The organism is Kineococcus deserti (assembly GCF_050871945.1).
Lineage (GTDB): Bacteria > Actinomycetota > Actinomycetes > Actinomycetales > Kineococcaceae > Kineococcus.
The window spans coordinates 1-57,671 of record NZ_JBJLSI010000019.1; the positions used below are offsets into that span (position 1 = coordinate 1).

Consider the following 57,671-nt stretch of genomic DNA (forward strand, 5'->3'; position numbering starts at 1 on the left):
TGCACGGCCACTGGGTGCACGGCCACTGGGTGCACGGCCACTGGGTGCACGGCCACTGGGTGCACGGCCACTGGGTGCACGGCCACTGGGTGCACGGCCACTGGGTGCACGGCCACTGGGTGCACGGCCACTGGGTGCACGGTTTGAGCCCCGCGGTGGCGTGTGGAGCGATGGCGTCAACTGCGGGAGCAGTCATCCTTTCCCGGCTCATCAGGGCTAGAAATCGACCACCGTGGCGCAGTAGCGTCTATTCCTGCGGCTGACTGCCTCTCTCAAGTCTTGCTGCAGGCTTGGAGGAGACGGAGAGGAGGCAGCGATGGTGGACGCCTCGCTGTTGAAGAGCTGTTCTGATGAAGTTCCGCTGTTGGGCGTGACCCGCGAATTCGACTTCGGGCAGTTCATCGAGCTCTTCGATGCCACTGAAGACCCCAACCATCCCGACGTGCCCGCCGTGGCACGTGTAGTCATCCAACCGAATGCCCGACTTGCTGCGGCACGTGCAGGCGCCGCAGGGACAGGGGCAGGCGAGGGTGGCACGCGTCGGCGAGTCATGCCTGCGACGAACCCCACCCCGATGAGCGGCGCCCGGCAGCCATCACGATCCCGCCTGCCGTGGCGGCGGAAGGGCTCAGCGGCCGCTGTACCCTCACGCGCTGCCAGCGCCGCTGCGCTCCCGCTGGCGGACGCCGCTCCTTCGGGTGGACCACCCGGAGCTGGTGCTGCAGGACATGCGCCTGAAGTGCACCTATTCGACCTCATGCAACGCGGCGTTGCGGCCAAGCGCCCGACGATTGCAGCCGAAGTCACACCCGACCAGGTCAGGGGCAATAGCGTTGGCGTCGAGATAGCGGGCGCTCGCTACAGAGTTGACCTGGGCGCCACGGAGCAGCGCCGCCTGGGCATGGGCGCCGCCGTGGTGGGCTATGCGGCCGGGGACGGCGCATCCGTACCCGTGCAACTGTCGATCCAGCCACACGTCATCGAATTGGATGAGAATGCGATGGCGTCCCTCTTAGCGGGGGGAAACGTGAGGGGCAGTGATGGCACGGCACTACAACCGGTACTGACCAGCGCCGCGATCCAGGTCTTGCTGCAGGGTGGGCCCGTCCTGACCGGGGGAGTGCCCGACGTCGGAGACACCACCCCGATTCTCCTGCAGCCGACGCAGGTCGCACCGACGCCGCTGGCGACCACCTTCGACGTGTACGATCTCGCGACGTTCATCGCCAATCCATGGGTGCCGAGCGCAGACGGTGCGCGCATCCCGGTGCAGTTGGCGGCAGAACACATCACCGCGCTGCGCTTTGAGGGCCGCGCCAGCGTGCAAGTCGGTGAACGCACGGTCGACCTGGTGGTGCTGACGGATCACACCAGCGCAGACTTCGAGGAGTTCAACCAGCTCACCCGGATGGTTGAACCGCAAGACATCGTGCCGTTGAAACCTCCCGGCACGCGCTGGCCGGATCTGTCGAAGATCCTGTGGCGGTGGGAGCGGCCGTACATGGTCGTGGACGGCGACCTCGTTTTTCACCACGACACGACGCCGCAGAAGCCAGCGGAGGCACCATCGATGACGGATCAGGTGCAACCACGCCTACCTAGTGGTGACGGACTGCCCGTGGCGGTGTTCGTGCCGTGGCGGCAGGCGTGGACTCTGAAGGGATTCAGCCGCGGCACCTTGCTACAGACGATCGCGCTGGCACCGTCGGAGGAGGTGACCATGCAGGTGAACAGTTGGGAGCGGCGCAGTCGGACACTAGATCAGTCCTCCGAAACTGACATTGAGCAGCAAACAGCGGTCGAGCAGAGCAGCCGTGACACCGATGACGTCTTTAGGGAAATGGTCGCCAAGCACGATTTCGCCTGGCAGTTGAACGGTTCAGTGGACGCCTCTTACAGCCCCGGGGTGGCTTCCATCAAGGTGCACGCTGACGGCGGAGTTAGCGACACCAGCAGCATTCAGCAGACCGCTCGATCGAGCAGCCAAGACGTGCGCGAGTCGACAATCAAAGCCTCCAGCAGGGTCCGCACCCGCCGCGTCACCCATATCACTCAGACCATTGAATTGGGCCGTGAAGAACGTGTGACGCGGGTCATCCGCAACCCGAATCAGTGCCACACCCTCTCCCTTGATTTCTTCGAGACGCTCGCGCACTACGAGATCAGCCTACGATTCCTTAAAGATCACCTCCGGCTCGTCGTTCTGGTTCCCAACCCGGTGAAGATCAATGAGTTCACCTCCGAGCTTGTGCGCCGCAATGAGACGGCTCTGCGGAATGCGCTGCTAGAGCCCGCCCTCGCGGACGGATTCGATGCCTGCCGCCTCGTAGGTGCCTACGACGAAGCCCGCGCCATCATCAGCGCCCAAAAGGCCGAAGGCGCAAAAATCGACGAGCCTGACAACCAGCGCGACCACGCACCCCAGGACCCGATCAGCAACGCCGCCACGGCACAGGAAGCAGAGCTGCTACGCGTCCTCAAAGACATGGTGCAGGCGCTGCAAGACATCCGTGGCGGCGCCGGGATCAGTTTCGCCCTACGGGCCATCGCCGACCACAAACCGGTCACCGAAAATCAGCGCCGCGCGGCGCAGAAGTGGTTGTTCATCAACTTCTGCAGTGCCCGCTTTCCAGCGCTGCTGGCCGCGCTGGATGAACTCGCTAAGTCCGGCGCAGTCGACGTCGCCGCCGTGCAACGGCTGATGGCGGTGCTTCCACGGCCCGATGCGCCGACCAACCTTGGAAACCTTAACCAGATGTCCGATAAGGACAAAGAGGAGTGCTGTCTTGCCTCTAAGCTGCGCGAGGAACACCCGGCGGGTGTCCGGTTGTGGATGAAGTCCGAGTGGGATTGGGCTTGGTGGACCGGTCGGCTGCGGGAGGAGGGGCTGTACACCGCCAACGATGGAGGGCTGGCCTCAAACGCCGACGCGCTGGTGCGCGCATTCCAGGCGTGGGAGTCGAAGAAGGCCCAAGGTGAAGCCATGAAGGACGTGGAGGTCACCCGGACGCAGGCCGCCGCCAAGCAGGATCAGGCATCCACCGAGGACAAGCTGTCGATGGCGTTCCCGCTGGAAGACCTGGCCCGTGCCTACGAGCGGATGAAGGTACTCCTAGCGCATCTGACCGACCACAAGGATTTCTACAACTTCGCGCTGTTTCAGGCGTTCCCGCCCAGCGAGCAGGCCTTGCGCATCATCGAGGCTAGCAACGGCCGGCTCGAGGTCGGCTTCTTCGAGCCGCGCGCGGTCGCCACCAGCGGCTCTCGCCTCGTCATCCCACTGACCCCACTGGCCGGCTCCAAGGAACTCAAGGCGTTCGTCACAAGCCTGGCCGACGATCTCGAGGAGGCCTTCAACGACGCGCTGGCTACGCCCGACACGACAGTCGTTCCCACCCCCGGGGTGACCGTCTCCACCCGGCTGGGCCAATGCAGCGCCTGCGAGGACTTCGTGGAGAAGTCCCGAGTACACGAGCTGACCCGGATGAAGGCGCTGGCACGTCAAGAAGCTTTGGAAGCTGAGCGCAGGGCCAAGCTGATCGAGGCCGGTGACCTCAGCAACTTCGGCCTACAGCCGGCCACTGGCCTCACTGTCAAGGTCGAGCAGACCGGCGATAGCACCCCGCTGTGAGCGACAGCACGGCAGCTGGCCCTACTCCAGCCGGCGCTGCGCCCCGGCCGGTCATCGGCATGGCAGTCTTGATACCCGAGCAGGAGCTCCCCCCCGACAAAGCCGCCACCACGACGACCGACACCCCGGCAGGCGTCGGCCGCGCCGACCTTCGATCCATTATCGTCGATCCCTATCAGGGACTCATCGGGCAGCCACGGGCATGGATCGACGCGCGCTTCGACCCGAGCGACGCGCCCACAAGGCTTGACCTCCCTTATGACGACGCCGCTGCCCTGCATGAGCTGCTGGAGACCCTGTTCGTGCTCGATGGATGGGCATCGGTCGACCAGGTCGTGCAGGGAGCTGACCGTGCCTTGGCGTGGACGCTGCTGGCGATGTATCCCATTGGGCCACTCGCGTCCGCGCTGCCGGGTTCCCGCTCCGCCGGGGTGCACTACTCACCGGCACCGGCAGATCCACTAGCGGCCGCGCGGGCACTGGTGGCCGCGGTCGCCAAGGGCTGGCCGATGCCGGCGGTACTCCAGGCAGCCACCCTCATACAGAACACACCGAAGCTGTTCGATCAGGACCTTCCCCGCGTCGTCATCGACCTGCCCGGGATCGCACCGGAGCTGCCGTGGGTTGCCCGCGCGCAGGCGAACATCGTCTTGGCGTTGACGCAGGCACGCCGGCAGTTGGCTGACCGTGTGCGCCGGGCGGCGTGGCGGGTGGAGCGGGAAGCCACCCGCCAGTTGCGCACTTCGCTGACCGACGCATACGCCAGCCTCGTGCGGGAGACGCGACGGTACTTCCCTGTCCAGCTCGATGGGGCCGCCGCACTTCTAGCTTCCCCTGTGGACTTCCGGTCGATGCGAGTCACGGCCGCCTCCGCGGCCGGGCCGGAGGTTCTCGACGAGGCCCCGGCGGCGCTGCAGAGGGCGCTGAAGGAGCTGAAACCACTCGCTAGCAGGGTTGTCCTGCTCGAGGGCACCAGCGAAGGCACCCCTACCCCAGCGGCGATGGTGCGCGCCGCCCGAGCTAGGAGCCGGGCGGTACTGGCCCGTGAGGTCGGTCGGCGCGCCGACGCCTTTCCTGTCTTGCCACGACTCACCCCAGAACAAATCTGCCAAGGCGCCGACGCCTCCGCCGCCGTCCTCGGCGAAGTCGTCCTTCCTGTGTTGAGGCGCTGTTACACATCGAATCGTAAGATGCAGTCCAGAGCAGCGGGCTTCATCGGTGTAGCAGACGTGTACTCCACCGATCCGCGCCCCGAGCGTGCGCTCGCCGACAAGGTCGCCGGCGCCGGTACAGGGCACTCTGTGTGGGATTTTCCCAAGTACGTCCAACGGGGCACCGAGCGGGTGGCTAGTGCGCGTGACGTCTTCACCCGACGGGTGGTGGAGATGGTCGACGCCCAGCTGGCCACCTCCGATGCCCCGGCCGTCGCTGCTCTGACGCAGGCCGGCGCAGAAACCGCGGCCGTCGGTGCAGCGCAAGCGCTCGCCAGCACCACGATGGACCGCGCGATGCAGCGGGCCATGGGGCAAGCACTGGTCCTCGGCCTCGCCGAGCGCGCCGCCGTCAGCCTGTTACCGGTCATCAACATCGCCACGGCCACCTGGCACATCGCCACCGCCATCAGTGACTTCGGCAAGCAAAAGGACGAGTTCTACTGCACCCTCGATCCACGGGACGCCTTGATCGAGGCCGCTCCCTCTTTTAACGGCCTGATCTTGGACATCGCGACCGAGGCGGTGTTCGCACTGATATGACTTACCCCTGGACTAACCCACCAGCACCCGTCCGACGGGCCGGCACCGCCCGCGAAGCCGCCGAGGAGCTAGCCCGCCTGCGTAAGGTCACCGCAGCCGAAAGCGACTTCGACAACATTGTGATGGAGACAGAAGAGCGACTCGCCAGTAGTCACATCGCCCCCACTTTGTCTGAGGCAACCCAGCCTGCAGAAGCCCTGCAGCTACACCGCGTCATGCGCGGCATCGACAAGAAACTGGGGCCTGGGCACCACATGTTGCAGGTACTAGTCGCACGCCACCTTTCGCTGCGCGCCTCCATGCACCGGATGCAGCAGTACCTGACACTGGCAGAGAGCCGCGTCGGTGACGTTTCCCGAGCGCTCATCCTGACCCGCATGGATAAGGAACTCGCCGCATTCGCACAGGTACGCAAGTCCATCCTCGATGCGGCACCCGCCGAGGTCGAGGCCCTGAGCAAGGAGGTGAGCGCCTTGGTCGGCCCCAACGCCGGCACGCCGCCGCCGACGCTCAGCGCAGCGGAGCTGCGTGAGGAATGCGCACGCTCGCTGGATGAGGCCGAGCGACGCCTAGCCCAGCTACGGGCTGTTGCCGCTCGCGGCGTCAAGGCTAGAGCCCTTGAAGAGGCGGCGGCTCGTCACGGCCAGGAGCAGTTGCGCGCACTGGCGGCCGGACGTGTAGCGGGCCGTAGCGCCGAGCAGTCCTTCCGAGTCCGCGCCATCGCTCGGTTCGGGGACCCGGCGCAGCTTAGTGAGGAGTTCGCTCGCCGCCTCAAACAGCATCTGGGTAACAATCTGCCATTTTTAAGGGAAATCGAGGACACGGCAACCTTCTTCGCTGAAGCGCTCGGCGTTGCGGCATCAGCGAGAAAATCACAACTACTACGGCGCTATGTGGAGAATGGCTTACCGGTTGGCGCCGACGAACTCAAGGCCATCCGGGGATATCTGAGCAACCTGCGGGGCCTGCTGCCGGAAGAAGTAGCGGTCCGCATGCAGTTTATGGAAGGAATATTCTTCAAGCGGGCGTTCGAGGCGATGGAAGCATTTCCTCCCCAGTTGCGCGGTCAGCTTACTGTGGAGACGGTGAATGGCCCGCTCTGGGTGGATGTCGGGCGAGGCGCCAAACGGCAGTTCGGCGACGGCTGTCTGCTCCTGAGCGGACCAGAGGGCCAATCCGCGATCATCGGCCTCGGTGAGTTTAAGGCGGGCTTCGATGACGATCTGCTTGAGCAACTGTTCGTGCGTTCCGACGGACGCGCCGTCACCTCGGCGGTCTCGTTCGACGCAGCAGATGGCTCGAAACAGTCGCGCAAGCTCACCCGCGTCTTCACCTTCGCAGGCCATGAGTCAGTTCAGATTACAGAGGCGCCGCTATACATTTATGGCCGTCCCGGTGGTGAATCTGCGGAGACGGCAAAGGCGTTCGAGAAAATGGTGGAGAATGAGATGTCATCAGGGCGTGAAATGTGGAAATTGCAGTTGCCGTTTACGATGCAGCAGAACGCAGAATTCGCCGATGTCGCCCTTAAGGAGGCGGTGCGCACCCTGCGCAAGCACACAAGCTGGGCCCGGTAGATCGAGACAGCCGGCTCTCACCCTCATCAACAGCGACAAGCGGATGCCACGCCTGCCCGGTGAGCGCTCCCGAGACCGTGCCTCATGTGGTGAGCTTCTTGTAGCAAGTGAGGGTGTCGGCCGGGGTGAGGAGAGCGGCGTACAGACTAGGCCGGCGATCGTAGCGCGGCGCCAAGCGGCGGTAGCCGGAGAGCCAGGACAGGGAGCGCTCGACGACCCAGCGGTGCCGACCCAAGCGCTGGCTGGTGTCGACGCCACGTCGGGCGATGCGCGGGATAATGCCGCGCAGGCGCAGCCAGGTCCGCAGGTGCGGGTAGTCGAAGCCCTTGTCGGCGTGCAGCCTGGCTGGACGGCGGCGGCGTGGCCCGCGCCGGGAGCGGATGGCTGGTAGAGCGCGCACGATCGGTTGCAGCGCCAGGCTGTCGTAGGTGTTGCCCGCCGAGATGGCCACGACCAGTGGTAGGCCTGCAGCATCGGTCAGGATGTGCTGCTTCGAGCCTGCCTTACCTCTGTCAGTAGGGTTCGGGCCGGTCAGCGCGCCCCTTTTTTCGCGCGGCCACTGGCGGAGTCGAGGACGACGCGGGAGAAGTCGATCGCGCTTTCAGCGCCGAGGCGGTCGAGTACCGCCCGGTGCGGGTGAGTCCCCTGGAGTGGTGTAACTCGGCCCCAGCCGCCTGGACCGTCCGGCGTGTCCAGGACGCGGGTGAGGGCCACCGCGTGAAGCTCTGCGAGTACCCGCCAAGGAACTCGTAGATGGAGACCACACGATGCCCTCGAGGCCCAGTCGAGTCTGCCCTGTCCGCCCTCACCGACGCACTCACCACCGCCGACGACGGCCACCTGATGCGCCGGATCCTACAAGGAGCCCTGCAAGCCCTCGTCGATGCCGAGGCCGAGCACCACATCGGCGCCGGCGTCCACGAACGCTCAGCGACCCGCACGACTCACCGCAACGGCACCCGCGACCGCCTGGTCGCCACCACGTCCGGGGACCTGCACGTGAAGATCCCCAAGACCCGCACCGGCTCGTTCTTCCCGACCCTGCGCCCCCGCGCCGGCGCATCGACCGGGCCCTGCACGCGGTCGTCATGGAGGCCTACGTGCACGGCGTGTCCACCCGCAAGGTCGACGACCTGGTCGAGGCCCTCGGCGTCGACTCCGGGATGTCCAAGTCCGAGGCCTCACGGATTTGCGCCGACCTGGACACCGAGGTCGCCGCGTTCCGGATCCGCCCACTGGATACTCAGGCCACGCCCTACGTGTTCTTGGACGCGACGTATTGCAAGGCCCGCATCCGCGGCCGCGTCGTGTCCCAGGCCGTCGTGATCGCCACCGGCGTCACCGCCGATGGACATCGTGAGGTGTTGGGCTGCAACGTCGATGATGCCGAGACGCTGGATTTCTGGAAGACCTTCTTGGGCTCGCTGCGCGACCGCGGCCTGCACGGGGGTCCAGCTGGTCATCTCCGACCAGCACCGCGGGCTCGTCTCGGCGATCGAGCAGACGATGGCCGGCGCGAGCTGGCAAAGATGTCGGGTCCACTTCATGCGCAACGTGCTGGCCAAGGTCGCCAAGGGTCAGTCCGACGCGGTGGCGGCGATGGTCCGCACCATCTTCGTCCAACCCTCGGCCGTCGCTGTCGGCGAGCAGGTCCGGGTCGTCGCCGACAGCCTACGGGCCAAGTTCCCGACCGTCGCCGAGATGCTCGATGAGGCCGGACCGGACGTCACCGCGTTCGCGACCTTCCCCGAGGTGCACTGGCGCAAGATCTGGTCGACGAACCCGCTGGAGCGATTGAACCGGGAGGTCAAGCGCCGCACTGATGTCGTCGGCATCTTCCCCAACGCTCAGGCCCTGCTGCGGCTGGCCGGTTGCGTCCTGATCGAAGCGCACGATGAGTGGCAGTCCGGGGAACGACGCTACCTGTCGGAGTCCTCGATGGCCCTGTTGACCCCACCGGAACCGACCGTTCTGCCGACGCCCGCGCTGCGCGCGGACGCCGGCACCAGCGGCGCACTCGACATGACCACCGCGCTCACGGCATAGTCCAATCCGCAGCGCATCACGCGCAGAGTTACACCACTCCCGGGGACGTCATCTGCGGCCAAGGGTCGCCTCACGCCCGCGACAGGGCCCCTTCTGCCTTCGGCAGCGAACTTCGTGGTCTTTACCTGTCACGACCAAGCGCTTACCCGGCACCTGCTGCAGGCGCAGGGGGAACGAGTGACGGTGTGATGGACACGTCCTCCCCCGATACGCAGTCATGCGGGGAAAGGGGACACGGCATGGAGCCGGACAGGATCGCCAAACTCTCAACCACCAGCACGGCACCCCACACCGAGGTGAGCAGCAAGTCAGGTCAGTCTTGGACACCGCCCCCAGGCCGATGCGCGGCAGCCGGAACCGGCGGCCTCCCACGGGAGTGGACGCGCCTGACGAAACTCGCCGCTCGACTGTCCACGACAGGACTCGTTGAGCGCGAACGCACTCACGTGTGCGACCGGCTGCGAGGACTGGCCGAGGAGCTCGCGACGTCCTCACCACAACGTGCGGCGGTGCGCGCGGCCCTGGTCTCACTGGCCTGGCCCAAGGCTGCTGACCTACCTGAGAGCGACGCGGAAAGCGACGCCACGAATGAAGCCGATGCACCGCGTGGAGCGTGCTCCCCACTCAGCCGGGAGATCCACCTCCTGATCGACGACCTGCATGCCCAGCTACGCCTGCACCGACGCGCACGCGCCGAACACGCTGCCGCGCAACGTATTCTCGATGCCCGCACACGACTGCTGAACCAGGCACTGATGCTGACCCTGGCCTCGGTGCTGATGGCGCTCGCGGTAGCGCTGACGTTGATGCCGCCCAGCTGGTGGACGCCGGCGGTGCTGCCGGCAGCAGTACTCGTGGCCTACGCCATCTACGGCCGCACCGGCATCATGCCTGCCCTGGTGCAGTACGTGGTGCAGCGCTGGAACCGACGGCATCCGGCGCGCCCCAGCGAACTGCAGATCCAGCGGGCCGGTCGGCACCTGACCTCCGCGTCGGACCTGAGGACGGACCGGGTGACGAGCCGGTGGCCAGCGTGAGCGTCACCGTCAGCGTCCTGACTGCGGCGCAACGACCTCGGCGTCGTCCGCCTCGCCACACCGTAACCCTGTGGGAGTAGCGGCCGTTACTCTGCGCGTGCAACACTCACCCTGAGCATTCGACGTCGAACTCCGCCGGACACCGGAACAACGACGCAGGCGTGACCACTACGAGGTCCAACCAGGGCCCGCATCGAGTACCTGCGGGGAAGGCAAGCATCGTGACGGTCCCCACCACCCGCCGCACCCGCGGCTCTTCCCCAGCCAACTCCGCAGCCAACTCCGCGGCTAACTCAGCGGCCAACTCAGCACCCAACGCCGCAGGCGGCGCGAACTCCCGTCCTGCCGCGCCCGGCGCTGGCCGCGCCGTCCCGGCGCCACGGGTGCCGACGCCGGTGCGCGGACGCCGCCGCCCCACCCTCATCGTTGCTGGTGCCCTGCTGATGATCCTGCCCGCCTTGGGCGCTGCCTGGTTCGTCAACACCAGCAGCGAGGCCCACCCGGTGCTGGTGATGGCGCACACCGTCGGGGCCGGTGAAGTCATCGAGCGCGACGACCTCACCACGACCGCATTGCCCGATGACAGTGCCTTGCCCACCCTGGCCGCCACTGCCGCCGACGGCGTCATCGGTCAGCGCGCGGCCACCGACCTGCCTTACGGGGCGGTGCTGAACGAGGCCTCCACCGTCGCCGAGGTCACCCCGGCCGCCGACCGCGCCGTCGTGGGAGTGCTGCTGACCCCCGCTCAAATGCCGGAGAACACCTTGCGCGCCGGTGACACCGTCCGCCTGGTCGACGTTCCCAGCAACGAGGCCGACCTGAGCCAGCAGACTCCGGCCAGCACCGAGGGCATCGTCGTCTCGGTCGGCGCCGCCGACGCCAACGGCTCGGTCGTCATCAACGTCGACATCGACGCCGCCGGGGCCCCGCTGCTGGCCGCGCACGCCGCCATCGGCCGTGTCGCGCTCATCCTCGACTCCCGGGAACGCTGATGGCCACCATCGCCCTGGTCAGCGCCAAAGGCGCCCCCGGCGTGACCACCACCGCTTTGGCCCTCACCTTGACCTGGCCTCGGCACGCACTGCTGGCCGAGTGCGACCCTTCGGCCGGCAACGCCATCCTTGCCGGCTACGGCCAGCATCTGAGCGAGGTCAGCCAGGGACTGATCGGCCTGGCCCTGGCCGAACGCCACGGTCAGTGGAGTGAGGCCAGCGTCTGGTCGCAGACCATGCCGCTGACCGAGAACCATCACCTGCTGCCCGGCCTGAGCGATGCCACCCAGGCCGCCAGTTTGAACCCGTTGTGGTCACGGCTGGCCACCGCGTTCACCGCCCTGGAACGCGGCGGCGTCGACGTCATCATCGACGCCGGCCGGCTGGGCACCACCCACGCTCCACTGCCGCTGCTACGCCAAGCCGACGTCGTCCTGCTGCTGACCCGCAGCAACCTGCCGGCCATCGCCGGCGCCCACGCACGCCTGAACTCCCTGCGCGCGGACCTGACCGAGCACGGCACCGGGCCTGAAGGGTTGGCGCTGTTGGTGGTGGGGGAGGGGCAGCCGTACTCCGCCCGGGAGATCTCCGCCAGCCTGCACGTCCCGGTCGCTGCCACCGTGGCCTGGGATCCGCTGGCCGCCGACGTCTACGCCGTGGGTGCCGCACCGCACCGCCGGCATGAGAACTCCTCGCTGCTGCGCAGCGTGCGCGCCGGCCACGACCCGCTGCAGCAGCTGCTGACCCAGCGGGCTCAGCAGCTGCGGCCCACCGCCACCCGCCAAGCCGTCACCAACCCCCGCGCCAACGCCAGCGCCAACCCCACCGAAGCCCCGCCCGCGCGAAGGCCGCGCCCGGGTGAGACCTCGCGCAGCCAGGTGGAGGACGCCCGTGCTTGACGACGACACCAACACCACCGGCGGCAGCAACACGGGTAGCAACACCGGCGCTGGTGCCTCGCACCGTCCCCTCACCGACGCCCTGCAACGTCTCGCCACTCCCACCTGCCGCAGGACGCGAGCACCGCAGACCGGGCAGCCGAGCCCCGTCGTTGCGAGCGTGGTGACCGCCGAGGCGGACCCGGCCTTCATCGGTGCGGGCGTCAACCCCACGGTGACCGTTCCAGTGCCCACGTCCCAGCCCATCCCGACGGCTCCCGCTGCCTCGACACCGAGGGCGGCGCTCCCGCGGCCGGCGGGCACCGGGCCGGCACCGGCGGCCGGCCAAGCCACCCACCGCACCAGTGACAGCGGCGGTGGCTGGGACGGTGACCGGGACGCTGACAAGGCAGGCACGGAGGCCATCGACGCCTTCACCGACTCCCTGGACTGGGGCCTGATCCGCGCGCTACGCCAGGAATCGGCGCGGCGCCTGACCGAGGAACTCGAGCGCCGCCCCGGCCTGACACCACAGGCGCAGGAAGAAGTCGGCCGCGCCGTCATCGCCCAGGTGCTGCACCTGCACGCCGACAGCGCGATCGGCACCGGCGACGACGCCTTCACCCCCGCCCAGGAACGCAAGGTCGCCAAGGCCCTGTTCGACCAGCTCTACCGAGCCGGCCGGCTGCAGCCGCTGCTGGACATCCCCCGGGTGGAGAACATCCGCATCCAGGGCCACGACAACGTCCACGTGCAGATCGCCGGCGGCGACTGGCAACCGGCACCGCCGGTGGCCGAGTCCGACCAGGAGCTGGTCGAAACACTGCAATTCCTGGCCACCCGCAGCGGGCACACCGAGCGCGCCTTCACCTCCTCCGACCCGCACCTGCACATGCCGTTGCCCGGTGGCGCCCGGCTGGCGGCAGCGAACTGGATCTCCCCACGGCCGGTGGCCACCATCCGCATCCACCGTCACACCGACGTCGACCTGCAGGACCTGGTCGACCTGGCGATGATGGATGAGGCACTCGCGCAGTTCCTGCGCGCCTGCGTCCGGGCCGGCAAGAGCATCATCATCTCCGGCGCCCAGTCCGCCGGGAAAACCACCGTTCTGCGCTCGCTGGCCAACGAGCTGTCACCCTTCGAGTCGATCGCCACGATCGAGACCGAGTACGAGCTGTTCTTGCACGAGTATCCCGAACGGCATCGGCTGGTTTTGCCGCTGGAGGCGCGGCCGGGGTCGGGGGAGCGGCGGGCGGATGGCTCGCGTGCGGGGGAGGTGACGCTGACCGATCACCTGGAAAGCTCGCTGCGTCACTCCCTGAGCCGCATCATCGTGGGGGAGTGCCGCGGCCCGGAGGTGGGGCCGATGCTGCAGGCGATGCAGGCCGGCGCCGGGGCGATGTCGACGGTGCATGCCGTGAACGCCGCCGGTGCGGTGCAGCGGCTGGTGACGCAGTTGACCTCCTACATGGCCAATGCGAACCCGAGTTTCGCGCTGCTGCAGATCGCCTCGAGCATCGACGTGATCGTGCAGCTGCGCACGATGCGCACCGCCAGCGGTGGCCGCTACCGCTACGTCTCTGAGGTCATCGAGCTGGACGGGCTGGCCGATGGGGCCAGTGGGCGGGCCAACACCACTCAGGTCTTCGAGCCCGGACCGGATCTGCGGGCGGTGCCGGCGCATGCACCGTCGTGGCTGGCGGATCTGGAGGCTGAGGGGTTCGACAGGAGCTGGCTGACCCCGGGGGTCGGGTACTGGCCCGATCTGGATGGCCTCCTGGGCCGGGGCTCGCCCGACCAGCCGACTCAGCAGCTCATCGGCCAGTTCAGTGACCGGCCCACTGACCGGCCTACTGCCCCTTTCGAGGGTCAGCCCACTGACCAGGTATCCAGCCTCGAGCTGGGAACCCCCGGCAACAACGATGGGACCGGCGGAAGTAGCGCGAGCCTGGAGGACCTTCAAGACCTCGAGGGCCCGCTCAGCGGGAGCTGGCCACGCGCTCGCGCAGGCAGGCGGTGACCGCGATGAGCGGGGTGACCGGGGTGAGCGGTGGCCCGCTGGCCGCCGCGACCGCCGGCATCGCAGGCGCCGCCTTCGGCCTGGGGGTCCTGGCGTTGGTACTGGGACTGCGCCGGACCGAGCCCACTGCTGCGGCGACGAGAACGGCCCAGCGCCGACGCTTGAGCCGGCACCGGCTGCGTCATCTGCTCAGCACCGCCCTCACCAACCCCGCCCGGATGCGCGTCCTGGGCGCCGGCGTAGCGGCGGTGGCGGGGGCGCTGGTGTGGCTGTTCACCGGCTGGGTCATCGCAATCGTCGTCCTTCCCGGCGCGGCCCTGGTCCTGCCGGCCCTGCTGGGCAGATTCGTCCAGGGCGATGTCATCGACAAGCTCGAGGCGCTGGATGAGTGGACCCGGAACCTGGCCGCCCTGCTGGGCGTGGGCGGTATCGGGCTGGAGCAGGCGATCACCGCCTCGCGCGGGTCGTGCCCGAAGGCGATCGCACCGCAGGTGGCGCTGCTGGTGGCCCGGCTGGCGGCGCGAACGCCCACCGAGACCGCGCTGCGGGAGTTCGCCGACGACATCGACGACTCCACCGGCGACCTCATCGCCAGCGCCCTCATCCTGGCCTCACTGCGCCGCAGCGAAGGCGTCGTCATGGTCCTGGAAGGCCTGGCCCAAACGGTCGGCGATGAGGTGCGGATGCGCCGGGAGATCGAAGCCGACCGCGCCAAGCCACGCACCACAGCCCGGCTGCTGACGCTGCTGTCAGTGGGTGTGCTGGCGGTGCTCTCGCTGAACGGGACCTACCTGGAGCCCTACAAGCAGGGGCTGGGGCAGGTGCTGCTGCTGGCGTTGCTGAGCGCCTACGCCGGATGCCTGTTCTGGCTGCAGCGGATGTCCCGGACGCGGCGCACACCGCGGTTCCTGTCCACCGCCTACTCCACCGTTACCACCAGCAGCGGCAGCACCTCGCCGATCGTCTCCGGCGGCAGCGCCACGATGGAGGTGACCCGATGACTCCACTGGTCGTTCTCCTGGGCGCCCTTGCGGGGCTGGGCCTGATCCTGCTCCTCCGCGAGTTCATCCCCCAGCAAGCCCGCCTGTCCGACGCCCTGCAGCGCCTGGACACCACCCCAGCCCTGACCGGGCGCCCACGCCCGAACCCCGGCGCCGACGACGGCCCGCAGGTGAAGCTGGGTCACTGGCTTGAGCGGCGGCTCCCGGCGCGCCTGCGCGGGCAGATGCTCGGCCCGGACCTGGCGCTGCTGCAGCGCTCCAGCGCCCACTTCCTGGGGGAGAAGGCCTTGACCGCGCTGGTCGGGCTGATGTGCCCGATCGTGCTGACCCTGACGCTGTCGCTGATGAACACCGCCCTGGGCAGCACCCTGTCCCTGCCGTTCGTCGTGCCGGCCGCGGCCGCACTGGCCCTGGCCGCGATCGGGTTCATGCTCCCCGATGCCCAGCTGAAGCAGCGCGCCGCCGTGGCGCGCGCGGAGTTCTCCCGGGCCGTGGGCGCCTACATCGAGCTGGTCGCCCTGGAACGTCGCGCCTCCTCCGGAACGACGCAGGCGCTGGAGCGGGCCGCAGAACTCAGCGACTCCTGGGTGTTCCGGCGTATCCGCGAAGAACTACGCCTGGCACGCATCTCCGGTGTCCCGGCCTGGGACAACCTGAAGGACTTCTCCAGCGAGATCGCCGTCAGCGAACTGGCCGACCTGGCCGACATCATGCGCCTGGCCGGCACCCAGAACGCGGCCATCGCCGACAACCTGCACGCCCGCTCGCGCAGCTTGCGCAACGCGCTGCTGAACCGCGAGAAGGCCCTGGCCAACGCCGACTCCGAGCGCGCCGTGCTGCCGGTCGCTGCCCTGGGCCTCATCTTCGTCACCCTGCTCGCCGTCCCCGCGGCGCTACAGATCATCGGCTGAACCCACAACCGACCCCACCGTGAACTCCCCGACCCGCCCCGGAAGGAACGCCATGAACCCCCAGCCCTCCCTCAACACCGGCAGCGCGAGCGCCGACGTTGCGAGCGCCGACGTTGCGAGCGCCGACGTTGCGAGCGCCGAAGCCACGGCGTTGGCCGCCACCGACGGCAGTGCAGTCACCAGCGGCGACGCCGGTACGCCGGCAGGTTTCCGGACGTCGTGGCGGCGACAGCCGGGGATGCTGGCCGGCTACCTGATGGCCACGGCCCTGGCTTTCGTGTGGGCGATGACCGGTAAGCGCACCACCTCGCCCACCGCCGCAGATGATGAGGCCGACCGTGAGGCGGGTCTGACGACGCTGGAGATCGCGGTCATCGCCTTGGGGTTGTTCGTGATCGCCGGTGCTCTGGTCGCGGCGGTCACCGCCGCCGTCAACAGCCGCACCGCCCAGATCAACTGACCCACCTGCGTGCTCATGTCGACTTCGTCCTGGCTGACTGGGCTGCTGCAGCTGCTCGAGCAGCCCGAGCGCGGTGCGCGTCGGCGCTTACCGTCGGCGGGTGCCGGCGCCGGCCTGCCCTGCGCCGGTGTGCCCGGGACGGCATCCGGTGGGCCGGTCGCGACTCCGGCCGTCGCTTCTAATGCCGTGCAGGGTGCGGGGGAGGAGTCCGCGGAGTCCTCGGCCGTGCGGAGGGACACAGGCGATGAGGGGATGGTCAGCCTGGAACTGGCCGTGCTGATGAGCGCGGTGCTGTTCATCGCCTTCGCCCTCATCCAAGGGGCCTTCTGGTACCACGCCCGCACCGTCGCCCTGGGCGCTGCCCAGGAGGCCCTGCGGGTCGAACGCTACGACGGCTCCCGCGGGACAGGGGCCCAGGTGGCGACCGACTTCATCAACCGCCTCGGGGGAGAGGACGTGCTGCGCGCGCCGGTGGTCAGCGTGGCGCGCAGTCCGGTGCAGGTCACGGTGACCGTCACCGGCCGCTCGGTCGCTCTGGTGCCGGGGGTGGCGATCTCCGTCAGCCAGAGCGCCGCCGGTCCCGTCGAGCGGTTCACCACCTCCTGACCTCCACCAGCCCCACGCTTCACAACGCAGGACCACAGCAGCACCCGGAAGGGATCCGGCCGGCCATGACGCGCACCACCCAGCAGCAGGCACCGCGGGCCGACGCCGCGCGCGCCGGCTCTCGCGCGTCCGCCGAGCAGGGGTCAGCCACACTGGAACTGGCCGTCATCGCCGTCGGCCTGCTGATGCTGTTCGGCCTGCTGGCCGCGGTTGGGCGCATCGCCCAAGCTCAGAACGCCGTCGAGGAGGCCGCCGCCAACGCCGCCCGGCAGGCCTCCCTGGCCCGCACCGGCAACGCCGCCCAGTCAGCCGCGACCACCAGCGCGCTGACCACCCTGCGCCAGCAGGGCCTGCAGTGCGCCGACCTGCGGGTCCAGGTGGACACCAGCGCCTTCGGCACCCGGGTGGGAACGGCCGCGAACGTCAGCGCCACCATCACCTGCCCGCTCGCGCTCGCGGACCTGGCCCTGCCCGGGATGCCCGGCGAGAAGGTCGTCACGGCTTCCTGGGTTTCCCCGCTCGACACGATCAGGGAGCGCTGACCGTATGCGCCGCATCATGTCTCAGCCCATTCGCAGCGGCGGCCGCATCGATGCGGTCCCGCCCGGCGAACGCGGCAACACCCGCGATAACAACTCCGACGGTGAGCGGGGGTCGCTATCCCTGTTCTTCGCCGTCATCGCCGCCTGCCTGCTGATGGTCATCGGCCTGACCTACGACGGCGCCTCCAAGGTCCGCGCCACCCAACGCGCCGACCTGGCCGCCGCCGAAGCAGCCCGAGCAGCCGGCCAGCAACTGGCCATCGGCCCCAGCGTCACCGGCGGCAACACCACCGCCCGGCTGGACCCAGCCGCCGCGGCCCAAGCCGCGAACCGCTACCTGGCCACCGCCGGCATCACCGGATCAGCCACCACCACCGGCAACACCGTCACCGTGACGACCAGCGTGCCGTGGAAACCGACCCTGCTGTCCATGTTCGGCGTCGGCCCGCAAACCATCGAAGGCCACGCCAGCGCCCAGGCCGTCAGCGGCCTGACCGAGGGGGAACGATGAACGAACTGCACCCGGCCCCCACCCCCACCACGGCCCCGACCCCGCGGTCGGTGGCCCTGGCCCGCGCGGCAGCCACCGCCGCCGGCACGCTGATCCTGCTGGTCGGCACCCCGATCGCGCTGACCATCTTCATCGGCAACCCCCTACCCAGCCACGTGTCCTGGCAGGCAGTCGCACTCCTGGCCACCCGACCCGACACCAGCGGTGAACTGTTCCTGCGCACCCTGGCGATCGCCGGGTGGATCGCCTGGGCCACCCTGGTCATCTCCGTCATCCTCGAGGTCATCGCCCGCGCCTCGCGCCGGCCCGTCCCGCACCTGGGCCGCGCGTTCAGCCTGCAGCAGCAGGTCGCCGCCGGACTCATCGGCGCGCTGGCCGTCCTGTTCCTGTCACCGGCGAGTCTGGCCACCGCCGCCGTCCCCGCCCCGTCGCCGGTGTCCGGGACGGCGCTCGCCGCGAGCGCCCTCGCCCAGGAACCCAGTGCGAGCACCGAGCGGGCAGCCGGACCCACCACCGAAGCAGCAGGCCACGCTGGAGGCCAGCAGGAGGTGGGCGGCCCTGACCCCGCCGCACCGACCGCGCCGGTCGAGGCTGCGGCGTACACCGTGCAGGCCGGCGACAGCCTGTGGTCGATCGCCGAGGCTCACCTCGGCGACGGCAACCGGTACGACGAAATCGCCGCGCTGAACACCGGCGTCGTGCAGGCCGACGGCCACCACCTGGACGAGGGGCACTGGCTGCGCCCGGGTTGGGTCCTGCAGCTACCCGCCGGCGCCCACCCCGCACCGCAGACCACCAACCCTGCTGACGACACTACCGACGCCGGTGCCGCTGGCGCGGTGGACGGTCACGTCGTCGCGGCGGGGGAGAGCATCTGGTCCATCGCCGACACAGCCGCCGGCCCGGACGCCTCCACCCAACAGGTCGCCGACCTGGCCCAGCGCATCGCCGATGAGTCCCGCGACATCACCCAGCCCAGCGGCCACCGCCTGCACGACCCAGACCTCATCCAGCCCGGCTGGCACCTGGACGGCCTCACGCCCGCGAGCGCCGGCCCCACTCCTCAAGCGCCCGCCGCAGAGACCGCGCCCACGCCGCAGACCGTCACCCCGCCACCGGCGGAGCAGGCCGCGCCAGTCCCCGCACCGGAAGCAGCTGCGCCCACCGCCTCGCAGGCGGCACCGCCCGAGGCAGCCCCGGCTGTACCGTCCGCGACGCCCTCCGCTACTCCGTCGATGACCCCGTCGATGACCCCGTCGGTCACCTCATCGACGACGCCGTCAGCCGCCACGCCCCAGCCCAACACGGCCAGCACCAGCGACGAGGCCGACGACGAAGCCACCTGGCCCCTGCGCACCGTCGGCGGAATCGGCGCCCTCCTGGCCGCCGGCCTCCTGGGCCTGCTCGCCGCCCGCCGCGCCCGCCAGCAACGCCGCCGCCTACCCGGCCAGCGCATCGCCATGCCCCACCTGGACGATGAGATCACCGAACTCGAACTGCGCGCCGTGGAAAACCCCCGCGCCCTCGAACGCGTCAACACCGCCCTGCGCGGCCTGGCCCTGTGGCTGCACCAGAACAACCAGCCCCTACCCGCCCTCACCTTCGCCCGCCTGGCCGCCGACCGCTTCCAACTCCACCTGGACGAACCCACCCACCTGCCCCACCCCTGGATCGCCACCACCGACCCCACCATCTGGGCCCTGACCTGCGACCCCGACGACCCCCACCCCATCGACACCCCGGCGCTCGCCGACGGCACCGTCCCCAACGCCGGGCAACTCGCCGAGGTCCCCGCGCCTTACCCGAGCCTGACCGTCATCGGCCAAGACCTCGAAGGCACCCACATCCTGCTCGACCTCGAGCAGCTCATCGCCCTGAGCATCACCGGCGACGCGAACCGCAGTGAGCAGGTCCTGCGGGCGCTGGCGATCGAGCTGGCCGCGAGTGTGTGGGCCGATGACCTGCGGGTCACGCTGGTGGGCTGCTGCCCTGAACTCCCCGAAGCGTTGGGGTCCCTGCGCATCCGGCACCTACCCGACGTCGAGGAACTCCTGCGCGACCTTGAAGGGCACATCCGCTCGACCAACGCAGCACTGCAGCAGCAGGGCCTGGAGGACGTGCAGCAGGCCCGAGTGCAGCACCAAGCCACCGACGTCACCGCACCGGAGATCGTGCTGCTCGCGCAGCCTGTCAGCGACGGCCAGCGCGATCGTCTGGATGCGGTCTTAAACGACCACCCGCGGCTGGGACTGGCCGCGGTCACCACCGGCGCCGTCGACCTGGACAGCTGGACCTTGTCCCTGGATGAGCAGCCCACCGATGGGGAGGTCACCGCAACCCTGCAGGAACTGTCCCTGCGAGTGATCCCTCAGCGGGTCGACGATCAGGAGTACGCCAGCATCCTGCGGATGCTGCACGCGACCGGTCAGCCCGCCGCCGACGTGCACCGTGAGCAGATGCCGGCCGAGCAGCACCCGGACGCCCTGCCCTCCCCGGCGCTACTTGTGCACAACGTCATCGACCTGCGCGACGAGCCCACCGACCTGGGCACCGACCTCAACATCAGCGCCGCCGAGGATGCCGACGACGTCGAGGTCGCGGTCCTGGAAGACCAGGAGGATGAACGCGGCGACGAGCCGGTAGTCGATGAGTTCACCGATGACCGGGGCACCGAGAAGGTCGACGAGCTAGTCGAGGTCGATGGCCCCACAGCCGGCAGCTCCGGCCGTGAAGACGCTGAGACCTCGGGCCATGCTGAGGAAGCAGTGGGGGAGGGGACCTCCGCAACGGACGGCGGCCTCATGGAGGCGGACCCCGTCAAGGAGACCCTCACCGGTGAGAGCGCGGGCCCCCACGCCCTTCAGGACAACGCCACCGACGCGGCCGAGGCGACCGTCACCCGCCTGCACCCCCCACTGCTGCGCGTCCTGGGCACCGTCGACGTCATCAACGCCCACGGCGAGGAACCCGCCGAACGCGGCCGCGTCGCCCGCGGCCTGGAACTGGCCATCCTCATCGCCTTCTTCCCCGGCCTGGACCACCGCGGCATCGACGACAAGCTGTCCCCGAACAAGCCACTGACCACCAGCACCCGCAACCGCTACAGCTGGGCCATCCGCAAACTGCTGGGAACCGACGAGAACGGCGACAACTTCGTCCCCAACTTCAACGAGATCCCCGGCTTCCGCTACACCCTGCACCCCGCCGTCCGCACCGACTGGCAACTCTTCCAAGACCTGGTCGCCCAAGGCTCGACCGCCTCCGTGCTCAAGGCCCTGCGCATGGTCCGTGGCGCCCCCTTCAGCGGCATCGACCCCCGCCGCTATGTCTGGGCCCAAGGCCTGCAGCAAGAGATCGTCAGCACCATCGTCGATGTCGCCTACACCCTGGCCACCCGCGCCCTGAACGCCGGCCAACCGGGCCTTGCCCGCGAAGCCGCCGCCCTGGGCCGCCTGGCCGAACCCGGCTCACAGGTCCTATGGCGCGCCACCCTGCGCGCCGACCACATGCTCCGCGACCACCAAGCCCTGACCGAGCACGCCGACCGCGTCAGCGAAACCAACGACGACGACCTAGAGCCAGAGACCACGCAACTGCTGCGCGACCTCCTCCAAGGCCCGCTGCTACCCGCCAGCGCCCAATGAGAGGACACAACGCAATGGACACATCCACCCACAGTGACCACACTCAAGGGCACCCGCCCGAGGAGCACCACACCATGGCACCGCGCAGCGACACCGACGACCGCAACACGGCACCCGACGGCGCCGTGAACCGCTCGGGCCGACGCGGCCTCATCTGGGCTGTCGCTGTCCTGGCCGTCCTCGTCATCGCCGGCGTCTCCTTCGTCCTCCTCCGCGGCGGGGGAGGGGACCCGGCACCGACGCCCACAACCGCGGCGACGATCGATGACGCGGCCCGGCAGGCCGCCATCGATGAATCTTGGGCGAGCACTCAGCGGTATGGCGAGCTGAGCGACCAGGCGTTCCAGGCGGCGAGCGTCGATGGGATCGACCTGCAGTCGGTGGCTTGGCCCGCTGTAGTGGACGACATCACCCGCTTCGCGGAAAGCCTGAAACGTCAAGGGCAGCACCAGACTGGCGTTAATAGCCAAACGCTGATCTCTAGTGACTTCGCTCCCTCGTCCGATCCTGCGAACGCAGGCGACGTGGCGTACGGGACAGTGACCTTGCAGGTCTGCGTCGACGCAAGCGGAAGCGACCTCGTCGACGACACGACCGGGGAGAGCGTTCAGGTTCCGCCGCCTGGGCAGGAAGAAGTCTCACCGCGGGGCATCAGCACGATCACCGCGGAACGCAACGGCGGCGTCTGGAAGGTCCGCAGTGAGGCCGTCGACTACGAGACGGGTTGCTGATGTCCAGGCGGTGGCTTCTCACCGCCTCGTCGTTGTTCATGTTGGGCGGGTTCGTGCTGGCTCCGACAAGCCAGGCCGCCACGGTGGCTGAGGACAACGGCGAGCGCGGATCGGTCAGCTGTGGGCGACGGACTTGCAACATCGAGGTACGCACGCCCGGAAGCAGTGGCGTCCCAGGCGCCGGTCGTCGTGGAACCGGCTCGCCTCACCGCGGCGGCAGCACCGCGCCGGTCACACCGGTGGTGAACAGACCTGCACCGAGCCCGGACGAACCCACCGACGACCCACGCTTCCTGCCTGGGGGACGCTGCTACCAGCAGGCCATCTGCTTCGCCCTGCCCGGCGAACCGCCCATCACCGTTGAAGTCGTCGACCCCGATGCCCTCGCCCAGCAAGCGGTGTCGCAGCTGGACATCGCACCGCCGGACATCCAGATGGTTCCCGACCTCGCACCCGGTGGTTTCGGCTTCATCGGGCTCCCCGTGTGGCTGTGGACCCCGCAGCCGCAGTGGGAGCCGATCAGCGCCAGTGCCAGCGCTGGCGGCCTGACCGTCACCGCCACCGCGCAGCTGTCCAGCGTCGACTACGACATGGGCGACGGGACCACCCTGCACTGCACCACCCCCGGTGAGCCCTACCAGGAGTCCTACGGCGACCGGGACTCACCCACCTGCGGCCACCGCTACCAGCAGACCTCCGTCCACGAACCGGGCATGGCCTACACCGTGACCGCCACCGCCGCCTACGACGTCACCTGGACCGGAGCAGCCACCGGCGCGACCACGCTCACCGACGACGCCACCACCCAGCTGCCCATGGGCGAACGCCAAGTCCTCATCACCAGCTGATGCCCACCCTCCACGCGGCACTCGCAGACCCGTCCACCGTGCTCACCAGTTGCTGGCTCCCGTACTGGGCCGCGAGCAGACCGGGTGAAGGCTGCTGTCGTCTGCACGGGAGCTCCGAGCTGCGGGTGAGCTACTGCGGCGTCGACCGCGACACCGCGCGTCGAAGGACCGCCTTCCACTCACTGCGGGTATCTGCATGGGTATCCCCACAGGTAGCCACTCCGGTAGGCCTAGCGAGAAGGACCGGAACCCGGTGAGCACCCTCGCCATCACCCTCGCTGCCCTTACCGCCGCAGCCGGCGCATGGATCGCCTCCACCCTCGTCGACCACCGCTCCACTACCCCCACCACCCGACGCGGCCCCCAACGCCACGCCCTCGGTGCCCTAGCCGCCGCCAGCGCCGCCGCCAGCGCCGCCGCCAGCGCCGCCGCCAGCGCCGCCGCCAGCGCCGCCGCCCTCACCGGCCCCACCCCGGCAGCCATCCCGTACCTCTACCTCGCCATCGCCGGCGTCGCCCTCGCCCGCATCGACACCTACGAACTGCGACTACCCGACCGCCTCGTCCTGCCGGCCTACCCGCTCACCGCTGCCTGCTTCACCGCAGCCGCCGCGCTGGGCGGGCACTGGGCCCAGCTCCTGCACGCCGTCCTTGGGGGAGTGGCCCTCTTCGGCTTCTACCGCCTCCTGCACCACACCCGCCCCCGCCAGATGGGCCGCGGCGACGTCAAGCTCGCCGGCATCCTCGGCGCCCACCTCGCCTGGCTCAGCTGGGGCACCTGGTACTTCGGCGCCGCCGCCGCCTTCGCCCTCTTCATCCTCACCACCATCGCCACGCGACGCGGCCGCGGCCGCCGCGCCACCTGGACCTCAACCAGAGCCTTCGGCCCCCACATGCTCACCGGCGCCGCCCTCACCCTCTGCGCCACGGCACTCACCACCTAACGAGCGCAGCCAACTCCGCGGCGCTCGCGAGCGCCGGGGACTGCTGGGAGTGCTGTCGTGGTGGGGCGGTGGTGCGGGACGGTGTGTCACAGGTGGGTGCTGTGCGTCTACCTGTCTGTAGACGTGAGAGGTCTTCGTACGTCGATGCCCGAGCTCACTGGCGCTTGGACGCCAGGAGCTGTGGGCCCGCGCTTGATCAAAAAGTTGGGCGTGTCGCGTGTTGGATCCTGGTTACTGAATCAGGAATGCGGTAGGACAGGGTCATGCCTGAACGCAGGAAGCCTGGACCGAAGCCGCGAGGCGTTCGCGGGGCCATCGCTACACGGGTGCCGTTGGAGCACAAGGCTCACTACGAGCGGTGCGCGGCGGAGCGGAACATGCCCGTGTCTGACTACCTGGCGCTGTTGCTGGCCGAAGCCCACGGCCTGCCGGTGCCGGAGTACATCCGTGTCCCCGATCCGCAGGCGCCGATGCAGCAGGAGCTACGCATCAGCGCCTAGCAAGCTGAAGGCCGCCCGGCGGTCTCGGCACATAAGTCCATATACAGACGACGGCGGCCTCGCCGGTCGGGAGTTGCCCTCTCCCGTACTGACCGACTCCGCCGCCGTCTCGCTCCGCCCACCTACCACGATGACCTGGAGCTAGTCATGAGCGTAGTCGCTCCTGCGCGTCTTTGTGCACCCCAAGACGCTGAACACGCCCAAAGAGATGTCAGAAATGTCACCTCGGCTACACCCCCTGTCACTCCAGGCACACTGAGCGCATCCGTTCAGCCGCTGGCCGCCGAAGCTCCAGTGCTGGCCGACAAGATCAACGCTCCGGCCGACGAGCCCGCGACCTCGCAGCCCGACGCGCTCATGGACAGCCTGGCCAGCACACTGGACCAGATCGCGCGGCTGAAGCAGCGCCGCGAGACGCTTAAGCAAGCCCAACGTGATGCGGAAGCTCAGCTGGTTCACCGCGTCGGCGTCGCCCACCGCCGCGGCGATCTGAGCGAGCAGGACCTAGTCGACCTGTACTACTCGCTGCGCGAGGCCTCCCAGCGTGAGCCTGGCTTCGCCACACGCTGGGATGAAGCCGTCGACCTCGACTCCCGCACGATCGCCCGGGCGCGTCAGTTCAACTCTCTACCCAACGGCCCCGATGGCTCCTGGCAAGGAGACAACCCACTGCCAGCGGGCGCGTCGGCGCCCCGTACCGGCGTTGCCGTGGTCTATGTGCTGTTCGATGACGACGGCTCTCCCTGCTACGTCGGCTCGTCGATGCAGTTCCGCAGCCGGCTGACATGGCACCGGAAGAGGAAGTCCTTCCGCTACTGGGCGGCGTACCCCTGTGCTGACCGAGAAGACGCTTACGTCCGCGAGGAGCGGATGCTGCGCGAGGTGCTGCCCCGGTTGAACAAGAAGGCAAGCCGATGAGCGCGGGGACCGTCGTCGCGGACCACCACGGGGGAGACGTCTGATGGCCGTCATCCGTGGTCCTCTACCGACCGACAACTTCACGATGGTGTCCAACGACTGGGCGCGTGACGTCGACCTGACTTACAAGGCCAAAGGCATCCTGCTGGCGATCGCCTCCCACGCCGAGGGCTACCGCCTGACCCTCCAACAGCTGGTCGCGCAAGGCAAGGACGGTCGCGACGCGGTCAAGGCTGGGCTGCGCGAACTCGTCGACGAGGGCTACATGCGTGTCATCCAGAACCGCGGCGAGAACGGTCAGATGGGTGAGGTCGACTACATCCTGACCGGGAAGCTGTCCGCTGACGACGCCGGTGTGGTCCCGGCTGGCACGGAGTCGGCCCGCTCGCGGCAGCGTCGTACCAGGTCAGCGCCGGTGACGGATAATCCGCCTTCGGTCGATGTGGCGCAAAAGCGTAGGTCAGAGCCGGTGGCGGAAAATCCGTCACCGGTGGCTGCGAGTGAAGATGCGCAAGACCGCAGGTCAGAGCCGGTGGCGGATTTTCCGTCACCGGGTAGCCCGTCAACGGAAAGCCCACCCCTAAGAAGAACAAGATCTAAGAAGACGAACACCTACGTCACGTCTACGTCGGCACGTGACGTGACGGTCTCTGTGGATAACTCGGAAGGGCGGCGAGCTCCGTCCGCCAGTCAGCGACCGGTGGCTACCGTCCCGGACGCTGTCCGTCACTCGGGGTTGGAGAGCGAGGACGGCAACGACGTTGACCTCGACGAGGTCGAGCGAACGTTGCTGCACTTGCCGGATCGACTCCGGCCCAGCCCCAGCGAGGCGAGACGCCTGCGCGGACTCATCGAGCAGCGGATGCGCCGAGGTTGGGCGAGGGAGGACATCGTGCACGCGGTCGAACGTCGCCTGCGGCCTGGTGGCACGCTGGACAACCCGTGTGGCCTGTTCGCCAAAGTGCTTGTACCGCTTGAGGAAGCCCCACGGCGCGTTCAGGAGTCGCAACCTCGACGGCACCTCACCGTGGCGAAACCCTGGTGCGGAAGCTGCGACGAGGAGACCCGCTACCCACGCGACGAGAATGGGTTTCCCGACATGACGCTGCCGAAGTGCCCCGACTGCAAGCACCTCGAGTTCGCACACCACATGGAACGCGGCGCGTCGTGACGCTGGACCGGATGCGCGGCGCCAACCACTCCACCGGGACCGATACGGGCTTGGGGAAGCGGCTCCCTCGCCGGTACTGGGCGGAGTTGACCTCCTCCCGCCGGTGCCTAGTGCTCCATGGTGGCGGCCAACTGCCATCCTTCTCGTGCCCCGCCAGGGCCGTGCTGCAGTCCTCATGCTTACGCAATCATCGAGCGCGCTTTTGCCGCACACGGTCTCCGAGACCAGCCTGACGGGCGAGCACCACAGCGGTGAGGTCGGCAGAGATCCGGCCGTCGTAGTCGGTGGCCGTGGCCAGCACGCAGGTGAGGGCCGCAGCGCCGTGCGGGACGACGCCGGCAGTTGAGCGGGCGGCACCGCCCCGACGGCGGCCTCGACCGCGCGGGCCCCAGCGGGCCACGGAAGCCAGCCTGTCGCAGGGGCGGCCGCGACATCCGGGCGAATGTGTACCGCCAGCATGCGTCGTGCCACTCCACCTGCTTGCCGTACTAGGCGACTGAAGGTGTTGTACGACTTAGCTGAGGTGTGCTTGCCGGAGTGGCACCTCGGAGGCGGTGTCGGTCCGTCGCTCTGCACGGTGGGCATACCCGTGTCCTCGAATCGATGCCCCTTGCATCGAAGCTGGCAGGGACAGGGCTCGACCAGGCTCATCCCTTCGGGTAGAGGTGGCGGGTCGGTGCCTTCCCCGCACCGGCCCGCCAGGTCGGACGCTAGTCGACTCGAACATCCGTTCGAGTTGGGACACGCTGGCGGGCATGCCGCCCGACGCGTCCGACCCGGACCCGGATGGCCACGAGCACCGCTTCCAACCGCACGACGTCAGCTACGCCGGCCGTCTGCGCGACGAGCCGTGGATCAACGCCCGCCTCGTCCGTCTCCCACATCTGCAGCGCCCCCATCGACCTCCGCGCCGGCGGACCGCTTGCAGAGGGCGGCTCCCGGACGTGAGGCCACCAGCGGCTGCGTCGCTCAGCCGCCGTGGCGTTCGCGGCCAACTTCTGAGGCGTGCTCCATGGACTGCCCCGGTAGTGCGCAGCAGGCAGGGTCAAGTCCATTGAGGTGGTGTACGACTCACGCCGCGTGATGCTTCCTGCGGTCAGGCCGTCAAGGCCTGCATCGTGAGGTCGGAGTTCACCTCCGGCGCGGTCCCGTTGGTCTCCGCGCCGCCGGCCATCGCGATCAACCGGCAACGGCCCAGCAGGTCCAGGCCGAGGTAGCGGCGACCCTCGGTCCACTCATCGTCCTGCTCGGCCAGCACCGCCCCGACCAGCCGGATCAGGGAGTCCCGGTCGGGAAAAATCCCTACCACGTCCGTGCGGCGGCGGATCTCCCGATTCAACCGCTCCTGCGGATTGTTGCTCCAGACCTGCCGCCACACCTCTTTCGGGAACGTCGTGAACGCCAGCACGTCGGCGCGGGCGGCATCCAGGTGTGCGGCGACCTTCGGCAGTTTCTGCTCCACCGCATCCAGCAGCCGGTCGAACTGGGCGTGCACGGAGTCCGCGTCGGGCTGGTCGTAGACGCTGTGCAGCAACGTCTTGACCCAAGGCCAGGACGTCTTCGGCGTGAGGGCCATCAGGTTGGCGGCGTAGTGCGTCCGACAGCGTTGCCACGACGCGCCCGGCAGGGTGACGCCGATCGCAGCGACCAGGCCGGCGTGCGCGTCCGACGTCACCAGCCGGACACCGGTCAGACCACGGGCGGTCAGATCGCGGAAGAACCCCAACCAGCCGGCGCCGTCCTCAGCCGAGGAGGTCTGCAGGCCCAGGATCTCCCGGTGCCCGTCGGCGTTGACCCCGACCGCCAACATCGCGTGGACGTTGGCGACCCGGCCGTCCTCACGGACCTTCATCACCAGCGCGTCGGCCGCCACGAACGTGTACGGCCCGGCGTCCAGCCGGCGGGTGCGGAACGCCTCGACCTGGGCGTCGAGGTCCTTGGCCATCTCGCTGACCTGCGACTTCGACAACCGCGTGATCCCCAGGGTCTCGACGAGCTTTTCCATCCGGCGGGTGGAGACCCCGAGCAGGTAGGCGGTGGCGACCACCGTGGTCAGCGCCCGCTCAGCGCGACGTCGGCGCTCCAGCAGCCAGTCGGGGAAGTACGACCCGGACCGCAGCTTGGGGATGGCGGCATCGATGGTCCCCAGACGGGTGTCGAAGTCGCGGTGGCGGTAGCCGTTGCGGGCGTTCACCCGCTCCGGGGACGAGGTGCCGTAGGCGGCTCCGCAGACCGCGTCGGCCTCGGCGGACATGAGCGCGTTCACGAACATCGACATCAGCTCACGCAGCAGGTCCGGGCTGGCCTGAGCCAGTTGCTCGTCCAGGAAGCGGGCAGGGTCCATCATGGGTCCAGCGGTCATCGCGTTGGCATCCTTCAAAGGCACTGTGAGAGGTCCTTCGAAGCATCACGCGGTGGCCGCCTTCTACATATCAGCCGCGCCCGTCACCGGGCTGGTCGTACACCACTCTGGTGGACTCCACTGCAGGCAGGGCGGTCGCAAAGACGGGCGTATCCACGTCGGGTGCGCTGGCGCCAGATGTGGCGGGGGGTTGCTGGTCAGCCGATCCGCGAGACGTACGTGTCACCGCGCGGGTAGTGCAGACTGGGCGCTGGACGGGGAGGCGGTCCGGCCTGGACCGGGTCGATTGGCGGCGTGCGCTTGCCGGGGATGGACGTGGGCGGCGGCGGGCTGTACCTCGGGCGTGGGGCCGCAGTAGGCGTCGGGGTGCCGGAAAAGTCCTCGATCGGGGCGGCCGCGTAACCGGCCAGGTAGCCGAAGGCGGCCGCCACGGGTACTGCTGCCAAGAGCAGGATGGTGCGTTCGGTGGGGCGTGCTTCGGCCAGCAGCGGCAGCAGGGTCAGCGAGGCCAAGGAGGCCACGCCCACGACCAGGGCGCGGCGACGATCGATCCGGGGCACAACGCCTGCTCCCTTCGTCCTCGGCCGCTGACGGCGGCCGTGCCGGCCGCCTGCCTCTCTGCCGGTCTCGGCTGATCCTGCTGGATCTTCTAGAGCCTGCCACAGCCGGTGCCGGCATGCCGGGTGATCTGATGTCTGCGCGACTGCCTGAACGGCCTCACCTACTCACGCGTGGCGGGCGGCTGCCCCGCCGCCAGCCAGCGCATGCCTCCGCGCCGCACTGCTCCAGCGGCGGACACCCGACAGCACCGAAGCAGGTGTCGCCAGCCACTGGCCTATGGGGCCACCGCCCTCCTTCATCTCTCGGTCACTTACGCCATTGCGACTGCTCCGGCGCCATCTCCGTCGGTGCCGGTGAAAGCGCGACGGCGCTCGCGGATCGTGGCACGCACCTGCAGGGTGAGCGCGCGGCAGTCCAGGAGAGGCACTGCAGGGGACTGAGTTCGTGACTCAGTCACCCTGCTGATAGTTGCCTGATGCGATCACCGTGCGACTGCCGTGCCCCTGGGCCCTCACGGCGATGAAAGGCTGTCCGCTCACGCGTGCCGTCCTTGATACCCCGGCGTTCTCGCCTGCCCGCCGCAGTCGGTCTGGACCGACGTACTGGGTGGGGCCGTGGTCGTTGTCACCCGGTCGGCACGGTCCGTTCGGATGCGGGCTTTGTCGTCTACAACCAGCAAAGGGGCTGGGCGCACCGTTGGTCACCCAGGGCAGGGCATCGTCGGCTCCGCGCCTGCGGCGGGTGCGGCCAGGTCCCGGGCGGCATCGCGGCGGCCAGGCGTCCTGTTTAGCGCGATCTTCAGCGCGGCCGGCGGGGTCATCGGTCCTGTTCCCGATGTGCAGGCTGCATCGGGCGATGGTTAGTTGGTGCCTGGGTGCGCTCGATGCCTCGTTGCGGCGGTGCTTCAGGAGGCCAGGGAAGAAGAAGTTCGCGGCCGATCGACGAGCCGTGCGACATCACTGCAGGTCAGGGCCCTGTTCGTCATGCCGCCCGCGGCGTAACTTGTGCGACACCAATGGGACACGCAACGGAAACGGCGTCGCGTGAATGTTCGCTCATGCCCACCGCGACGCTCGCTCCTCCTGTGGCGCACGTGACCACGGACCCCCGGATCGTCCTTGTTCGAGATCTTGTCCGGGAGGACATCCGCCGCGGCCGTTTCGACTCCGGGGCGATCTTGCCGGGCGAACACGAGCTGATGCTCGAGTACTCGACCACTCGCAGTGTCATCCGTGGTGCCTTGCAGATGCTTCGGGCAGAGGGATTGATCGATCGCCGGCAGGGGACAGGCACTTATCTTGTCGACCGGCAGGCGATGCATCCGCTGGACCATCTCAGCGCCGACATCGGAGCGCACTACCGCAGGCCTCGCACGGTGACCGGCAAGCTGACTGTCGTGGACGTCATGCCGGCCCCGGCGCCCATCGCTGCGGGTCTGAACATCACGCCCAGCGAATTGGTCAGGCATCTGGATGTGGAGATGTACGTCGACGGCGTGATCTACCACATCGCGTCCAGCTACATCCGTGAGGAGGACGCGAAAGGAATGCAAGGCACAACCTTTCTCGGGGACTACTACAACCACATGGAGGCGTCGGGAGTTGTGCTGGGTGAGGCCGAGATCGCCTTCGAGGCGGTCAACGCCGACGGCCCCACCGCAACGCGGCTGGGACTTCCGGTCGGTCGCGCGGTCATGTTGTTCCGCCGGATCACTCACGACTCCACGGGCCGGCCTGTGGAGATCGGGTTCGGGCGGCTGCGCAGCGACAAGCTAGCGCTGGTTTCGCGGGTCCCGCGTCGGAAGGAGACAGTGGCGTGAGCAGGTTCCTCGCACGGCGGCTGCTGCTGAGCATTCCCATCCTGCTGGGCGTCTCGATCGTCGTCTTCATCACCATCAAGATCATCCCCGGTGACCCAGTGGCCAGCATGCTCGGGCCGACAAGCACACCTCAGGCCCGCGCCGCGCTCAACGCCCGCCTGGGCCTAGACCAGCCCTTGCCCGTGCAGTACTTCCGCTGGCTCATCGCCATGCTGCAGGGTGACCTGGGCAACTCCATCGCCCAGCAGCGCCCGGTCCTCGGACTGGTCACGAGCGCCTTCGTCAATACCTTGTGGCTGACCGCGTTCGCCGCCGTTCTGGCCATTGTTCTGGGGCTTGTGCTGGGCGCGGTCTCCGCCCTTCGGCGCGGAAAGATTGCGGCCACCATCAGCAATGCTCTGGCCCTGTTCAGCATCTCCACCCCGCAGTACACGATCGGGCTGCTGCTGATCATTCTGCTCGCCAACGGAACCGGCTGGTTCCCCGTCTCCGGCATGTACTCGGCCGTCGGTGGGGGAACGTGGGGTGATCTCTTCTGGCACCTCGTCCTACCCGGAGTGACCGCAGCGCTCGTGCCGGCCGGGATCATCGCGCGCATGTTCCGTTCAACGGTTCTGGACGTCATGAGCTTGGAGTTCATCGACTCCTACCGGGCTCGAGGGCTCAGCGAACGGCGCATCCTGTGGCATGCGTTCCACAACACGACACCCACGCTGCTCACCGTGGCCGGGCTGCAGGTCGGGTATCTGCTCGGTGGTGTCGTCTTCGTCGAAACGGTCTTCTCCTGGCCCGGACTGGGCCAGCTCGTCTTCGACTCGATCTCCCGGCGCGATCTGGCGGTCATCCAAGCCGGGGTCATGATCGCCGCCTTCGCTTTCGTCCTCATCAACGTGATCGTCGACCTGCTGCACAGCGTGATCGATCCCCGCGTCCGCGCCTGACCTTGCACGCCTTCGCGCACCGGTATGCCGTGCTGGCCCGCCGGTGCCATGGCACCCCCTTGCCCGGATGATCCGGAATCTTGCAGGAGGAACGACTTCCGATGACCACGCAAACCCCTGTGCTGGCTGCCCCGACGGTCGTGCCGTCGCGCGCTGCCCGCCGCGGCCGCCGGTTGCCTGTCCCGGCGGCCGCCGCCGCCACCGTGCTGGCGCTCGTTGCGGTGATGACGCTGCTCGCTCCGCTCATCGCCCCTTACGGGCCGCTGGAAGGTGATCTCGCCGCGCGGCTGCAGCCCATCGGCTCCCCAGGCCACCTGCTGGGCACCGACGGTCAAGGACGTGACGTGCTGACCCGGCTGCTGTACGGCGCCCGGCCTTCCCTGCTGGCGGGACTGCTGCCGGTGATCTTCGCCGGTGCGGTGGGAATTGTGCTGGGTCTGGTGGCCGCATTGGGGCACCCCCGCCTGCACACCTTGGTGATGCGCGCCCTGGACGTGCTCTACGCCTTTCCGGCCGTGCTGCTAGCCATCGCCATCGCCGCAGCGCTGGGATCGGGCATCAGCAACGCCATCATCGCGCTGGCCATCATTCTTATCCCGCCGGTGGCCCGCGTCACTGAGTCCGAGGCCATGCGCATCAAGTCCGCCGATTTCATGGCCGCCGCCCAGGTCTCCGGCGCCAGCCGGGTCTCGATCGCGCTGCGGCAGGTGCTGCCGAACGTGGCGCCCGCCGTCGTCGTCTACGCCACCGCCCTGGTGGGGCTGTCCATCGTCTATGCCGCCGGTCTGAGCTATCTGGGGCTGGGGGTCTCCCCGCCCACCGCGGAGTGGGGCGTGATGGTCAGCGAGATGCAGCAGTACCTGTTCACCGCACCGCTGCTGCTGCTGGTTCCGGCTGTGGCCATCCTCGTCGTCTCCGTGGCCTTCAACGTTCTCGGCGACGGCCTCCGTGACTTCTTCAACGTCAGGACGGACGCATCGTGAGCAGTTCCACGCACACTCAAGACCCGCGCCGCTCTGGCTCCAGCCAGGCAGGACCTGGCCAGCACGGTGCGCTCTCGGCGCACACACCGCTGGAGGTCACCGGGCTGGCCACCACCTTCCACCGCAACGCGGGCTCGGTGCTCGCCGTCCGCGGCGTGGACATCGAGCTGGCGCCGGGGGAGACCCTGGTCCTGCTGGGGGAAAGCGGCAGCGGGAAGTCGGTGACCATCCGCTCCATCCTGCGGCTGTACGGGACCAGCGCCCAGCACGCCGGAACTGTCCGCCTCGGCGACCTGGACCTGCTGCAACTGGGTCCCTCGGCGCTGCGGGCGGTGCGCGGGCGGACCATCTCGATGGTTCCCCAGGACCCCAACGGCTCGTTGGACCCGCTGCGCAAGGTCGGCCGCCAGATCGAGCAGGTGCTGGTGCTGCACGGCACCGTGCCCGACCGCAAAGCCGCCAAAACGCGGGCGTTGGAGCTGCTGGGCCTGGTCGGCATCCCCAGCCCTGCACGCGTGGCCGCCTCTTACCCGCACGAGCTGTCCGGCGGAATGCGCCAGCGAGTCGCTATCGCGATCGCCATCGCCTGCGACCCCGTGGTGCTGCTGGCCGACGAGCCGACCACGGCCCTCGACGTCACCGTCCAGTCGCAGATCCTGGATCTGTTCACCGCGCTGCAAGACCGGCTGGGAACGGCCCTGCTGCTGGTCACCCACGACGTCTCGGTCGCCGCCGACATCGCTGATCGTGTCGCGGTGATGTACGCCGGATCCATCGTCGAGCAGGGACCGGCCCGCGAGGTCCTGGACAACCCGCGCCACCCCTACACCCAGGCACTGCTGGATGCCATACCCCACCCCACCAGTGAACGCGGGCAGCTCAAAGCCATCCCCGGCTCACCGCCGGTGGCTGGCGCGCACTTCACCGGCTGCGCCTTCGTAGACCGCTGCCCGCTGGCCCAGGACACCTGCCGCACGGACCCGCCGGCCTTGCTGCAGGTGGCACCCGCTCACCAGGCCGCCTGCCCGGTGGCCAACCCGAAGGAAGCCGCATGAGTGCCGAGACCCTGCTCGACGTCGTCGACCTCGCCAAGACGTTCCCCAACGGAACACGCGCAGCAGACGACGTCAGCCTCAGCCTTACCCGCGGCCAGACGCTGGGGGTGGTGGGGGAATCAGGGTGCGGGAAGTCGACCACCGCCAAGATGATCCTGCGGCTGCTCAAACCCGACCGCGGATCGGTGACGTTTGAGGGCATCGACGTGCTGCGCGCCAAGGGCTCGGAGCTCAAGGAGGTCCGCCGCCGCCTGCAGCTGGTGCCGCAAAACCCGCAGACCTCGTTCAACCCCCGGCTGACCATCCGCGCCTCGCTGGAGTTCAACCTACGCGCCCATGGAGTGCCCCGCCGGACCTGGCGCAGCACCGTCGACGACATGCTCCTGCGTTGCGGCCTGCGCGTGGAACAGGGCAACTCCTACCCGCACGAACTGTCCGGCGGGCAGCTGCAACGGGCAGCCATCGCCCGCGCCCTGGTCACCGGGCCCGATCTGGTGGTCTGCGACGAGGCCGTCTCGGCGTTGGACAAGTCGGTGCAGGCGCAAGTGCTCAACTTGCTGTCCGAACTGCAGTCGGATCTGGGAGTGTCCTACCTGTTCATCTCCCACGACCTGTCTGTCGTGGAGCACATCAGCGACCGGGTCCTGGTGATGTACCTGGGCCGGGTCGTGGAGCAGGCCACCTCCGAAGCGCTGTACGCCGACCCGGTTCACCCCTACACCAAGGCGCTGCTGTCCTCGGCTCCCGGGGCGCCGATCGAACGCATCGTCTTGCAGGGCGAACCGCCCAACCCCGCAGACCCGCCGTCGGGATGCACCTTCCGCACCCGCTGCCCCTGGGTCATGGACACCTGCGCCCTCGAGCGCCCGCTACTGGCGACGACCCCCGCCGGATCGCTGGCCGCCTGCCACCTCAATCTCAGCTCCCGTCCCCTGGCCACTTCGTCCCCGGCCTGAGCCGTAGCTCAGTCTTCAGAGAGGAAACTTCGTGGAACGCACAGCGTCCCCGTCCCCCGCTTCCGGCCCCGCGCGCCGTACCCTCCTGCTCGCCTCGTTGGCCGGCTTCGGCACCTTCGCCGCGGCCTGCTCGGCGCCCGGTGGTGGACCGGATGCCGCGGCTGACCAGGACGGTGCAGGTTCGGCCCTGATCATCGGCATGACCGCCAGTGACATTCCGCTCCTGGATATCGGGATGGCTCAGAACGAGGGGTATGAGGGGCTTCGCTTCGTCGCCAACCAGTTGTACGACTCCCTGACCCGCTTCGACCTCACCGACGGCAGTGTGATTCCGCCGGTGGTGGCCGGCCTGGCCGAGAGCTGGCAGCCGGACGAGATGGGCACCTCGTGGACGTTCACTCTGCGGCAGGGCGTCACCTTCCACGACGGGACCCCGTGGAACGCCGACGCCGCGGTGTTCAATCTGCGTCGCTACACCGATGACACCTTCGAGTACTTCTATCAGGAGCTCAACGGGCAGGCTGGCCTGGCCATCGCCGGGATCTCCGCGGCCACGGCCGTCGATGAGTACACCGTGCGGATCGACTGTGTCGGCCCTTGGGCTTATCTGCCCTCAGATCTTACGACGGTGTACATGGGTTCGCCCACCGCCATCCAGGAAGCAGGCAACGACGGGTTCGGTCAAAAACCTGTCGGCACCGGCCCGTTCACGTTCGTCAGCGTCGAACGCGGCCAGAGCCTGGAGCTGGCGGCCAACGCCGACTACTGGAACGGCAAGCCGGCGGTGAGCAATCTGATTCTGCGCCCGATTCCGGACACCACTGCCCGGGTGGCGGCGTTGCGGACCGGGGAGGTGAACTGGATCGAGGTCCCGCCGCCGGACGATGTCGACTCCCTGCAGAGCGCCGGGTTCCAGATCGAGACCAACAGTTACGACCACATCTGGCCGTGGTGTTTCGACACCACGCAGCCGCCGTGGAACGATGTGCGGGTCCGCCAGGCCGCCAACTACGCCATCAACCGCCAGTCTCTGGTCGACAACGTCCTGCAGGGAACGGCCGAACCTGCCTTGCAGGTGTGCCCCAAGGCCAACGCCGCCTACCGGCCGGAGAACGACCTCTACTCCTACGATCCCGACCGCGCCAAGCAGCTCCTGGCCGAGGCAGGCGTCTCGGGGGGCATCACCGCGACGCTGTCCTACCCCACCAGCGGTTCGGGCAACATGATCCCCGGGCCGATGAACGAGGCGTTGCAACGGGACCTTGCGGCAGTGGGTATCAACGTCGAGCTGCAGCCCATCGAGTGGGCCTCGATGCTCACCGACTACTTCGTCGGGAACATTCCCGGCGGGGCCAGCGCGATCAACATCAGCCTGTCCTTCCAGCAGGAGGGCTTTTGGAACAACTGGCTGGGCACCGGCGTCACCAACGTCACCGGCTGGCACAATCCCCAGGTGGAGGCTCTGTTCACTCAGGCCCAGGCCACTCTCGATGAGGCAGGGCGCGCCGAACTGTACGCCCAGGCCTCGGCGATCATCACCCAGGAAGCGCCCTGGTTGTTCGTGGTCAACGACCGCAACCCGCGGGTGCTGGCCGCCAACGTCGACGGTTTCGTCGAGCCGCAGTCCTGGTTCGTCGACGTCACCGACGTGTCGGTGACGTGAGTCCAGCCGCCCAGGGCGCATCGGTGGCCGGGCGCCGGCGCCTCATCGGCGTCGTCGTGGTCTCTGGCATCGCCTCCGGGCTCACCGGCCCGCTGGTCTCGGTGGCCGCGGTCCACCTCGGCGCCGGTGGGCTCGGTGCCGGGGTCGCGGTGGCCATCTTGCAGGTTCCAGTCATCGTGCTGGGGTTGTTCGGCACCCGCTGGCTGCCGCGGCTGCCGCTGCGACGTACCGTGACCTGCGCGGTGGCGCTGGGCGCTGTGGGTGCCGGGGTCGCGGCCGCCGGCAGCTACCCACTGCTGCTGACGGGCCGGTTCGCGCAGGGCGTGGGTGTCGTTCTCCTGCTGGGCACGGCCGGGTACGCACTGGTGGCCCGCGAAGGCAGGACCGGGCGTGGCAGCGGCTTCGGCTCCTTTCAGGCGGCATGGTTCGCCGGCATCGCGGTGGGTCCCGTCGCGGCGCTGCTCGTGGCCTCTGCCGGCGGGGACTTGGTGCGGGCCACCTTCGCCACGGCCGCGGCGCTGGCGGGGCTTCTGGCCATCGTGGCGGCACTCGTGCTGCGCGACGGCCCGCCAGGGCCCAGGCCCCAGTGGGGTCGTCCCCGCGGGGCTCGTCCGGCGCGTCGGGAACTGCTGCTCAGTGGCGCTGGGCAGGCCACCCGCAGCGGGTTGGCTGTGACGATAGTGCCGCTGGTGGGGGCCGACCGGCAGCTGACGGGGCACCAGCTGATTCTGGCGGTGACGGTCCTGGGCGCCGTCGACGTCGCTGCGATGCTCATCGCCAGCAGGCTGCCGCGCCGGGTCGACCGGCGCGTGGCGATGGTCCTGGCGTGTGGATGGGGCGTCCTGGCGCTCATCCTGCTCGCCCTGGCCCGGACGCCGGCCCAGTTCATCCTGGCCTGCGCGGTCCTCGGGGTCACCGTCGGATCGACCTGGGTGCTGCCGGGCTCGCTGGTCCTTGACCGCGCCTTACATGTGGAGGCCGCCTTCAGCTGGTACCGCCTGTCGTGCGATGTGGGCCTGCTGCTCGGTGCGCTGGCCGGCGGCGCGCTGGCCGCGTCCGGGCCTTCTCGTGCGCTGTGGCTGTGGACGCTGCCGCTGCTGGCCACCGCGGTCCTGGCCTGCACCATCCGGTCCCGGGGCCCAGGGCTTCCCCCGTCCTATCCACCCGCCGCGCGATTCACCGCCAAGACGATCACCGCCAAGACGATCACCGCACGGAGCACCACCGCCAAGACGGCCACCGCTGGGACAACCACCGCTGGGACGACCACCGCGAAGACACCACAGGAAACGACATCACAGGAGGTAGTGCCGTGACAGTTCCCGATCTCGGACGAGGCCCGGTTCCCGACCGCGCGCTCATCGACGCGATGGCGGGCGACCAGGGGCTGGACTGGAGCGAAGCCCGTCGAGAGCAGGGCCTGGCGCAGGCGGTTTCGATGCGCCCGGCGCTTCTGGCGCTGCGGGCCAAACCTCTGGCCTACGTCGGCGACGTCATCGAACCCGCGCACGCGTTGAAGTGGCTCGACGCCACAGGAGAGGAAAATCGGTGAGCGACCTCACGGACAAGACCGCGACCGAACTCCTCGCCCTGTACGCCTCCGGGCAGGCCTCACCGGTGGAGGCCGTGCAGGACTGCTTCGCGCGCATCGCGGCCGTCGACCCCGCCCTGAACGCGGTGCTCACACCGCTACAGGAACAGGCACTGGCCAGTGCCGCCGACAGCGCCGACCGGTGGGTGAAGGGCACGGCCCGCCCCCTGGAAGGGGTGCCGTACGGGCTGAAGGACATCGTCGCCACGGCAGGCATCCGCACCACCGGCGGCTCCCGGCTCTACGAGGACCACGTCCCGACAGCCGACGCCACCCTGGCCGCGCGGCTGCGGAACGCCGGCGGAGTCCTGGTGGCCAAGCTGCACACCTTCGAGTTCGCCTGCGGCGGAGCGCAGAACCGCACCTTCGGGGAGTGCCGCAATCCGTGGGACCTGACGCGGACGACCGGCGGATCGTCCTCGGGCTCGGGCGCCGCGGTCGCCGCGCGGATGATGCCGGTGGCCATCGGCACCGACACCGGTGGTTCCATCCGCATCCCCAGCAGCTACTGCGGCCTGACCGGGCTCAAACCCACCTACGGCCGGGTTCCGCGCGATGGCGTCATGGGCATGTCCTGGACGATGGACCACGCCGGCCCGATGACCCGCTCGGCCGCTGACGCCGCTCTGGTCCTCGACGTCATCGCCGGAGCCAGCCCGGGGGACCCGACCAGCTCCGCTCGCCCGGTGCCCGATCACTTCGCGGCCGTGGGCGCCTCCGTCGCCGGACGCCGGGTCGGCCGTCCCCGGGGCTGGTTCGAGGACCGCATGCACCCGGCGGTCGGGGCGGCGTTCGAGGCAGCCTTGGCCCAGCTCGAAGGAACCGGGGTCGAGGTCGTCGACGTCGAGCTGGAAGAGATCGACGTCATCGCCACCGCGAGCTGGGCCGTCATCTACGCCGAGATGCTCTCCTTGCACGCCGACGTCGCCCACCTCGTCGAGGACCGCGACAGCATGGGGGCCGGGCTGCTGGCGGCTACCCCGTACGTGCATGCCGCCGACTACCTCAAGGCGCTGCGCTACCGCGCGGTGTTCCAGCAGCAGCTGGACGCGGTCATGTCCGCCGCCGGCATCGACGCGTTCGTCACCCCGGCCGCGACCACCACCCCACCCCGACTGGCCGACATGCTCGTCGACACCGGTGACGGGCTGGTCGATTGGCTGGACGTGGCCAGCCGCGTCACCGTTCCCTTCAACTACTCCGGCAGCCCCGCGCTGGTCATGCCCGGCGCCCTCGTGGACGGAATGCCGACCAGCATCCAGCTCGCCGGGCGCCCGCACCAGGAGTCGACGCTGCTGTCCCTGGCCGGGGCTTTCCAGTCCGTGACCGCGCACCACCTGGCCCGGCCGGCTGAAGCACCCCTGCACACCCCTGCCCCCACGACCGTCGGAGCGACCTCATGACCACCACCGAACTCGCGACCGAGGCACTGGCCCTCACCCCCACCAGCGGCGCCCCGGTACGCACCATCACCGACGCCGCCGCCGCGCTGCGCGGGGGCACCACCACCGCGGTGGAGCTCGTCCAGTCCGCCATCACCCACGCCGACGCCCTCGACGGCCTGCTCGGGGTCTACCTGCACCGCACCGACGCAGCCGCACTCCAGGCCGCTGAGGCGGTCGACCGGGCCTTCGCCGCCGGGCAGGACCTGGGCCCGCTGGCGGGAATCCCGCTGGGTATCAAGGACATCCTCAGCGTCCAGGACACCCCTACGACGTCGCAAAGCCTCGTCATGGACCCAGCCTTCGCCGAGAAGGGCGACGCCGTCGTGGTCGCCCGGCTCAAGGCCGCCGGCGGCATCATTACCGGCAAGACCACCACCATGGAGTACGCGGTCGGCTGCCCGGACCCCGACAAGCCCTTCCCCATCCCGCGTAACCCCTGGAACACCGACCACTGGACCGGCGGATCCTCCTCCGGCACCGGCAACGGAGTCGCGGCCGGGATGTTCCTGGGCGGCCTGGGCACCGACACCGGCGGTTCGGTGCGCTACCCCTCCGCACTGTGCGGCATCAGCGGCATCAAGCAGACGTTCGGCCTGGTGCCCAAGTCCGGCTGCACCCCGCTGGGTTTCTCCTACGACAACATCGGCCCGATGGCGCGCACGGTGCGCGACTGCGCCCTCATGCTCGGCGTGATGGCCGGGCATGACGCCTCCGACCCCACCAGCGTCGATGTCACCGTGCCCGACTACACCGCAGCCCTCACCGGCGACGTGACCGGCCTGCGCGTCGGGGTGGCCACCCACCTGCTGGACCTGCCGGGCTTCGATCCCGACAACGCGGCCCTGTTCCGCGCCGCGGCCGAGGAGTTCGCGGCCGCCGGCGCCGACGTCGTGGAGGTTCAGCTGCCCAACTACGCCGCTGCCACCGCGGCGACCACCTACGGATTCTGCGCCGAGGCCTTCGCCTACCACCGCAAGGACCTGCAGGACCGCTGGCAGGACTACGGCATCCACACCCGCCGGGCGCTGGTCAACGGCATGCTGTTCTCCGCGGCCGACTACGTGCAGGCCCAGCGGGTCCGCCGCGCGACGGTCAAGGCGCTGAGCGACCTCATGGCCGAGGTGGACATCCTGCTCACCCCGACCACCATGATCGCCGCCCCGGCGCTGGAAGGCCTCGACTTCGACCTCGTGATGGCCACGGTCCTGACGCCCTACTTCAACGCCGTCGGCACCCCCGCCATGTCGATCCCCATGGGGTTCACCTCCGCCGGCCTTCCCGTGGGCCTGCAGGTGGCCGGCCGGCCCTTCGAGGAGTCCACGGTCTTCCGCGCCGCCGACGCCTACCAGCAGCGCACCACCCACCACCTCGCCGTTCCCGCCCTCGTCCAGGAGGTCTCCGCATGAGCACCGCCGTCTCCGACCCCACCACCAGCGTCCAGGTCCTGCTGGACGCCGCCGGACTGACGATCTCCGCCGCCGAGTTCGACAAGCTCGTCGCGATCTACCCCGGCATGCGGGCGTCCGTCGACGCCCTCTACGACGTCGCGATGGGCAAGGAGGAGGAACCCCAGCTCATCTTCACGCCGCTCGTCTGACCGTCCCCGCACGCCGAGCTGAGGAGAACAGCAATGGAACCCACCAGTACCCGGTTGCGGGGATTCCTCCGCAAGCCCACCCCCGAACGGGTCAAGGCGGCCGGCGCGGCCGAGTTCATGCACCTGAGCGACGACGAGGCAACGATGTACGCCGGCGTCCTCAAAGGGGTCCTGTCCAACCTTGACCGGCTCGACGAGCTGTCCTTCAACCACGCCCCGCTGAAGTGGACGACCCGCGACCCGGGGCGGCGACCCACCCCTGAGGAAGACCCGTTCAACGCCTTCGTGCGCCGCTGCCTGGTCCAGGGCGCCGCCGACGGCCCCCTGGCCGGTGTGCGCTTCGGCGCCAAGGACAACCTGGCCGTCGCAGGCGTCCCCCTCACCAACGGATCACGGGTGGCCCCCTACGCCCCGACCCAGGACGCCGTCTCCGTCGAGCGCCTGCTCGACGCCGGCGCCACCCTGGTCGGCAAGCTCAACCTCGACGACTTCTCCTCCTCCGGCACCGGGGAATCGGCATTCTTCGCCCCGGCCCGCAACCCCCACGACCGCACACGCTCCGCGGGAGGATCCTCGGGCGGATCGGGATCAGCCGTGGCCTCCGGTCACGTCGATCTCGCTCTCGGCGTGGACCAAGGTGGCTCTGCTCGTATTCCGGCCTCCTTCAACGGGGTCGTGAGCCTGAAAGCCACCCACGGGGCGATCCCGTCCGCGGGGGTGACGCACATGGACCACTCCATCGACTACGTCTGCCCCATCGCACGCACCGTGCGCATGACGGCCATCGCCACCGACGTCCTCACCGGCCACGACGACCGCGACCCGCAGTGGGTCCGCGGCGCCAACGAACCGACGCACTGCGTCGACGCCCTAGACGCCGGCGTGGCGGGCATGACGATCGCCGTCGTCCAGGAAGCCTGCGACCCCGCCCTCTGCGACCCCGACGTACTGACCAACTTCGAGCGATCGCTGACCGCCCTGGAGGAGGCAGGAGCCACCATCACCCGGGTCTCGATCCCGCTGTGGAAGGACGCCTGGGCCATCGAAACGGCCCTGCTGTGCACCCTGGCATGGGCCATGAACCAGTCCAACGGCATCGGCTTCGGCCACCGCGGCGTCGTCGACGAGAACCGCTCACACGCATTCGCCCTGACCCGGAAACTGGAGGCCGACGAGTTCGCACCGTTCTACAAGGTCTGGCTACTGGCGGGCCGCTACCTGCAAGACGAGTACCACGGAACGATGTACGCCAAAGCGCAGAACCTGCGCTACGCCCTGACCCAGCAGGTCGAGGCGGCTTTGAGCGGAGCCACCCTGCTGGCGATGCCCACGACTCCCCAGGTCGCTCCCACCCTGCTGCAGGCCCCCGAACCCGAGGACGTCATCCTCGGGCGCGGTACGACGATGGTCACCAACACAGCTCCCACCAACCTGACCGGTCACCCCTCCCTCGCGGTGCCCACCGGCCGGGACCGGGATGGCCTGCCGACCTCCGTCCAGTTGGTCGGAGGACTCTTCGCTGACGCCGTGACCTTTGCCGCGGGCGCCGTCGTCGAGGCCGCGTTCGGGACACTCACCCCGCCTGACCTGCCCATCGGCCAGGCCGACGACCTGACCGTTCAGGTCGATGTAGAGATGAGCTGACTCAGAATTGCTCTCGTGGAGATGTCATCAGCGGTTGACAGAGTCAGCTGCTGATGACATCTCCAGGTCCATTTCAGAGTTGCAGAGGTATGGCTGAAGGTCGATGTGGTGGGGGTGCCGCCGAAGCCGCGCTCAAGGCAATGGTCGGGCAGTGACTGGTCGAGCGATGCTCCACCGCGCGATGGCGGGTGGGAGCTGGACGTGACCACCGGCGTGATCACCAGGTGTGCCAGTAGGGCGCGTTCGATCGGCGCCGGTTCGCGCGGCGACCAGGTGCCTCGGGGAGCACCTGCAGCGCGCCGTGCATCCCGACGATCGGCCGCGCGTCGATGCTGCGATGAGCAGCACCATTTTGACGAGTGGCCCGTTCGACGTGCGCTTTCGCCCCCGTCTGCCCGACGAGAGGTGTTGGCGCCGGGCCAGGGGCATCGGCTGGAGTCTGCTGCAGGCCAGGGACCGCGGGTGGTGAGATTGCTGACCGTCTGAGCTGGCGAGCACCGCTCGCAGTCCCCCCTCGGCAGCGGAAGTTCTTGCCGCACAGGGGACGTCCGGGAAGCCGGGGGGCGTCCGACTGGGTGAGTGGGGCTGCAGGATGTCGACGGGCTGGTCGATATCGTTGCTGTGCAGCAAGCAAGTGGAGGACTGGCCGCCTGGTGGCATCAGCTGGCGCCGCCCGAGCGGGCTGATCTGCTCGAGTTGCCGGTGGACTCGTTCCTGCCGGAGCACCTGGTCCAGCAGCTGCGCACGTTCGGGGTGGACATTCCCGATGTGGCCGTGGCGCTGAGGTTGTGGGAGAGATCCTTCGCGGTCTACGCGCAGCCGGCAGCCATGCAAGAGTTCTTGTCCGCCGCACGGGTCTGGGCCGTTGGGTGGGCGGCCGATTCTGCCTAAACCAGAGGACGTGACTGCCGGCGGGATCGTGATCGACTCCGCCGGGCTTGGTCGCTGCGCTGTGTTGGTGTCGTGCCTGGGCGGCGCCTGCCCCGGGCGCACCCGGGACTCACATCGCCCAGCCGCCCCGGCTTACCGGGCGGTCTGGACCCGGTCGCCCCTCCTCCTCTCGGGCCAGCAGAGCTTCGGTGTAATCGCCGGGGATGCAGTCCTTGTAGTCGACGGCGACGAGCACCCAGCCAGGCTGTGTCGAGATGGGTGGCCTGTTCGCCAATCAAGGCTTCGGTCGACTGGGTGAAATCGCACCGTCGTCGTCAAGGCCCTCTTGTGCTGCTCCGATGACCACGCTGTGGATGCGATCGTGTGGCTGCTGGTGATCGGTGGCACTGTCTGGGTGGGCCTTGATGCCTCACGACTTGGCGCTGCTCGCGGCCGCCTGGGCGGCGGGCTGCTCGACATGGGCACCGCCGCGTGGGTCGTGTGTTGTCTGCTCTTCTTCCTGATCGCCTTCCCGTGCTACCTGGCCACCCGCGGACGACTGGTGGCCGCCCAGGCAGCAGCGGCCCGCCCCGCGGCGGGCTCGGGACACAGGGCGGCGGTCAGTACGTGGACTGCACCTGTCGACACATGGGCGCCCTCGACTCCCGCAGTCGCTTCGGCTTCTGCTCCCATCGCGCCGACTCCTCGCCGCGGTTTCGTGCAGGAACTTGAGGAAGTGACGCAGATGTACAAGGCGGGGCACCTCACCGAAGAGGAATTCCGTACGGCCAAGGCGCGCATCCTGCGCCGCTCCGAAGGCTGACCCCTACCGCTGGCTCGTCCGCTCCCTGCGTCGCCTGGCCCGCAGGCGCCAGGGGTCCGGAGTGGTGCGTTGCGGCATCATGCGCGATGGGAGCTCGCTGCGGCGCTCCGCTCCGGTCCGACCCGGCTGAGCGTCCACGGCGCGACGAGACGTCCAGGGGTATCGAGCTGCAACCGGCGGCCAGAGCAGAAAGGTCAGGTGTAGAGCCACACCGCGCCGATGAGGGCCGCCGCGATGGACACGAACCCGAAGCAGCCGACCCAGATGAGCCCGGGGATCTTGGTCAGGCGGGCCAGTTGGTCGGCGTCGGAGCCCGGTGCGCCTCCTCGGCGGCGTTTGCGCTGCAGTTCGGCGATCGGTTTGGGTCCGGACAGCAGCAGGAACCAGGCCAGTGTCAGCGCGAAGGCGTGCTGGACGGTGTCGGGGGTCCACCAGGTGATGGCGAAGGTCGCCAGGCCGGTGGCCATGACGCTCAGCGCCCCCCACAGGTTGCGGATCTGCAGCAGCATCGCGGCCAGCAGCGCCAGCGTGCCCCACAGCATCGCCGTCACGTACCCGGCGGACAGGACCCAGGCGGCGCCCAGCCCGATCAGCGAGGGCGCGATATACCCGGCCGCCGCGGTCGCGATCATCCCGGGCCCGGAGGGTCTACCGGCCGAGACGGTCACTCCGGAGGTGTCGGAGTGCAGGCGGATGCCGGCCAGTCGGCGCCCGGTGGCCAGGGCCGCGACCGCGTGCCCGCCTTCGTGCGCGATGGTGACGACGCTGCGGCTCAGGCGCCACAGGGGTGGCGTCATCACTGCGGCTGCGGCCAGGAGCATCGTGGCCAGGATCAGCCACAACGGCGCGGAGGGCAGGGGAGTGCTGAGCAGGTCCCAGATGCTGTGCGCACGGTCCACCGCGTTCGTCGTGCTCGTCGTACTCGTGGTGCTTGTGCTGATCGCGCTGGTCGGGTTCATCATCACCTTGCACTCATCGGCTTGCCCACCGGGGGACACAGGGCTGCGTCCACTCTGCATCACCGGATCCTGCCGGGAAGTCCGGGGCGATCTGCCGGGCTGAGTCTCTCGGACCCGGCTGAGTGATGGCTCAGATGGCCCTGTCACAGCACTAGCACCATGCCGGCGTCGTCGGCGATGCCGGTGGTGGCGATCCGGTGGTGGGGAGGGCCGATCGACCGCTCCCCACCACCGGCGTGCGCCCGGAGTCAGCCGCGCTGCAGAGTCTGGCCGTTCTGCTGGACGAGGACGTAGCCGTTCCCGGACCGTGCCATGCCGACGGTGGGGGAGTCGGCGCCCAGGCCCACGCCGAGCCACGGGGCGTCGCCGTAGGTAAAGACGCCGCCGTCGGCGGCGACGAGCCAGTACCCGCGACCGCTGGGGGTGCGGGCCATCCCGACCACCGGCTGGTTCAGCCGGGTCCCGCCGGCCGACCCGTAGAAGGCGGCGTCGCCGAAGCTGAAGATGCCGCCATCGCGCGCGACGAGCCAGTAGCCCTTCCCGGTGGCCGTGGCCGACATCCCGACGATCGGCTGGTTGAGCCGCAGGTTGCCGGTGGAGCCGTAGAAGGCGGCGTCGCCGAAGCTGAAGATGCCGCCGTCGGCTGCTACCAGCCAGTAGCCCTTCCCGGTGGCGGTGGCCGCCATGCCGACCACGGGCTGGTTCAGTCGAAGGTTGCCGGTGGAGCCGTAGAAGGCGGCGTCGCCGAAGCTGAAGATGCCGCCGTCGGCGGCCACCAGCCAGTACCCCTTGCCGGTGGCCGTCGAGGTCATCCCAACGACGGGCTGGTTCAGGCGCAGGGCCGTTGTCCCGCCGTAGTTGGTGGCAGCACCCCACGCGGTGACCTCTCCGCGGGAGGTCACCCGCCAGCCACCGGTCGCTGAGGGCATCGAGGCACCGCCCACCGTGACGTTGGCGGTCACCGGCAGCGTGGACTCGCGGTTCACCGTCTGCTCGAACAGCAGCCGCGCAGGGCCCTCCTTGGCGTCGTAGCGGGCGGGGTGAGCCGAGACCTGCACCGCCTGCGCCAGCGCTCCCGGCGTCCCCGGGGTGCGGGCCTCCAGGGCCTTGGCTCTGTCGATGAACTTCCCGGCCGCGTAGCTGACGGTGCGGCGCTGGTCCGAGGTCCCCCACGAGGCCCGCTGCTGGAACACGCCCATCGAGTCGGCGTCGCCGTTGCGGCAGTTGTTGACGTTGCTCTCCACGATGGCGGCCTCGAACGCGGCCAGCCGGACGCGGTCGCTGGCGTCCTTGGCGGCAAGGACCTGGGCGATCTTCTGGACGGCCCGCTGGTCGTACGTGCCGGGGACGTACCCGCGGGAGCAGTCGACGTCGGGGTCGGCGGCGAAAGCTGTGGTGGCCAGGCCGACGGTGAGGGCACCGGTCAGCAGCGGGACGACGACGAGACGACGGATGCGGTGGGGGTTCACGGTGTTTCCTCCTCGATGTCCGCGGGGTGCGGTTGCCGGGAACGATCCGGCCCTGCAGCGCTGCAGGTCAGGGCAGGGCTGCCCCGGCGGGCACGCGGTTTCTCCCCTCGTTTGGCCGAACGCCTGCGGCGAGGTGGGCGGCTGGACTACTTTCTGGCCCGGCGGTCAGGAGAGGCCGGCGACGAGAGGACACCAGGTGCCATCCCCAGTGACGGAGCCCGCGGTCGGGGGCACTCCTGCCCCTGCGCGCGCCTCCGCTCCAGCGGCAGGCTGCGGTGCTGTCCGGCCGTCGACCCCTGGAGCTTCCATGCCTACCCCCGCCCTGCCGCCCTGCGCCGTCATCACCGCAGGCTCGCTGCGCCAGACCCTGGCGCCCGGTGACACGCTGACCTTCGGCCGCGGCGCCGGCCACGACCTGCGCATCGGTCACGAGCCCGAAGACCTTCGGGTCCCACGGGCGGCGGGTCGCCTGGAGTGCCGCGCCGACGGCGTCCTGGTGCACAACACCTCCGACAAGCGCAGCATCTCTGCCCGGACCTTCCCCGGCCCGGGCTTCGAGATTGCGCCCGGCGCGCTGGTCGGCACCGTCCCGTACGACATGGTCCAGCTGGTGATCCAGGGGCAGACGGGCAACCAGTACGCCATCAACATCGACACCCGAGGGCTGGTCGCCTCCATCCCCCCGCCGCAGCCCGAGCGGTCCGGTTCCGACGGGTCCCGGCCGACCGTGGGGTTCGTTCGCATCGACGGTCTGCGCCTGCGCGAGCGCCACCTGCTGCTGGCCCTGTGCCTGCCCGCCTGGTCGGGCCGGCGCGGCGCCGAGGAGGTGCCCAGCTACGCCGAGATGGAGTCGATCTTCCGCGAGCGCGGTGTCGCGGTCAGCGCCGGACGTCTGCGCAAGGACCTGGACCTGCTGCGACGCAAACTGTCCGAGGAGCACCAGGTCGAGAACGTCTACACCGCCGAGCCGGGTGGTGTCCCGGCGGGCGGCAAGCAGTCGTTCCTGCCGGGCCTGGCCCGCTGGGCGCGGACCTCGGGAAATGTGACCGAGGCGGAGCTGGAGAGGTTCGAGGACGGTGACCTTGCACCGGGGTGACGAACCGGCGACGGACGGGCTGCAGCCGTGGACCATCGACGAGTCCAGCCTCCTGGACGTCCAGTCCGTGGCGGGCACCGCCGTCCCCACGGTGGGCGTGTGGGCCGGTCCGCCGGAGGACCCGGCCCGATACGAGCTACTGGAACCGGTCGGCGGCGGCGCTGAAGGTAGGACCTTCCGTGCCCAGTACCGCCCGGCCCCCTCCGCCCAGCCCGTTCCCGTCGCGGTCAAGCAGTTCCTGCCGCCACCGGGAGCCTCGCTGACCTGGCCGCACGACGGGACGTGGCCACGACTGTCCCAGCAATTCCGCGTCCTGGCAGGAGTCCGCCAGAATCCTCACCTGGTCGATACCCGCGAAGTGTTCTTGGGCGCCATCTCCACCGCCCCCGAAGAGCTTGTGCCGTTCGTGGTCATGGAGTGGGTCGACGGGCGCTCGCCGGTCGACATGCTCGCCGACGGCGGGGTCAGCTTGCGTACCCGCCTGGCGTGGGTCGAGGACCTCGCCGCCGCGCTGCGGACCCTGCGCTCGCTGAGCACCCACCCCGGCAACGCGGTCGTTCACGGCGACGTCAAACCTGAGAACTGCCTCATCACCTCCGCCGGGGCCCTGGTGCTCATCGACCTCGGCGCGGCCACTCACGCCGAGGGTGGGGCGCGCGCCGGCCTGCACACGCCCGGTTTCGCTGCCCCCGAGGTCGTCGCCGCGCCGGGTTCATCGCGCACCTTCGCCAGCGATGCCTACTCCCTGGGTGCCACCGCATTCGCCTTCCTGACTGGTCACAGCCCGTCCGTGGCGAAGGGGGAGACGTTCGCGCAGGACGTCACCGAGGCCGTGGTGCACGCGCCCGCCTTGCGTGCGGTGGGTTCCCCCCGCCACCGCCGCCGACTGGCCGAGCACCTCCTGCTGCTGCTGGACCCGGACCCCGAGCGCCGCCAGCGTCACGACACCACCCGGTGGGCGCAGGCCCTGCGCACGCTGGGATTCGGACGTGGGCGCCGAGTGCGGCAGAGGACGCTGGCGACCGCCCTCGTCGCGGCCGCAGCGCTGGGGACGACGTACGTCCTGGATGTTCCGCCGTTCCACCGCGCGGAGACGGCCACCGGCTCCAGCGAGCAGGAGGCGCTGGTGCAGCAGGTCGCCGCTGCCTACGACGACGCGGCGCACACGATCCAATGGGACCAGCTACCCGAGGATGGGCCGTTGCTTGATCCGCGAACGCAGGCGTCGTGGACGTTCCCCGAGGACTCGGAGGCGTGGCCGACCGTGTTCGCCGGAGCCGCGGCGGTCGCCAGCGCGCAGGGGTACGACGTCCACGTGACCGATGCCTCGCTCATCACCGATATTCCGGCGCCGGTGGTGGCGACAAGCCGCGAGGTGCTGACATCGAAGGTCTCCATCGTTTCGGGCCAGGGGGCGGTGGGGTTGTTCTGCCGTGGCGGTGATCTGGACGCGGGCGAGCGCTACGCGTTCATGTTCAGCCACGCAGGCGCGGTCGGCATCTTTGAGCCTGACGATCCGGGCGGCGAGGCGGGCGCGAACAGCACCGGTTTCTGGTACCTGCACGGCATCGACCTACGTGATGGGGTTGAACTGCAGGCGAGCTGCCGGGATGAGGGTGCCAAAGTCGTCCTGCAACTGGCCGTCAATGGCAAGACAGTCCTGACCTACGAACCGACGAAGATTCTCGGTCCTTCCCGTTCCGGTGTCGAGGTCTACTCGTTTGGCGGAGTGGAATCCGGTGGGGAGGACATCACGGCGCGGGTCACCTCGTTCGCACAGTTGTCGACAGCCTGAGTTCGACATTTTGGCCCACGGTGGCGCATCGGTGGATACGCTGCGGCAGTCAGTTTCTCGCTGGCGCAACTTCCCACATGTAGATGAGGTTTCCATGCGTCGAACCATTGTCGGTGTCATGACGGCCGCGACCCTAGCCCTGGGTGGCGCTGCCATGGCGGCTCCGGCCGTCGCGGCCGGTCCGCCCTCCACCATCCCGCCCAAGGTCAAGGTGTGCGTGAAGTACGAGTACCGGTACCTGGGCAGCAGCCTGTCGCGGGTGTGCGTGAAGTACGCCTGAGTTCTCCGGGAGGGCGGGACAGACGCGCTACGCGCCTGTCCCGCCTCTCTATTTGGCGGCCTGTCCCCTGGTCAGGGGGCAGGGCTGCCCTCGTGCCGATCACCGCCCGAACGGCACCGTCTTCTCAGACGGAAACCCCGAGACGCGGGGCCACTGAGCAGAGACGGAAAACCAGCCATGAGCACGAACGCCACCTCGCGCAACCCGCTGGCCCATGACGCCCCGGCCGGCATCGACCGCCGACGACTTCTCATCGGCGGCCTGGCCACCCTGGCCACCGCCGGCGCCTTCACCGCGACCGCCGGGCTCCTCACCCCCTCCCGGGCGCAGGCCGCCAGCATCGGCAACGTCCTGCGCCCGGGACAGCAGCTCAACCGCGGACAGAGCCTGCTGTCCCCCAACGGCGTCTTCGAGTTCCGCATGCAGAACGACGACGGCAACGGCGTGCTGTACAACCTGCGCACTGGAGCGGCCCTGTGGTCAACCCGCTCCAACGGTCGCCCCGGCGCCTTCCTGGCCAACCAGGGCGACGGGAACGTCGTCTGCTACACCCCCGGGTACACCCCCGGTTACACCTTCGCCAGCGGCACCACCGGCGACTACGGCACCGGAGACCTGGTCCTGCAGGACGACGGCAACCTCGTGCGCTACGGCGGCCCCTCCGGCTGGGCCTGGGCCAGCGGCACCGACGGCGGCCGGAACAACCTTGGCAGCGCCGGCGGCACCCGGGCGCCCCTGCCCGCCTCGACCCGGGCGGCGCAGGTTGTGAACTTCGCCCGCGCCCAGATTGGCAAGCCCTACCAGTACGGCGCCGCCGGTCCCAACACCTACGACTGCTCCGGCCTGACGCTGGCTGCGTACAAGTCGATCGGCATCACCCTCGGCCGGACGACCTACGACCAGGTGAAGAACGGCTCGCCCGTGTCGCTGGCCCAGCTGCAGCCCGGCGACCTGGTCTTCCCCAACGCCGACCACGTCGCCATCTGCAGCGGCAACGGCAAGTGGATCGAAGCAGCCAAGCCTGGCACCACCGTCCGCGAGGTCGCCCGGTGGGGGAACTACTGGGCTGGTCGCCGCATCGTCTAAGACTCGGCCAGACGCGCAAACGGTCGGGCGAATCGCCGCCCGACCGGCGCCGGCCCGGCCTGCACGGGCCGGGCCGGTCGCGGACCCATCGCGTGCCTCATGCAGCGCGGGAAACGCCGGCGCGGCCGAAGACGTCGGCGACAGCGGTGACACGACAGGTGGGCGTACCCGCAGGGCGGGACAGGCGGCCTGGCCGGGGGGCCTGCGCTGGGCCATGAGTGACAAATGGCTGCGGATGCTTCACAGTGTGCCTGACTGAGAGTCACGGCGTACGTTCACGGGAGATCACATGCGTCACGGCTTCGAAGCAGGCAGTGTGGTCCTGAACAGGAGATGGCTGGGCGAGGACAACGTGGCCCCTGCCCCGCCCGTGAATGAGATCCTGCGGTAAGCGCCGCCGGGGATCTTGTTGGCGGCGCTTCAGCGCCGATCACCTGGGGCGCGTCAAGAGTCATGACTACTGCGCGACAGTGGTACGCACCAGGCGGAAGCTGCTCCGGCCCGTGATGATGTGCACCGCGTCAGCGACGGACCCGGGAGGTGACATGGCGACCGCTGCAGGTGAGCCATCGCGTGAGGCCGGAACCGAGAAGCCGAGTGACGTTCCGACGGATGCGGCCCTGGCCTTCGAGGTGCGTTACGCCGATGACGAGCCTTACCGCTTCGAGGACGGCTCCCGTCGTCGCTTCGGGCGCGAGGACCGCGACGAGGACGCCATCACCATCTGGGAGCAGATTCACGATCAGCATCTGTCGAAGGTGGCCGGTGAACTGTGGTGCGCCGACGGGCAGATGTGGGTCAGGAACCTGTCTCAGGCGCATGAGCTGGTCATCGACGGTTCCGGCTCGGCCACCTTGGTGTTGCCCTCCCGAACCCCGGACCACCCGGGATTCGCCTGCTCGATTCCGTGGCCGAAGGGAACTGTCCGTGCCCCCAGCACCGGCTCCTGGCAGCTGGACGTCACTGCGCTGCCTACGGAGGCGGCGCGCTCCCCATCGCCTGCCGAGGAGGTAGCCCAAGATGCCCTCCAAGACGTTCCCCGCCCGCTGCAGGCCGTGGCGCGTGCCCTGTGCGCACCGCTGCTGCGGGGGCAACCACGGCCGGCCACCGCACGCGAAGTCGCCACCAGCCTCGGCATCACTGAAGGCCAGGCCGCCCGGGGCATCGACTCCCTGTGCGCCCACCGGCTGGACCGCAACGGCCGCGGAACCGGTAAAGGGGGTGATGGGGACCTCGATGACCCCACCGCCCGCATCGCCCGCGTCGCCAGGGACCTCCTGACCTCCCCGTTGTTCGCCACCGTCCGCGTCGACGACGTTCCTGCTGCCCACCGTGATGTCGCCCAGGCCTGGTGCGCCCCGTTGCTGGCAGGCGGGTCCCTGCCTGCCAGTTACGCCGAGATCGCCGCCGCGCTGAACATCACAGCGCGCACCGCGCGCAGGCGTGTGGAGGAACTGACCGACCGCTACAGCGCCCAAGTGCTGGCCCTCCCCGGCGGCCTGCGCCCGGGAGAGACCCTCAGCACCGCCACCGCCCGTCTCCTGGTCCATCGGGGCAAGGTGAGGCGGGCATGAGCCAGCCACCGAGCCGACCCGCGGGCCGATCTGACCAGGACAGCGGGCCCACGGGCGCCCTGCCTGAGGGGTTTGAGCCAGTGGGTGCCCCCTTGGGAACCGGCTCGAGCGCCGTGGTCTGGCTGGCGCGGCGCGTCGTCGATGACCGCGTCTTTGCCCTGAAGGTCTGGCGGCGCCCCTTGAGCGATGACCGCGAGCGTGATCTGTTCCTGCGCGAGGTACGCCAGCAGGTGGCCCTGCAGCACGACAGCGGCCACCTGGTCACCTACGCCTGGGCCGAGGTGGATGCCCGACCACCCTGGATCGCCGTCGAACCGCACGGCATCTCACTGCAGCAGTCGCTGGCCGAGCACAGACACCCACCGCTGTCAGAAGGCATGGTGTGGGCGGTCGACCTGCTCGCTGGGCTGCAGGCCCTGCACGAGCGAAAACTGCTGCACCGCGACGTCAAACCAGCCAACGTCCTGGTGCACCAGGGCCGGGCCAAGCTGTGCGACTTCGGCCTGGTCATGGACGCCGCCGGCTTCACCCAGGACACCGCCGCCGGCACACCGCAGTACATCGCCCCCGAACTCCTGGGGTCAGCCGCAACGCCCGACTACCGCACCGACGTCTACTCCGCCGGCGCCACCATCCAGGAAGTGCTCGGCCCTGACCTGCCAGCAGGCATCAAGCAGGTGCTGACCGCCGCCACCTCTCTTCGGGCAACGGACCGACCCGAAGACGCCGGGCAGTTCGCCGACCGGCTCCGCCAGGCAGGAAGCACCGCCGGCCTGTCGCTGCCGCCGCCACTGCCCGGCACACCGACACCCGCCCCCTCGCCGGCGCCGGCGCTGGCGCCCAAGCGGCCCCGCCGCGCCCGCCGGGTGGCGCTGGCCGCGGCGGTTGCTGTGGCTGTGGGCGGTGCGGGCGCGGCCTTCGCCGCCTCCATCGGCGACGGGCGCGCGGATGACCCAGCAGTAAGGACGTCTTCCTTGGCATCCACCTCCTCGAGCCCTCCGCCGAGCCCGCAGACCGCCGATGCCTCGCTGGCGCCGCCGGACATCGACGAGCAGGGACGGCCGGTCGTCCTGCCGGCGGCGACGGCCGGGCGTTGTGCGCAGGCTTCGGTCGGCGCTGAGCCGGTCGATTCGCAGTCTTTCAGCGTCGACGGCACCGTCGTGGCGGTCCTGCGTGCCACCTACAGCGCGGACCGTCACGAAGCGTGCGCGAAGTTGATCAAGCCTGAGGAGTCGCCGCTGAGTGGTCAGCGCACACATCTGGCGTTGACCTTGTGCGGCGATGCCAACAGCTGCGATCACGACTGGAACGCCTACTCGACCGATGCCGGCCCCACAGTGGTCCCCTCGGCGCGAGGGTGCATGAGCTGGCGGGTGTCGGTGCTGGCTGCCGACGGCACCACCTGGCTCGTGCGCGATGAGGTCGGTAGCACGGGGTGCTGACGGTTCACCATCAAGGACCGGCTCACGCGCCAGGGCAGGGGCTGCCCTGCCGCACGAAGGGCTGAGCGCAGCAGGCTGCTTTCACCGCGGCAAGCGGTCACCGGCTCGGGATGCTGAGGTTGTCGGCCTCCTGGAGTGGGTGATCCGCGCATCTCGATTGAAGCCGCCTGGAGATGCCTGGAGGTACTCATGCGCACGACCGGTCACAACCCGGCAGACAGCCACGCGGCGAGCATGCCCGGTCCCCGGGCACCTCACCGGGCTCGACGGTCGCCCGCGAGGCGGCTGTCGGGCCGTCGCGCCGCCGTGCACCTCCTGGTGGCCGCAGCTGTCGGGGGAGGCGTGGTCGCGCCGCTTGCTCCCGCTCAGGCCGCCGCCGGGCATCCGGGCACCGTCGTCACCAACGGCACAGCACTGCGCGCGCACAGCGGCCCTGCCACCTCCTCCGGTGTGACCGCGACGCTGAGCAACGGCACCCGCATCCTGATCAGCTGCCAGACCGATGGCACCCGGGTGAGCGGAACCTTCGGCACCAGCACACTGTGGGACCGCGCCACCGCCACCGACGGACGCGCCCTGGGCTACGTGTCCGACGCCTACGTACGCACCGGCTCCGATGGCCGCATCGCTCCCGACTGCACCAAGGCCGAACCTGCGTCGCGCAAGCCCCCTAAACAGCTTTCGGTCTCGGGACGGGGACTCACCTTCATCGAGCAGCGCGAGGGTTTCAGAGGTCATCCGTACAACGATGCCACCGACAACTGCACCATCGGCTTCGGCCACCTCCTGCACAAGGGCGTCTGCACCAGCGCAGACTTCAAACGCTGGGGAACCATCACCGTCGCCCGCGGCCGGGAACTGATGCGACCGGACATCGAAGCGGTCACGTCGGCCCTACGACGCGAGCTGGCCTCCACACCGCTGCACCAGCACGAGTTCGACGCTCTGGCCAGCTTCGTCTACAACATCGGCGTGGGACGCCACGCCTGGGGCGAAGGCTTCCTGGGCAGCGCCGTCTACGACGACCTCATCGCTTCGCCACCGCGCTACTCCGCGGTTCCTGAGCACTTCCTCACCTGGACCAACGGTGGGCTCCTACGAAACCGGCGGATCCTGGAAGGCAACCTGTTCCGCTCGGGTACCTACTCCTGAACAACTGGCCGCACGCGAAGGCCTAGTCCGCTGCCGCGAGCCCACCCCCCTACGCCACCGAACCGCTCACTCTAAGGACTCTTGCCATGCACACTCGTCAGCGCTTTGCAGGTGCAATTGCCGTCGCGGCTGCGACTCTCACTCTAGGAGCTGCGGCGCCCGCGTCCGCAGCCCCACCGACCTTTCTGGCGCCGTTCGCTTGCGGCCAGACGTGGACAGCGGGGACGTTCAGCGGTCACAACCCGGCGAACTCAGTAGACTGGAACTTCTACCCGGCTAGCCAGGAAGAGGGCAAAAGTATCCTGGCCAGCCGCGGGGGGACCGTCGTCGGCTCCGGCTACGCCACCAACACGGGCTACGGAAACTTTATCGAGATCGACCACGGTGGTGGCTGGCACACGTTCTACGCTCACCTTGCCTCCCGCTCTGTCCGCGTCGGAGACCGCGTCACCACCGGCCAGAAAATCGGGGTGGTAGGGCACACCTCAGCCAAGGCGAACCTCCAGACTCACCTACACTACGAGCAGCGCCTGAACGGCCACGTCGAGAAGGCGATCATCGCAGGCGACCGCGTCCCCTACTTCGACCACACGCCGTACACCAGCACCAACGCATGCCAGAGCTCGCGGGCCACCGGGGTAGTGGACACCGACAATGTTGCCTTGACCGTCCGACAAGGCCCCGGCCAGAACTACCCAGCCGTTGGATCACGCCGCGATGGCGCCAAGGTCACCATCTACTGCCAAACGAACGGTGCAGAGAACATCACTGGCACCAGGGGGACCAGTCGGCTGTGGGACCGCATCGGCGATGGGCAGTACATCAGCGACGCCTACGTCAACACGGGAAGCATGGGGAGAGTTGCCCCGGCATGCTGAAGCCATCACGGGGCCGGCGCCACCAGCTTGCGGTCCCCGCACTCCCCAATCAGCAATCATCCGGATGGCCTGGCCCAACAGCGGGTCGACGCGGTCGCGATCCCCGGTCACCGGGTGAACCGGGAGATCGGTGCCAGTCGCGAGTGCTCACCGCGAAGCTGGGCGCCGATAGTTCGCCAGGAAGAACCAGGGACCGGTACTGCGACAGCAACTGCTCGGTGCCGGTGACCTCCAGACTCAGTCCCCACGAGAGCGATAGGCGTTCGACGTACCCGGCATCCTCAATCCTCACCTTGCCCGAAGGAGAATCATGAAGCGTCACCTGTTTCAAGGCTTTACCGTCCTGAGTCGCGCCGCGTTCGTCGCGGCATCGCCACTCATCCCCGGCGGCAACGTACAGGCCGCTAGCGCCACTCTCTTTGGTGACACTTCAGCTCACAGCGTTGGCGGCTCCGCTGAGGGGGACAAGATGCGTCACATGATCCGCAAGGCGCTGGTCACGGCAGCGGCGACGGTGGCAGTGGGTGGGCTGATGGCTGCGCCAGCACAAGCGGAGCTTGACCCGCTTCTCCGGACACCATGATCCTGACTGATCCACCGGATCGCCCTGCGCACTGTCAAAGGTCGGGCAACACGCGTCGCCGAGGACTGGTCCGGACGACAAGTTCTTTTCGCCTCTCCCTGCGCTGCTAGCCTTGCGACCTTCGTCACCCCGGCCATCGCCAAGCCTTGCTGCATGTCCGCGGACAGCAGGTCGTCTTCGCTCAGCCGTAGCGCGCGGTTGCGGGTGGTCTGATCCGCCTCGGCCCACCAGGAGCGTGCCGCCGCGGCCTGCGTCATGCCGCCAGTTTCCCCGGCCAGTAGCTGGACGCTCAACTCCCCCCTTCGTGGCCGCGGACCAAGTCA

General features: G+C 69.1%; 48 protein-coding genes and 2 pseudogenes. 44 read left to right on the plus strand and 6 right to left on the minus strand.

Annotated elements, in window-relative coordinates; translation table 11 throughout:
- Positions 1-316: 316 nt before the first annotated feature.
- Genes ACRYR2_RS14925 through ACRYR2_RS14935 form a run of 3 tightly spaced genes read left to right on the plus strand, consistent with a single transcriptional unit; the run spans position 317 to position 6,962 of the window.
- Complete coding sequence (locus ACRYR2_RS14925) at positions 317-3,631, plus strand: hypothetical protein (protein ID WP_432563673.1); 3,315 nt, start codon at positions 317-319, stop codon at positions 3,629-3,631.
- Positions 3,628-5,385: a hypothetical protein gene (locus ACRYR2_RS14930; protein WP_432563674.1), complete on the plus strand. Its 1,758-nt coding sequence runs from the start codon at positions 3,628-3,630 to the stop codon at positions 5,383-5,385. The genes ACRYR2_RS14925 and ACRYR2_RS14930 overlap by 4 nt, the downstream gene beginning before the upstream one ends.
- Positions 5,382-6,962 carry a hypothetical protein gene (locus ACRYR2_RS14935; RefSeq protein ID WP_432563675.1) on the plus strand — a complete coding sequence of 527 codons (1,581 nt, stop codon included), beginning with the start codon at positions 5,382-5,384 and terminating at the stop codon, positions 6,960-6,962. The genes ACRYR2_RS14930 and ACRYR2_RS14935 overlap by 4 nt, the downstream gene beginning before the upstream one ends.
- Before the next feature lie 82 nt (positions 6,963-7,044).
- Here the strand turns inward: ACRYR2_RS14935 and ACRYR2_RS14940 are convergent.
- Positions 7,045-7,595: pseudogene (locus ACRYR2_RS14940) on the minus strand (IS5 family transposase); the annotation flags it as partial.
- A 120-nt stretch (positions 7,596-7,715) separates the two neighbouring features.
- Between ACRYR2_RS14940 and ACRYR2_RS14945 the strand changes: the two are divergent.
- The 18 genes and pseudogenes from ACRYR2_RS14945 to ACRYR2_RS15030 all read left to right on the plus strand — a co-directional run bounded on the left by ACRYR2_RS14945 (position 7,716) and on the right by ACRYR2_RS15030 (position 26,724).
- Positions 7,716-9,008, plus strand: a pseudogene (locus tag ACRYR2_RS14945) (IS256 family transposase).
- 509 nt (positions 9,009-9,517) lie between these two features.
- Positions 9,518-10,045, plus strand: coding sequence for a hypothetical protein (locus tag ACRYR2_RS14950; protein ID WP_432563676.1), 528 nt, complete (start codon positions 9,518-9,520; stop codon positions 10,043-10,045).
- A gap of 443 nt (positions 10,046-10,488) precedes the next feature.
- Positions 10,489-11,037: an SAF domain-containing protein gene (locus ACRYR2_RS14955; protein WP_432563677.1), complete on the plus strand. Its 549-nt coding sequence runs from the start codon at positions 10,489-10,491 to the stop codon at positions 11,035-11,037.
- Complete coding sequence (locus ACRYR2_RS14960; RefSeq protein WP_432563678.1) at positions 11,037-11,936, plus strand: hypothetical protein; 900 nt, start codon at positions 11,037-11,039, stop codon at positions 11,934-11,936. Before ACRYR2_RS14955 ends, ACRYR2_RS14960 begins: the two co-directional genes overlap by 1 nt.
- On the plus strand, positions 11,929-13,938 hold the full coding sequence (locus tag ACRYR2_RS14965; RefSeq protein WP_432563679.1) for a CpaF family protein: 2,010 nt from the start codon (positions 11,929-11,931) through the stop codon (positions 13,936-13,938). The genes ACRYR2_RS14960 and ACRYR2_RS14965 overlap by 8 nt, the downstream gene beginning before the upstream one ends.
- A gap of 5 nt (positions 13,939-13,943) precedes the next feature.
- Positions 13,944-14,939 (plus strand): type II secretion system F family protein, encoded by a 996-nt coding sequence (locus ACRYR2_RS14970; protein ID WP_432563680.1) that lies wholly within the window; start codon positions 13,944-13,946, stop codon positions 14,937-14,939.
- Complete coding sequence (locus ACRYR2_RS14975; RefSeq protein WP_432563681.1) at positions 14,936-15,850, plus strand: type II secretion system F family protein; 915 nt, start codon at positions 14,936-14,938, stop codon at positions 15,848-15,850. The genes ACRYR2_RS14970 and ACRYR2_RS14975 overlap by 4 nt, the downstream gene beginning before the upstream one ends.
- 52 nt (positions 15,851-15,902) lie before the next feature.
- The gene (locus ACRYR2_RS14980; protein ID WP_432563682.1) at positions 15,903-16,310 is read left to right on the plus strand and encodes a hypothetical protein; all 408 of its coding nucleotides are present in this window, start codon (positions 15,903-15,905) and stop codon (positions 16,308-16,310) included.
- A 225-nt stretch (positions 16,311-16,535) separates the two neighbouring features.
- Positions 16,536-16,916: a TadE family protein gene (locus ACRYR2_RS14985; RefSeq protein ID WP_432563683.1), complete on the plus strand. Its 381-nt coding sequence runs from the start codon at positions 16,536-16,538 to the stop codon at positions 16,914-16,916.
- A gap of 65 nt (positions 16,917-16,981) precedes the next feature.
- Positions 16,982-17,458 carry a TadE/TadG family type IV pilus assembly protein gene (locus ACRYR2_RS14990; protein WP_432563684.1) on the plus strand — a complete coding sequence of 159 codons (477 nt, stop codon included), beginning with the start codon at positions 16,982-16,984 and terminating at the stop codon, positions 17,456-17,458.
- 16 nt (positions 17,459-17,474) lie between these two features.
- Complete coding sequence (locus ACRYR2_RS14995; RefSeq protein ID WP_432563685.1) at positions 17,475-17,969, plus strand: TadE/TadG family type IV pilus assembly protein; 495 nt, start codon at positions 17,475-17,477, stop codon at positions 17,967-17,969.
- Complete coding sequence (locus tag ACRYR2_RS15000; RefSeq protein ID WP_432563686.1) at positions 17,966-21,613, plus strand: LysM peptidoglycan-binding domain-containing protein; 3,648 nt, start codon at positions 17,966-17,968, stop codon at positions 21,611-21,613. Before ACRYR2_RS14995 ends, ACRYR2_RS15000 begins: the two co-directional genes overlap by 4 nt.
- Before the next feature lie 14 nt (positions 21,614-21,627).
- Entirely contained in the window at positions 21,628-22,344 is a 717-nt protein-coding gene (locus tag ACRYR2_RS15005) for a hypothetical protein (RefSeq protein WP_432563687.1), read from the plus strand.
- Between the two features lie 242 nt (positions 22,345-22,586).
- Positions 22,587-23,192 carry an ATP/GTP-binding protein gene (locus tag ACRYR2_RS15010; RefSeq protein WP_432563688.1) on the plus strand — a complete coding sequence of 202 codons (606 nt, stop codon included), beginning with the start codon at positions 22,587-22,589 and terminating at the stop codon, positions 23,190-23,192.
- Between the two features lie 253 nt (positions 23,193-23,445).
- Entirely contained in the window at positions 23,446-24,135 is a 690-nt protein-coding gene (locus ACRYR2_RS15015) for a prepilin peptidase (RefSeq protein ID WP_432563689.1), read from the plus strand.
- Between the two features lie 377 nt (positions 24,136-24,512).
- Entirely contained in the window at positions 24,513-24,635 is a 123-nt protein-coding gene (locus ACRYR2_RS15020) for a hypothetical protein (protein WP_432563690.1), read from the plus strand.
- Positions 24,636-24,929: 294 nt separating this feature from the next.
- Positions 24,930-25,553: a GIY-YIG nuclease family protein gene (locus tag ACRYR2_RS15025; RefSeq protein WP_432563691.1), complete on the plus strand. Its 624-nt coding sequence runs from the start codon at positions 24,930-24,932 to the stop codon at positions 25,551-25,553.
- Positions 25,554-25,596: 43 nt separating this feature from the next.
- Complete coding sequence (locus ACRYR2_RS15030; protein WP_432563692.1) at positions 25,597-26,724, plus strand: hypothetical protein; 1,128 nt, start codon at positions 25,597-25,599, stop codon at positions 26,722-26,724.
- Positions 26,725-27,820: 1,096 nt separating this feature from the next.
- On the opposite strand, the gene ACRYR2_RS15035 is transcribed toward ACRYR2_RS15030, so the two are convergent.
- Both ACRYR2_RS15035 and ACRYR2_RS15040 read right to left on the minus strand, forming a co-directional pair.
- Positions 27,821-29,086 carry an IS256 family transposase gene (locus ACRYR2_RS15035; RefSeq protein ID WP_432563693.1) on the minus strand — a complete coding sequence of 422 codons (1,266 nt, stop codon included), beginning with the start codon at positions 29,084-29,086 and terminating at the stop codon, positions 27,821-27,823.
- 197 nt (positions 29,087-29,283) lie between these two features.
- Entirely contained in the window at positions 29,284-29,646 is a 363-nt protein-coding gene (locus ACRYR2_RS15040; RefSeq protein WP_432563694.1) for a hypothetical protein, read from the minus strand.
- Between the two features lie 1,058 nt (positions 29,647-30,704).
- Here ACRYR2_RS15040 and ACRYR2_RS15045 point away from each other — a divergent pair.
- From ACRYR2_RS15045 to ACRYR2_RS15105, 13 genes are all read left to right on the plus strand, one after another.
- A complete protein-coding gene (locus ACRYR2_RS15045) occupies positions 30,705-31,466 on the plus strand; it encodes a GntR family transcriptional regulator (RefSeq protein ID WP_432563695.1) in 762 nt (253 codons plus the stop codon).
- Positions 31,463-32,407, plus strand: coding sequence for an ABC transporter permease (locus tag ACRYR2_RS15050; protein WP_432563696.1), 945 nt, complete (start codon positions 31,463-31,465; stop codon positions 32,405-32,407). Before ACRYR2_RS15045 ends, ACRYR2_RS15050 begins: the two co-directional genes overlap by 4 nt.
- Positions 32,408-32,508: 101 nt before the next feature.
- Complete coding sequence (locus tag ACRYR2_RS15055) at positions 32,509-33,390, plus strand: ABC transporter permease (protein ID WP_432563697.1); 882 nt, start codon at positions 32,509-32,511, stop codon at positions 33,388-33,390.
- Entirely contained in the window at positions 33,387-34,445 is a 1,059-nt protein-coding gene (locus ACRYR2_RS15060; RefSeq protein WP_432563698.1) for an ABC transporter ATP-binding protein, read from the plus strand. Before ACRYR2_RS15055 ends, ACRYR2_RS15060 begins: the two co-directional genes overlap by 4 nt.
- Positions 34,442-35,401: an ABC transporter ATP-binding protein gene (locus ACRYR2_RS15065; RefSeq protein WP_432563699.1), complete on the plus strand. Its 960-nt coding sequence runs from the start codon at positions 34,442-34,444 to the stop codon at positions 35,399-35,401. Before ACRYR2_RS15060 ends, ACRYR2_RS15065 begins: the two co-directional genes overlap by 4 nt.
- Before the next feature lie 31 nt (positions 35,402-35,432).
- Positions 35,433-37,064, plus strand: coding sequence for an ABC transporter substrate-binding protein (locus tag ACRYR2_RS15070; protein WP_432563700.1), 1,632 nt, complete (start codon positions 35,433-35,435; stop codon positions 37,062-37,064).
- Entirely contained in the window at positions 37,061-38,380 is a 1,320-nt protein-coding gene (locus tag ACRYR2_RS15075) for an MFS transporter (RefSeq protein ID WP_432563701.1), read from the plus strand. Before ACRYR2_RS15070 ends, ACRYR2_RS15075 begins: the two co-directional genes overlap by 4 nt.
- Positions 38,377-38,616 (plus strand): hypothetical protein, encoded by a 240-nt coding sequence (locus ACRYR2_RS15080; protein ID WP_432563702.1) that lies wholly within the window; start codon positions 38,377-38,379, stop codon positions 38,614-38,616. Before ACRYR2_RS15075 ends, ACRYR2_RS15080 begins: the two co-directional genes overlap by 4 nt.
- Positions 38,613-40,058, plus strand: a complete 1,446-nt coding sequence (locus ACRYR2_RS15085; protein WP_432563703.1) for an amidase — start codon at positions 38,613-38,615, stop codon at positions 40,056-40,058. The genes ACRYR2_RS15080 and ACRYR2_RS15085 overlap by 4 nt, the downstream gene beginning before the upstream one ends.
- Positions 40,055-41,506: an amidase gene (locus ACRYR2_RS15090; protein ID WP_432563704.1), complete on the plus strand. Its 1,452-nt coding sequence runs from the start codon at positions 40,055-40,057 to the stop codon at positions 41,504-41,506. The genes ACRYR2_RS15085 and ACRYR2_RS15090 overlap by 4 nt, the downstream gene beginning before the upstream one ends.
- Positions 41,503-41,697 carry a hypothetical protein gene (locus ACRYR2_RS15095; RefSeq protein WP_432563705.1) on the plus strand — a complete coding sequence of 65 codons (195 nt, stop codon included), beginning with the start codon at positions 41,503-41,505 and terminating at the stop codon, positions 41,695-41,697. The genes ACRYR2_RS15090 and ACRYR2_RS15095 overlap by 4 nt, the downstream gene beginning before the upstream one ends.
- 33 nt (positions 41,698-41,730) lie before the next feature.
- Positions 41,731-43,341: an amidase family protein gene (locus ACRYR2_RS15100; RefSeq protein ID WP_432563706.1), complete on the plus strand. Its 1,611-nt coding sequence runs from the start codon at positions 41,731-41,733 to the stop codon at positions 43,339-43,341.
- Between the two features lie 579 nt (positions 43,342-43,920).
- Positions 43,921-44,232, plus strand: coding sequence for a hypothetical protein (locus ACRYR2_RS15105; protein WP_432563707.1), 312 nt, complete (start codon positions 43,921-43,923; stop codon positions 44,230-44,232).
- A 109-nt stretch (positions 44,233-44,341) separates the two neighbouring features.
- Here ACRYR2_RS15105 and ACRYR2_RS15110 read toward each other — a convergent pair whose 3' ends face one another.
- On the minus strand, positions 44,342-44,467 hold the full coding sequence (locus tag ACRYR2_RS15110) for a hypothetical protein (protein ID WP_432563708.1): 126 nt from the start codon (positions 44,465-44,467) through the stop codon (positions 44,342-44,344).
- A gap of 114 nt (positions 44,468-44,581) precedes the next feature.
- Between ACRYR2_RS15110 and ACRYR2_RS15115 the strand changes: the two genes are divergently transcribed.
- Positions 44,582-45,034, plus strand: a complete 453-nt coding sequence (locus ACRYR2_RS15115) for an SHOCT domain-containing protein (protein ID WP_432563709.1) — start codon at positions 44,582-44,584, stop codon at positions 45,032-45,034.
- A 194-nt stretch (positions 45,035-45,228) separates the two neighbouring features.
- Here the strand turns inward: ACRYR2_RS15115 and ACRYR2_RS15120 are convergent, their stop codons facing one another.
- Positions 45,229-45,933, minus strand: a complete 705-nt coding sequence (locus tag ACRYR2_RS15120; protein ID WP_432563710.1) for a M50 family metallopeptidase — start codon at positions 45,931-45,933, stop codon at positions 45,229-45,231.
- 308 nt (positions 45,934-46,241) lie between these two features.
- The gene (locus tag ACRYR2_RS15125) at positions 46,242-47,462 is read right to left on the minus strand and encodes a hypothetical protein (protein ID WP_432563711.1); all 1,221 of its coding nucleotides are present in this window, start codon (positions 47,460-47,462) and stop codon (positions 46,242-46,244) included.
- A gap of 307 nt (positions 47,463-47,769) precedes the next feature.
- Here ACRYR2_RS15125 and ACRYR2_RS15130 point away from each other — a divergent pair, with 307 nt between their 5' ends.
- The 9 genes from ACRYR2_RS15130 to ACRYR2_RS15170 all read left to right on the plus strand — a co-directional run bounded on the left by ACRYR2_RS15130 (position 47,770) and on the right by ACRYR2_RS15170 (position 57,348).
- On the plus strand, positions 47,770-48,558 hold the full coding sequence (locus tag ACRYR2_RS15130; protein ID WP_432563712.1) for a hypothetical protein: 789 nt from the start codon (positions 47,770-47,772) through the stop codon (positions 48,556-48,558).
- Positions 48,539-50,353: a protein kinase domain-containing protein gene (locus ACRYR2_RS15135; RefSeq protein WP_432563713.1), complete on the plus strand. Its 1,815-nt coding sequence runs from the start codon at positions 48,539-48,541 to the stop codon at positions 50,351-50,353. The genes ACRYR2_RS15130 and ACRYR2_RS15135 overlap by 20 nt, the downstream gene beginning before the upstream one ends.
- Positions 50,354-50,471: 118 nt before the next feature.
- Entirely contained in the window at positions 50,472-50,633 is a 162-nt protein-coding gene (locus ACRYR2_RS15140) for a hypothetical protein (protein ID WP_432563714.1), read from the plus strand.
- A gap of 177 nt (positions 50,634-50,810) precedes the next feature.
- Positions 50,811-51,719: an NlpC/P60 family protein gene (locus ACRYR2_RS15145; protein ID WP_432563715.1), complete on the plus strand. Its 909-nt coding sequence runs from the start codon at positions 50,811-50,813 to the stop codon at positions 51,717-51,719.
- 545 nt (positions 51,720-52,264) lie between these two features.
- The gene (locus tag ACRYR2_RS15150; protein WP_432563716.1) at positions 52,265-53,293 is read left to right on the plus strand and encodes a hypothetical protein; all 1,029 of its coding nucleotides are present in this window, start codon (positions 52,265-52,267) and stop codon (positions 53,291-53,293) included.
- Positions 53,294-53,385: 92 nt separating this feature from the next.
- Positions 53,386-54,735 (plus strand): serine/threonine-protein kinase, encoded by a 1,350-nt coding sequence (locus tag ACRYR2_RS15155; RefSeq protein WP_432563717.1) that lies wholly within the window; start codon positions 53,386-53,388, stop codon positions 54,733-54,735.
- A 342-nt stretch (positions 54,736-55,077) separates the two neighbouring features.
- The gene (locus ACRYR2_RS15160) at positions 55,078-55,887 is read left to right on the plus strand and encodes a lysozyme (protein WP_432563718.1); all 810 of its coding nucleotides are present in this window, start codon (positions 55,078-55,080) and stop codon (positions 55,885-55,887) included.
- A gap of 86 nt (positions 55,888-55,973) precedes the next feature.
- The gene (locus tag ACRYR2_RS15165; RefSeq protein WP_432563719.1) at positions 55,974-56,765 is read left to right on the plus strand and encodes a M23 family metallopeptidase; all 792 of its coding nucleotides are present in this window, start codon (positions 55,974-55,976) and stop codon (positions 56,763-56,765) included.
- Positions 56,766-57,075: 310 nt separating this feature from the next.
- Positions 57,076-57,348 (plus strand): hypothetical protein, encoded by a 273-nt coding sequence (locus ACRYR2_RS15170; protein ID WP_432563720.1) that lies wholly within the window; start codon positions 57,076-57,078, stop codon positions 57,346-57,348.
- Positions 57,349-57,671 lie beyond the last annotated feature (323 nt).

Coding starts and splice junctions, on each gene's coding strand:
- ACRYR2_RS14925 (WP_432563673.1), top strand. CDS start 317: ATGGTGGACGCCTCGCTGTTGAAGAGCTGTTCTGATGAAGTTCCGCTG.
- ACRYR2_RS14935 (WP_432563675.1), top strand. CDS start 5,382: ATGACTTACCCCTGGACTAACCCACCAGCACCCGTCCGACGGGCCGGC.
- ACRYR2_RS14955 (WP_432563677.1), top strand. CDS start 10,489: ATGATCCTGCCCGCCTTGGGCGCTGCCTGGTTCGTCAACACCAGCAGC.
- ACRYR2_RS14960 (WP_432563678.1), top strand. CDS start 11,037: ATGGCCACCATCGCCCTGGTCAGCGCCAAAGGCGCCCCCGGCGTGACC.
- ACRYR2_RS14970 (WP_432563680.1), top strand. CDS start 13,944: ATGAGCGGGGTGACCGGGGTGAGCGGTGGCCCGCTGGCCGCCGCGACC.
- ACRYR2_RS14975 (WP_432563681.1), top strand. CDS start 14,936: ATGACTCCACTGGTCGTTCTCCTGGGCGCCCTTGCGGGGCTGGGCCTG.
- ACRYR2_RS14980 (WP_432563682.1), top strand. CDS start 15,903: ATGAACCCCCAGCCCTCCCTCAACACCGGCAGCGCGAGCGCCGACGTT.
- ACRYR2_RS14990 (WP_432563684.1), top strand. CDS start 16,982: ATGACGCGCACCACCCAGCAGCAGGCACCGCGGGCCGACGCCGCGCGC.
- ACRYR2_RS14995 (WP_432563685.1), top strand. CDS start 17,475: ATGTCTCAGCCCATTCGCAGCGGCGGCCGCATCGATGCGGTCCCGCCC.
- ACRYR2_RS15000 (WP_432563686.1), top strand. CDS start 17,966: ATGAACGAACTGCACCCGGCCCCCACCCCCACCACGGCCCCGACCCCG.
- ACRYR2_RS15005 (WP_432563687.1), top strand. CDS start 21,628: ATGGACACATCCACCCACAGTGACCACACTCAAGGGCACCCGCCCGAG.
- ACRYR2_RS15020 (WP_432563690.1), top strand. CDS start 24,513: ATGCCCGTGTCTGACTACCTGGCGCTGTTGCTGGCCGAAGCCCACGGC.
- ACRYR2_RS15030 (WP_432563692.1), top strand. CDS start 25,597: ATGGCCGTCATCCGTGGTCCTCTACCGACCGACAACTTCACGATGGTG.
- ACRYR2_RS15035 (WP_432563693.1), bottom strand. CDS start 29,086: ATGACCGCTGGACCCATGATGGACCCTGCCCGCTTCCTGGACGAGCAA.
- ACRYR2_RS15045 (WP_432563695.1), top strand. CDS start 30,705: ATGCCCACCGCGACGCTCGCTCCTCCTGTGGCGCACGTGACCACGGAC.
- ACRYR2_RS15055 (WP_432563697.1), top strand. CDS start 32,509: ATGACCACGCAAACCCCTGTGCTGGCTGCCCCGACGGTCGTGCCGTCG.
- ACRYR2_RS15065 (WP_432563699.1), top strand. CDS start 34,442: ATGAGTGCCGAGACCCTGCTCGACGTCGTCGACCTCGCCAAGACGTTC.
- ACRYR2_RS15090 (WP_432563704.1), top strand. CDS start 40,055: ATGACCACCACCGAACTCGCGACCGAGGCACTGGCCCTCACCCCCACC.
- ACRYR2_RS15095 (WP_432563705.1), top strand. CDS start 41,503: ATGAGCACCGCCGTCTCCGACCCCACCACCAGCGTCCAGGTCCTGCTG.
- ACRYR2_RS15100 (WP_432563706.1), top strand. CDS start 41,731: ATGGAACCCACCAGTACCCGGTTGCGGGGATTCCTCCGCAAGCCCACC.
- ACRYR2_RS15130 (WP_432563712.1), top strand. CDS start 47,770: ATGCCTACCCCCGCCCTGCCGCCCTGCGCCGTCATCACCGCAGGCTCG.
- ACRYR2_RS15140 (WP_432563714.1), top strand. CDS start 50,472: ATGACGGCCGCGACCCTAGCCCTGGGTGGCGCTGCCATGGCGGCTCCG.
- ACRYR2_RS15145 (WP_432563715.1), top strand. CDS start 50,811: ATGAGCACGAACGCCACCTCGCGCAACCCGCTGGCCCATGACGCCCCG.
- ACRYR2_RS15150 (WP_432563716.1), top strand. CDS start 52,265: ATGGCGACCGCTGCAGGTGAGCCATCGCGTGAGGCCGGAACCGAGAAG.
- ACRYR2_RS15165 (WP_432563719.1), top strand. CDS start 55,974: ATGCACACTCGTCAGCGCTTTGCAGGTGCAATTGCCGTCGCGGCTGCG.
- ACRYR2_RS15170 (WP_432563720.1), top strand. CDS start 57,076: ATGAAGCGTCACCTGTTTCAAGGCTTTACCGTCCTGAGTCGCGCCGCG.